Annotated in this window: 39 protein-coding genes and 1 other RNA gene; 14 read left to right on the top strand and 26 right to left on the bottom strand. The window is 61.3% G+C overall.

The annotated features are described in order from the left end of the window. Positions 1-239 precede the first annotated feature (239 nt). On the bottom strand, positions 240-1,022 hold the full coding sequence (locus A7K61_RS16525; RefSeq protein ID WP_044272115.1) for a transporter substrate-binding domain-containing protein: 783 nt from the start codon (positions 1,020-1,022) through the stop codon (positions 240-242). A gap of 161 nt (positions 1,023-1,183) precedes the next feature. Beyond that, entirely contained in the window at positions 1,184-1,417 is a 234-nt protein-coding gene (locus A7K61_RS16520; RefSeq protein ID WP_044271955.1) for a hypothetical protein, read from the bottom strand. Between the two features lie 193 nt (positions 1,418-1,610). Between A7K61_RS16520 and A7K61_RS16515 the strand changes: the two genes are divergently transcribed. The 6 genes from A7K61_RS16515 (at position 1,611) to A7K61_RS16490 (ending at position 11,279) form a co-directional block, all read left to right on the top strand. Beyond that, the gene (locus A7K61_RS16515; RefSeq protein WP_069557948.1) at positions 1,611-2,777 is read left to right on the top strand and encodes an efflux RND transporter periplasmic adaptor subunit; all 1,167 of its coding nucleotides are present in this window, start codon (positions 1,611-1,613) and stop codon (positions 2,775-2,777) included. Next, a complete protein-coding gene (locus A7K61_RS16510; RefSeq protein ID WP_069557947.1) occupies positions 2,774-5,869 on the top strand; it encodes a multidrug efflux RND transporter permease subunit in 3,096 nt (1,031 codons plus the stop codon). Before A7K61_RS16515 ends, A7K61_RS16510 begins: the two co-directional genes overlap by 4 nt. 7 nt (positions 5,870-5,876) lie before the next feature. After that, the gene (locus tag A7K61_RS16505; RefSeq protein WP_044271950.1) at positions 5,877-6,569 is read left to right on the top strand and encodes a heavy metal response regulator transcription factor; all 693 of its coding nucleotides are present in this window, start codon (positions 5,877-5,879) and stop codon (positions 6,567-6,569) included. Further along, complete coding sequence (locus A7K61_RS16500; protein WP_044271949.1) at positions 6,559-7,923, top strand: heavy metal sensor histidine kinase; 1,365 nt, start codon at positions 6,559-6,561, stop codon at positions 7,921-7,923. Before A7K61_RS16505 ends, A7K61_RS16500 begins: the two co-directional genes overlap by 11 nt. A gap of 386 nt (positions 7,924-8,309) precedes the next feature. Next, complete coding sequence (locus A7K61_RS16495) at positions 8,310-9,632, top strand: OprD family porin (protein ID WP_069557946.1); 1,323 nt, start codon at positions 8,310-8,312, stop codon at positions 9,630-9,632. 162 nt (positions 9,633-9,794) lie between these two features. Beyond that, entirely contained in the window at positions 9,795-11,279 is a 1,485-nt protein-coding gene (locus A7K61_RS16490; protein WP_069557945.1) for a diguanylate cyclase, read from the top strand. Positions 11,280-11,452: 173 nt separating this feature from the next. On the opposite strand, the gene lpxC is transcribed toward A7K61_RS16490, so the two are convergent. From lpxC to rsmI, 18 genes are all read right to left on the bottom strand, one after another. Continuing rightward, positions 11,453-12,364, bottom strand: coding sequence for a UDP-3-O-acyl-N-acetylglucosamine deacetylase (lpxC, locus tag A7K61_RS16485; protein WP_003171886.1), 912 nt, complete (start codon positions 12,362-12,364; stop codon positions 11,453-11,455). Positions 12,365-12,476: 112 nt separating this feature from the next. Then, positions 12,477-13,682 (bottom strand): cell division protein FtsZ, encoded by a 1,206-nt coding sequence (gene ftsZ / locus A7K61_RS16480; RefSeq protein ID WP_044271940.1) that lies wholly within the window; start codon positions 13,680-13,682, stop codon positions 12,477-12,479. A 75-nt stretch (positions 13,683-13,757) separates the two neighbouring features. After that, positions 13,758-15,020 carry a cell division protein FtsA gene (gene ftsA / locus A7K61_RS16475; RefSeq protein ID WP_003188682.1) on the bottom strand — a complete coding sequence of 421 codons (1,263 nt, stop codon included), beginning with the start codon at positions 15,018-15,020 and terminating at the stop codon, positions 13,758-13,760. Positions 15,021-15,035: 15 nt separating this feature from the next. Beyond that, a complete protein-coding gene (locus A7K61_RS16470) occupies positions 15,036-15,905 on the bottom strand; it encodes a cell division protein FtsQ/DivIB (RefSeq protein ID WP_032893516.1) in 870 nt (289 codons plus the stop codon). A 4-nt stretch (positions 15,906-15,909) separates the two neighbouring features. Continuing rightward, complete coding sequence (locus A7K61_RS16465) at positions 15,910-16,866, bottom strand: D-alanine--D-alanine ligase (RefSeq protein ID WP_069557944.1); 957 nt, start codon at positions 16,864-16,866, stop codon at positions 15,910-15,912. Further along, positions 16,863-18,308 carry a UDP-N-acetylmuramate--L-alanine ligase gene (murC, locus tag A7K61_RS16460; RefSeq protein ID WP_020301253.1) on the bottom strand — a complete coding sequence of 482 codons (1,446 nt, stop codon included), beginning with the start codon at positions 18,306-18,308 and terminating at the stop codon, positions 16,863-16,865. The genes A7K61_RS16465 and murC overlap by 4 nt, the downstream gene beginning before the upstream one ends. Beyond that, positions 18,301-19,371: an undecaprenyldiphospho-muramoylpentapeptide beta-N-acetylglucosaminyltransferase gene (gene murG, locus A7K61_RS16455; RefSeq protein ID WP_003188675.1), complete on the bottom strand. Its 1,071-nt coding sequence runs from the start codon at positions 19,369-19,371 to the stop codon at positions 18,301-18,303. Before murG ends, murC begins: the two co-directional genes overlap by 8 nt. Beyond that, positions 19,361-20,584, bottom strand: a complete 1,224-nt coding sequence (gene ftsW / locus A7K61_RS33180; RefSeq protein ID WP_003188673.1) for a putative lipid II flippase FtsW — start codon at positions 20,582-20,584, stop codon at positions 19,361-19,363. The genes murG and ftsW overlap by 11 nt, the downstream gene beginning before the upstream one ends. Further along, positions 20,581-21,927: a UDP-N-acetylmuramoyl-L-alanine--D-glutamate ligase gene (gene murD, locus A7K61_RS16445; RefSeq protein WP_069557943.1), complete on the bottom strand. Its 1,347-nt coding sequence runs from the start codon at positions 21,925-21,927 to the stop codon at positions 20,581-20,583. The genes ftsW and murD overlap by 4 nt, the downstream gene beginning before the upstream one ends. 6 nt (positions 21,928-21,933) lie before the next feature. Further along, on the bottom strand, positions 21,934-23,016 hold the full coding sequence (mraY, locus tag A7K61_RS16440; protein ID WP_003188670.1) for a phospho-N-acetylmuramoyl-pentapeptide-transferase: 1,083 nt from the start codon (positions 23,014-23,016) through the stop codon (positions 21,934-21,936). After that, positions 23,016-24,386 (bottom strand): UDP-N-acetylmuramoyl-tripeptide--D-alanyl-D-alanine ligase, encoded by a 1,371-nt coding sequence (murF, locus tag A7K61_RS16435; protein WP_069557942.1) that lies wholly within the window; start codon positions 24,384-24,386, stop codon positions 23,016-23,018. Before murF ends, mraY begins: the two co-directional genes overlap by 1 nt. Continuing rightward, entirely contained in the window at positions 24,379-25,842 is a 1,464-nt protein-coding gene (locus A7K61_RS16430; protein ID WP_032893523.1) for a UDP-N-acetylmuramoyl-L-alanyl-D-glutamate--2,6-diaminopimelate ligase, read from the bottom strand. The genes murF and A7K61_RS16430 overlap by 8 nt, the downstream gene beginning before the upstream one ends. Continuing rightward, on the bottom strand, positions 25,842-27,584 hold the full coding sequence (locus A7K61_RS16425) for a penicillin-binding protein 2 (RefSeq protein WP_019816949.1): 1,743 nt from the start codon (positions 27,582-27,584) through the stop codon (positions 25,842-25,844). Before A7K61_RS16425 ends, A7K61_RS16430 begins: the two co-directional genes overlap by 1 nt. Continuing rightward, entirely contained in the window at positions 27,584-27,877 is a 294-nt protein-coding gene (gene ftsL / locus A7K61_RS16420; protein ID WP_003188663.1) for a cell division protein FtsL, read from the bottom strand. Before ftsL ends, A7K61_RS16425 begins: the two co-directional genes overlap by 1 nt. Next, positions 27,874-28,821, bottom strand: a complete 948-nt coding sequence (gene rsmH, locus A7K61_RS16415) for a 16S rRNA (cytosine(1402)-N(4))-methyltransferase RsmH (protein WP_003188661.1) — start codon at positions 28,819-28,821, stop codon at positions 27,874-27,876. The genes ftsL and rsmH overlap by 4 nt, the downstream gene beginning before the upstream one ends. Beyond that, positions 28,818-29,273: a division/cell wall cluster transcriptional repressor MraZ gene (gene mraZ, locus A7K61_RS16410; RefSeq protein ID WP_003171868.1), complete on the bottom strand. Its 456-nt coding sequence runs from the start codon at positions 29,271-29,273 to the stop codon at positions 28,818-28,820. The genes rsmH and mraZ overlap by 4 nt, the downstream gene beginning before the upstream one ends. Positions 29,274-29,628: 355 nt before the next feature. Beyond that, positions 29,629-29,982, bottom strand: an RNA gene (gene rnpB / locus A7K61_RS16405) — RNase P RNA component class A. A 96-nt stretch (positions 29,983-30,078) separates the two neighbouring features. Then, the gene (gene rsmI / locus A7K61_RS16400) at positions 30,079-30,951 is read right to left on the bottom strand and encodes a 16S rRNA (cytidine(1402)-2'-O)-methyltransferase (RefSeq protein WP_069557941.1); all 873 of its coding nucleotides are present in this window, start codon (positions 30,949-30,951) and stop codon (positions 30,079-30,081) included. Positions 30,952-31,160: 209 nt separating this feature from the next. Between rsmI and A7K61_RS16395 the strand changes: the two genes are divergently transcribed. The 4 genes from A7K61_RS16395 (at position 31,161) to A7K61_RS16380 (ending at position 34,608) form a co-directional block, all read left to right on the top strand. Next, positions 31,161-32,972: a penicillin-binding protein activator gene (locus A7K61_RS16395; RefSeq protein ID WP_003188658.1), complete on the top strand. Its 1,812-nt coding sequence runs from the start codon at positions 31,161-31,163 to the stop codon at positions 32,970-32,972. Continuing rightward, positions 32,972-33,343: a YraN family protein gene (locus tag A7K61_RS16390; RefSeq protein WP_003188656.1), complete on the top strand. Its 372-nt coding sequence runs from the start codon at positions 32,972-32,974 to the stop codon at positions 33,341-33,343. Before A7K61_RS16395 ends, A7K61_RS16390 begins: the two co-directional genes overlap by 1 nt. Positions 33,344-33,436: 93 nt before the next feature. Then, entirely contained in the window at positions 33,437-34,030 is a 594-nt protein-coding gene (locus A7K61_RS16385; RefSeq protein ID WP_007904374.1) for a phosphoheptose isomerase, read from the top strand. Beyond that, complete coding sequence (locus tag A7K61_RS16380) at positions 34,027-34,608, top strand: BON domain-containing protein (RefSeq protein ID WP_003188655.1); 582 nt, start codon at positions 34,027-34,029, stop codon at positions 34,606-34,608. Before A7K61_RS16385 ends, A7K61_RS16380 begins: the two co-directional genes overlap by 4 nt. A 199-nt stretch (positions 34,609-34,807) precedes the next feature. Here A7K61_RS16380 and A7K61_RS16375 read toward each other — a convergent pair whose 3' ends face one another. Together A7K61_RS16375 and A7K61_RS16370 are read right to left on the bottom strand one after the other, a co-directional pair. Then, entirely contained in the window at positions 34,808-35,581 is a 774-nt protein-coding gene (locus A7K61_RS16375) for an OmpA family lipoprotein (protein ID WP_003188654.1), read from the bottom strand. A gap of 178 nt (positions 35,582-35,759) precedes the next feature. Beyond that, positions 35,760-36,404, bottom strand: coding sequence for an MBL fold metallo-hydrolase (locus tag A7K61_RS16370; protein WP_003188651.1), 645 nt, complete (start codon positions 36,402-36,404; stop codon positions 35,760-35,762). Positions 36,405-36,559: 155 nt separating this feature from the next. Here A7K61_RS16370 and A7K61_RS16365 point away from each other — a divergent pair, with 155 nt between their 5' ends. The 4 genes from A7K61_RS16365 to A7K61_RS16350 are packed head-to-tail and all read left to right on the top strand — an operon-like array spanning position 36,560 to position 39,993. After that, positions 36,560-37,150, top strand: a complete 591-nt coding sequence (locus tag A7K61_RS16365) for a paraquat-inducible protein A (protein ID WP_014716964.1) — start codon at positions 36,560-36,562, stop codon at positions 37,148-37,150. After that, positions 37,147-37,791 (top strand): paraquat-inducible protein A, encoded by a 645-nt coding sequence (locus A7K61_RS16360; RefSeq protein WP_034134887.1) that lies wholly within the window; start codon positions 37,147-37,149, stop codon positions 37,789-37,791. Before A7K61_RS16365 ends, A7K61_RS16360 begins: the two co-directional genes overlap by 4 nt. Beyond that, a complete protein-coding gene (locus tag A7K61_RS16355) occupies positions 37,772-39,421 on the top strand; it encodes an intermembrane transport protein PqiB (RefSeq protein WP_044271921.1) in 1,650 nt (549 codons plus the stop codon). Before A7K61_RS16360 ends, A7K61_RS16355 begins: the two co-directional genes overlap by 20 nt. 14 nt (positions 39,422-39,435) lie before the next feature. Beyond that, entirely contained in the window at positions 39,436-39,993 is a 558-nt protein-coding gene (locus A7K61_RS16350; protein WP_044271919.1) for a membrane integrity-associated transporter subunit PqiC, read from the top strand. 9 nt (positions 39,994-40,002) lie between these two features. On the opposite strand, the gene A7K61_RS16345 is transcribed toward A7K61_RS16350, so the two are convergent. The 4 genes from A7K61_RS16345 to A7K61_RS16330 form a co-directional block, all read right to left on the bottom strand. Further along, positions 40,003-42,732 (bottom strand): LuxR C-terminal-related transcriptional regulator, encoded by a 2,730-nt coding sequence (locus A7K61_RS16345; protein ID WP_069557940.1) that lies wholly within the window; start codon positions 42,730-42,732, stop codon positions 40,003-40,005. 277 nt (positions 42,733-43,009) lie between these two features. Beyond that, the gene (locus A7K61_RS16340; RefSeq protein WP_003188642.1) at positions 43,010-44,374 is read right to left on the bottom strand and encodes a DUF1329 domain-containing protein; all 1,365 of its coding nucleotides are present in this window, start codon (positions 44,372-44,374) and stop codon (positions 43,010-43,012) included. A 42-nt stretch (positions 44,375-44,416) separates the two neighbouring features. Next, positions 44,417-46,276, bottom strand: a complete 1,860-nt coding sequence (locus A7K61_RS16335) for a DUF1302 domain-containing protein (RefSeq protein ID WP_003188640.1) — start codon at positions 46,274-46,276, stop codon at positions 44,417-44,419. A gap of 332 nt (positions 46,277-46,608) precedes the next feature. Beyond that, complete coding sequence (locus tag A7K61_RS16330) at positions 46,609-48,291, bottom strand: fatty acid--CoA ligase (RefSeq protein ID WP_069557939.1); 1,683 nt, start codon at positions 48,289-48,291, stop codon at positions 46,609-46,611. Between the last annotated feature and the right edge of the window lie 229 nt (positions 48,292-48,520).

Genomic DNA, 48,520 nt, shown 5'->3' with positions numbered 1-48,520 from the left:
GAGCGGAACCCTAAGTGGCCGTGACCGCAGGAATGGATATGTACACAATCCAATTGTGTTGACTGCTAGGCCGCCTTCGCGAGCAAGCCCGCTCCCACAGTAGGATCGTTGGGGTGTCAGATAGCTGGGCGTCGGCTGTCAGGCCGTCATCGCAGGCAAGCCAGCTCCCACAGTTGGATCTTGGCGTGTCAGGTAGATAGGCGCCTCACGGGTGCAGAGCGGCACTCACACATTCGCGATCATGAATGGGGCGGCAATACATCGAGCCGATACGGCTGAAGAATGCGCTGGTACTCGCCATTCTGCATCAATTGCTCAAGCGCATGATTAAGCTCATTACGCAACGCAATATCGGTTTTTCGCACCGCAATCGCCACGCTATTACCCAGCAGGCCCGACGACACAGGCGGCCCCATGTAATCGAAGTCCAGCCCCTGGGGCGTGTCGAGCAGCGCTTCACGGATCTCCACCGCGCCTTGCAGGGTCGCGTCGATATCGCCCGAAACCAGGCTCTGCACCAGTTGGTCGTTGAGCCAGAAACTCCTGATGATCACCCCCGCCGGCGCCCACTGCGACAGGGCAAAAGCTTCACGATTACTGCGCACCAGCACCCCGACACGCTTGCCCTTGAGGGACCGTCGATCAGGACGCAGGCCCGAGGTTTTACGCGCCACCAGCCGGGTGGTGATCGGGTAGAGGTCATCGGTGAAGCTGACCCGTTGCCGCCGACGGCAGGTGGTGGCCATGCCCATGATCGCGTCGAATTGCCTGGCCTCTAGAGCCGGGAAGTTTTCCATGACGATTTGGTCAACCCAAGTACAGCGCACGTTGAGCTGCTCGCACAGGGCATTGCCCAGTTCGATATTCAACCCCACCAATTGCCCTTGGGCATTGCGGCTTTGAAAGGGCGGAAAATGCGCGGCAACGGCGAAACGGATTTCACGCCGCGGTTGAACGTCGGCGGCGACGGCACTCGTCGAGAGCAAGAGAGCAAGCACTGCACAGAGGTGTATCAGGGCCACGGGAATGTCCTTTTCCGGAAAGCTGACTCGCCACGCCCCGATGAGCGTCATCGGGACGAAGCAAACGCTGTGCAGCTTTCAAGAATCGGTGACGGCCCTACAAGCAGAAATGTCTACGCACGATGTAGGCAACTGCCTATAACGCACTCAACGCTTTAATCTCAGCGTTTACCCATCGAGCGGCGAGTGCCCGGCGGCGCCATGCCTGGCGTCTTGGTATGGCCGTTCTTGGCGCCGCCTTTGTACCAAGGCTGGCTGGCATGCTTGGCGCCAGCCAGTTCACCTGGGTTGAAAGGGAACTTGAACGCCGGGATCTCGGCTTTTTCAACGCCGTCGGCGGTGGCCGGATCGACGAGGTCGGCCGCGTCGACAGCGGGTTGGGTTGGGGAAGTCATAAGGGCTCCGGCACAGCTAATAGGTGTAAAAGCGCGAGTATACGGGGCCTGAGTGGTCAGCAGTAACTTCAAGCGACAAGCTCACATGGCCTAACTGTCACGGCTGTCAGTTTGCCGTCACCGTGCTGACGGCGGAACAGCGCTATAAAGGACGTTCCGAACTCCAACTTGCAGTTTGCGCCGGCGTCCTCCTATGCAGATCAAACGAAACGTGGCCCTGATGCTGGGTGCTCTCCTGATACTGGCCGTTGCAGCCTGGGCGTTAACCCGGCCGGCCAAGACCCGCCTGGCAGTGCCTACCGCCATTCCTGTGCGGGTGGTGAGCGTGACGCAACAGGATGTACCTCGGTTTGTCAGCGGCATCGGCTCGGTGTTGTCATTGCACAGCGTAGTGATTCGTCCGCAAATCGACGGCATCCTCACCCAACTGCTGGTCAAGGAAGGCCAATCGGTGAAGGCCGGCGACCTGCTGGCCACCATTGACGACCGCTCGATCCGCGCCAACCTCGACCAGGCCAGGGCGCAACTCGGTGAAAGCCAGGCGCAGTTGCAAGTGGCATTGGTCAACCTCAAGCGCTACAAAGCGCTGAGCGTCGACGACGGCGTGTCGAAACAGACCTATGACCAGCAACAGGCGCTGGTCAACCAGCTCAAGGCCACGGCGCAAGGTAATCAAGCGGCCATTGATGCGGCTCAGGTACAACTTTCCTATACCCAGATCCGCTCCCCGGTCAGCGGCCGCGTGGGCATCCGCAACGTGGACGAAGGCAACTTCCTGCGCATGAGCGATACCCAGGGGCTGTTTACCGTCACCCAGCTCGACCCGATTGCCGTTGAGTTTTCCTTGCCACAGCAGATGCTGCCAACCTTGCAGGGCCTGATCGCCGCCCCCACCCGGGCCACCGTCGACGCCTACCTGGGCGCCGACACCGATGGCCAGACCGGCGACCTGCTCGGCGAAGGCCACCTGAGCCTGATCGACAACCAGATCAGCTCCACCACCGGCACCCTGCGGGCCAAGGCCGAGTTCAGCAACCCGGCGCATAAGCTATGGCCCGGGCAATTGGTGACCATCAAGATCCAGACGGCCCTCGACAAGAACGCCCTGGTGGTACCGCCGACCGTGGTGCAGCGCGGCCTGGACTCACATTTTGTGTACCGCGTAAGCGCTGACAAAGTCGAGGTGGTGCCGGTGCAGGTCGCCTACCAGAACAGCGACATCAATATCATCAAAGGCGTGCAGGCCGGCGATGTGCTGGTCAGCGATGGGCAATCGCGCCTCAAGGCCGGTGCGCAGGTGGAAGTGCTCAAGGAGCCGCCGCAAGTGATCCACACCGCCAACGCCCAGGTGCAACCATGAGCGCCAGCCGGTCGCCCTCGGCCTGGTGCGTTGATCACCCAGTCGCCACCCTGCTGCTGACCTTCGCCCTGGTGCTGCTGGGGATCATTGCCTTCCCCAACCTGGCCGTCGCGCCACTGCCGGAAGCGGAATTCCCGACGATTCAGGTCACCGCGCAACTGCCCGGCGCCAGCCCGGACACCATGGCCTCCTCGGTGGCCACGCCCCTGGAGGTGCAGTTCAGTGCCATCCCCGGCATGACACAGATGACCTCCAGCAGCGCCTTGGGCTCCAGCCTCTTGACCCTGCAGTTCACCCTTGAAAAAAGCATCGACACCGCCGCCCAGGAAGTGCAGGCCGCGATCAACACCGCGTCCGGCAAGCTGCCCAGCGACATGCCGAGCTTGCCCACCTGGAGAAAGGTCAACCCGGCGGACAGCCCGGTGCTGATCCTCAGCGTCAGTTCCAGCAGCATGCCCAGCACCGAGCTGAGCGACTACGTGGAAACCCTGCTGGCGCGCCAGATCAGCCAGATCGACGGCGTCGGCCAGATCAACATCACCGGCCAGCAACGCCCGGCGATTCGCGTGCAGGCGTCCCCCGACAAGCTCGCGGCCATCGGCCTGACCCTCGCCGATATACGCCTGGCCATCCAGCAGTCGAGCCTCAACCTGGCCAAGGGCGCGATCTATGGCGAGAACAGCGTGTCCACCCTGTCGACCAACGATCAGCTGTTCCACCCGGAGGAATACGGCCAACTGATCGTTTCCTACAAGGACGGTGCGCCGGTTCAACTGCGCGATATCGCCAACGTCATCAACGGTTCGGAAAACGCCTACGTGCAAGCCTGGTCCGGCGATACGCCCGGGGTGAACCTGGTGATTTCGCGCCAGCCCGGCGCCAACATCGTCGACACCGTCGACCGCATCCAGGCCGAGCTGCCGCGCCTGCAAGGCATGTTGCCAGCCTCGGTGCAGGTCAGCGTGTTGACCGACCGTACCAAGACCATCCGCGCCTCACTGCATGAAGTGGAAATGACCCTGCTGATCGCCATCCTGCTGGTGGTGGCGGTGATGGCGTTGTTCCTGCGCCAACTGTCGGCGACGCTGATTGTGTCTGCGGTGCTGGGTGTCTCGCTGGTGGCCAGTTTCGCCCTGATGTATGTGATGGGGTTCAGCCTGAACAACCTGACCCTGGTGGCCATCGTGATCGCCGTGGGCTTTGTGGTGGACGATGCGATTGTGGTGGTGGAGAACATCCATCGCCACCTGGAGGCTGGCCTGGATAAGCGCGAAGCGGCGATCAAGGGCTGCGGCGAAATTGGCTTTACCGTGGTGTCCATCAGCTTCTCGCTGGTGGCGGCGTTTATTCCGCTGCTGTTCATGGGCGGCGTGGTCGGGCGGTTGTTCAAGGAATTTGCATTGACGGCCACCGCGACCATTCTGATTTCAGTGGTGGTGTCGCTGACATTGGCACCGACGCTGGCCGCGTTGTTCATGCGTGCGCCTACGCACCGTGCCCACGCCAAACCCACCTTCAGCGAACGCCTGCTGGTCGGCTATGCGCACAACCTTCGCCGTGCCCTGGCGCACCAACGCAGCATGGCCGCGATCTTCGTGGTGACCCTGGCGCTGGCGGTGGTCGGCTATGTGTTCATCCCCAAGGGGTTCTTCCCGGTGCAAGACACCGGTTTCGTGCTCGGCACCAGCGAAGCGGCGGCCGATGTGTCGTACAAGGACATGGTCGCCAAGCACAAGGCCCTGGCCGAGATCGTCAAGGCCGACCCGGCGGTGCAGGCGTTTTCTCATTCAGTCGGCGTCACCGGCAGCAACCAGACCATCGCCAACGGCCGCTTCTGGATCGCCTTGAAAGACCGCAGTGAGCGCGATGTGTCCGCCAGCCAGTTCATCGACCGCATCCGCCCGCAACTGGCGAAGGTGCCGGGCATCGTGCTGTACCTGCGCGCCGGCCAGGACATCAACCTGAGCTCCGGCCCCAGCCGCGCCCAGTACCAATATGTGCTCAAGAGCAACGACGGCCCGACGCTGAACGCCTGGACCCAACGCCTCACCGAAAAACTGCGCGCCAACCCGGCGTTTCGCGACCTGTCCAACGACCTGCAACTGGGCGGCAGCATCACCCACATCAGCATTGACCGCCAGGCCGCCGCGCGCTTCGGCCTGACCGCCACCGATGTCGACCAGGCGCTGTACGACGCCTTCGGCCAGCGCCAGATCAACGAGTTCCAGACCGAGATCAACCAGTACCAAGTGATACTCGAACTGGACAGCCAACAGCGCGGCAAGGCCGAAAGCCTCGACTATTTTTACCTGCGCTCGCCATTGACCAATGAAATGGTGCCGCTATCGGCCTTGGCCAAAGTCGACCCGCCCACAGTCGGGCCGTTGTCCATCAGCCATGACGGCATGTTCCCTGCTGCCAACCTGTCGTTCAACCTCGCGCCCGGCGTGGCCCTGGGCGACGCGGTGATTATGCTCGACCAGGCCAAGAACGAAATCGGGATGCCGAGTACGATCATCGGCAACTTCCAGGGCGCGGCCCAGGCGTTCCAGAGCTCGCTGGCCAGCCAACCCTGGCTGATCCTCGCGGCGCTGGTGGCGGTCTACATTATCCTGGGCGTGCTGTATGAGAGTTTTGTGCACCCGCTGACGATCATTTCCACCCTGCCCTCGGCGGGCCTCGGTGCGCTGATCATGCTGTGGCTGCTGGGCCAGGACTTTTCGATCATGGCCTTGATCGGCCTGGTGCTGCTGATCGGCATCGTGAAGAAAAACGGTATCTTGATGATCGACTTCGCCCTGGAGGCGCAACGTGTGCGGGGGTTACCGCCGGAGGATGCGATTTATGAAGCCTGCGTCACGCGGTTCCGGCCGATCATCATGACCACCCTTGCCGCGTTGCTCGGCGCCGTGCCGTTGATGCTCGGCGCAGGCCCGGGGGCGGAACTGCGCCAGCCGCTGGGCATCGCGGTGGTCGGTGGCTTGCTGGTGAGCCAGGCGCTGACGCTGTTCACCACGCCGGTCATATACTTGTACCTTGAACGTTTTTTCCACAGGCCCAAACCAGCGCTGGCGCTGGCGACCACACACTGAGGCGGTCATGCGCGTCCTGATTATTGAAGATGAAGAAAAAACCGCGGACTACTTGCACCGCGGCCTGACCGAGCAAGGCTACACCGTCGATGTGGCCCGTGAAGGCATCGAGGGCCTGCACCTGGCGCTGGAAAACGATTACGCGGTGATCGTCCTCGACGTGATGCTGCCCGGCCTGGATGGCTTCGGTGTATTGCGCGCCTTACGCGCCCGCAAGCAGACGCCGGTGATCATGCTCACCGCGCGCGAGCGCGTGGAAGACCGCATCCGCGGCCTGCGCGAAGGCGCCGACGATTATCTGGGCAAACCGTTTTCGTTCCTGGAACTGGTGGCCCGCCTGCAAGCCCTGACCCGTCGCAGCGGCGGCCATGAACCGGTGCAAGTCACCGTCGCCGACCTGTGGATCGACCTGATCAGCCGCAAAGCCAGCCGCAACGGCCTGCGCCTGGACCTGACCGCCAAGGAGTTCTCGCTGCTCAGCGTATTGGCGCGGCGCCAGGGTGAGATCCTGTCCAAGACCGCGATTGCCGAGATGGTCTGGGACATCAATTTCGACAGCGATGCCAACGTGGTGGAAGTGGCGATCAAGCGCCTGCGCGCCAAGCTCGATGGGCCGTTCGAACACAAGCTGCTGCACACCATTCGCGGCATGGGTTATGTGCTGGAGAACCGCCTGCAGGAAAACCACAGTGGTCGCTAATTCCATCGCCCTGCGCCTGAGCGGCATGTTCACCCTGGTGGCGCTGCTGATCTTCCTGTTGATCGGCGGCGCGCTGTACCAGCAGGTCGACCGTGGCCTGGGGTTGTTGCCGGGGGCCGAGCTGGATGCGCGCTACAGCGTGCTGGAGTCGTCGATCAATCGCTTCGGCACGCCGGAGCATTGGGCCAAGATCAGGTCCAAGCTCAAGCTGTTGGGCGAAGAAGACAAGCGCATCCGTTTCTGGGTGGTCAGCAGCGACCCGAGCTACGAATACGGTGAGCCGGATGCGCAGATTCGCGCCTTTGCCGAAGGCCCCACGGGCAAACGCGACCTGCGCTTGCCCGGTCACGATTATCCGTTCAAGGTGCTGGTCAGCCAGTTTGCCGCCAAGGACCAGCGCCCGGCGCTGCGCTTCATGATTGCCATCGACACGGAGAACTTCCGCGCCACCCAGCATCACTTGCTGGTGGCGTTGATCAGCCTGGCATTGGTGGGCGTCATACTGGCGGCGCTGTTGGGGTTCTGGGTCGCGCGTATCGGCCTCAAGCCCCTGGGCAAACTCTCGGATGAGGCGCAAAAACTTGCGCCGCCGAAACTCTCCGGGCGCCTGCAATTGTCGCCCTTGCCGCCGGAACTGAGCCAATTCGTCAATTCGTTCAACGCCACCCTCGACCGGGTCGAACAGGCGTATTCGCGCCTGGAATCGTTCAACGCCGACGTCGCCCATGAACTGCGTTCGCCGCTCACCAATTTGATCGGCCAGACCCAGGTGGCTCTCACTCGCGGCCGTTCGGCAGAGCACTATTTCGAGGTGCTGCAATCGAACCTGGAAGAGCTGGAACGGCTGCGCTCGATCATCAATGACATGCTGTTCCTCGCCAGCGCCGACCAAGGCAGCAAGGCCACCAAGCTGATCGAAAGCGCCCTGGCCGATGAAGTGGCCACCACCCTCGACTACCTGGACTTCATCCTCGAAGACGCCCAGGTCGAAGTGCGCGTGCACGGCGATGCCGTGGTGCAGATCGAAAAAGCCCACCTGCGGCGCGCACTGATCAACCTGCTGAGCAATGCCGTACAACACACCGCGCCGGGGCAAGTCATCGACGTGCACATTCAAGTGCAGGCACACCAGGTGACGATTGGCGTGACCAACCCCGGCGAGGCGATTGCCAGCGAACACCTGCCACGCCTGTTCGAACGCTTCTATCGAGTGGATGCCTCGCGCAGCAACAGCGGGGCCAATCACGGGCTGGGGCTGGCGATCGTCAAGGCGATTGCGTTGATGCATGGGGGGGATGTGTTTGTGCGCAGCGAGGGGGGTGGCAATACCTTTGGTATTACCCTTCCGGTCTAAACAACTCGGCCAAAAAAATGTGGGAGCTGGCTTGCCTGCGATAGCATCACCTCGGTGCGCCTGGCATACCGAGGTGTCTGCATCGCAGGCAAGCCAGCTCCCACAGGAGATCCCATCGCTCGCACTGTTGCGGTTTGGGCAATAGTTATTATCTTGTTACACTCTGTATCGCACCGCTCGCCTGCGTTACTTTGACGCATCGATGAGCGCGACGGCAAAGACAGCTGACCCGCTTACCCGAATTTCCCTCGACTTTTTTCCAGGGCTCTACACTGGGAATCTGTCTTAAAGCCGCTGACTTTCAGCGGCTTTTTTTTGCCGTAAAAAAAGGCCGGGCACCCCCTCACGACACTGGCCGTTATGGATTGACCAAAGGAGCTTTACCGGTGAAGAACTCGCTGACGTTCACCCCGTTATTCCTCGCGATTGCAGCAACGATCGCCCCACTGGCCCACGCGGCAGACACTCCCCCCAACGACGGTTTCGTCGACGGCTCCCACCTCACGATCAACACCCGCAACTACTACATGAACCGCGACCGGCGCGATATTCATACCGATGACAGCAAGGAATGGGGCCAGGGCTTTATCGGCACCTTCGAATCCGGCTACACCCAGGGCACCGTCGGCTTCGGCCTGGACGTCAATGCCATGCTCGGCCTCAAGCTCGACGGCGGTGGCGGTACGGATGGTTCCAGCATCCTTCCGTATGGCAGCGGCAACGGCAAGGCGCCGGGTTCGTTTTCGACGGCCGGCGGCACCTTGAAGCTGCGCGCCTTCGACACCGAACTGAAAGCCGGCGACCTGTTCCTCAACAACCCGGTGATCGCCGGCGGCATGACGCGCATGTTGCCGCAGACCTTCCGTGGCGTGAGCCTGACCAACCACAGCTTCGACGGCTGGATGTTCGAAGGCGGCCAGGCCAGTTTCACCAAGCTCTACAACCAGAGCGGCCACCGGCGCATCGGCACCAGCTACGGCACACTGCCCGCCAACACCGACAGCCAGCACCTGGACTGGGCCGGCGTGTCGTTCAGCGCGATTGAGGGGCTGACCAGCAACCTGTACGCCTCCGAACTCAAGGACGTCTGGCACCAGTATTACTACGACCTGGAATACACCTACGCCCTGAACGACCTGGTCAGCCTGACCTCCGGCCTGCACTACTACCACACCCAGGACACCGGCCAATCGCTGCTGGGCGATATCGACAACAACACCTACAGCCTGCATTTCACCGTGGGGGTGGGCAACCACAGCGTCACGGCGACTTATCAGCGGGTCAATGGCAACACGCCGTTCGACTACATCACCCAGGGCGACAGCGTATACCTGGACAACTCCCAGCAGTACTCGGATTTCAACGGCCCCAACGAGCGCTCCTGGAAGCTCAAGTACGCGTACGATTTTGCCGGCCTCGGCATGCCCGGCCTGACCTCCGCCGTGTCCTACATCAGCGGCAAGACCGACCTGACCAAGGTCGACCCCAACAGTCGCGGCTACAGCAACTGGTACAGCGCCGATGGCAAGGACGCCAAGCACTGGGAGCGCGATATCGACCTGAAATATGTGGTGCAGGGCGGCAAGGCCAAGGACTTGGCCGTGCGCCTGCAATGGGCGACCAACCGCGGCAGCAATGGCTACTCGGCGGTGGACCGCGATGTGGATGAGTACCGCGTGATCGTGGACTACCCGATCAACGTGTTCTGAATACAGGTAGGAGCGAGCTTGCTCGCGAAAAACGTTAACGATAACGCGTGCTTCCTGAATAAACGCGGCGTCTGTGAGTTTTTCGCGAGCAAGCTCGCTCCTACAGCCATATTCAAGAGTTGCTACTACGCTAAGGGCATTCTCAACGCAAAAGTGTGCCCGATGAATTCAAGCCTTACGCGCCCGGAGCGCCTGCTGATCCTGGGCAGCACGCTCACGGTGTTGCTGATCGTGGGGGTCGTGACTGCGCTGCTGATTCGTGAACATGCCAACACCCTGCAGACGGCCAAGCGCACCGCCAATACCATCACGCAATTGATCGACGCTGACGTGCTGCGCAATGTCGAACTGTACGACATGGCCCTCAAAGGCTTGATCAGCGCCACCGAGCGCACCGACCTGCAAGATGTTTCAGAGAGCATCCGTCATTTGGTGCTGTTCGATCGTTCCGCTGCGGCGCCCTACAAGGGCGATATCCTGCTGTTGGACCCGGCCGGCGAGGTGATCGCCGATTCGTCCCTGCTTACGCCCAAGCTGGGTAACTTTGCCGACCGAGATTATTTTCAGGCCCAACGCAACAACCCCGACCTGGGCCTGTATATCAGCCGTCCGTTCATGGCGCGCTGCCAGTGTGCCGACCCGTGGCGCATCGCGTTCAGCCGTCGCGTTTCGTCAGCGGACGGGCGTTTTCTGGGGGTGGCGGTCGCCTCCATGCGCCTGTCGTACTTTCATCAGTTGTTCAGCAGCTTGAACATCGGCAACAACAGCACCATCAACCTGCTCAACCACCAAGGCATCCTGCTCGCGCAAGAGCCTTTGCTGGAAGTGGACATCATCGATAAGGACCTGAGCCAGCGCCCGAATGTGGCGCGCATGCTGCGCGAACGGGACGGCAGCTTCCAAAGCATCTCCAGCGTCGATCGCCAGGCACGGCTCTACAGCTTTTCTAATGTGGGCGACTTGCCGCTGATCGTGGCAGTGGCCTTGTCCAGCGATGAAATGTTCGCACCCTGGCGGCGTGCGGCGTGGTTGGTCAGCATCGCGACCGGAGTGTTGTGCGTGGGCCTGTTATGGCTGACCTGGGCGCTGTGCATGGAGCTGCGCCGTCGCCATCGCGCCGAGCAGGTGCTGTCAGAACTGGCAGCCACCGACGCCCTTACCGGCCTGGCCAACCGCCGCACCCTGGACGCACGCTTGCGGCTGGAATGGGACCGGGCACAACGCTCAACCGAGTCGTTGAGCGTGCTGATGATCGATGTGGACCACTTCAAGGCCTTCAACGACCGTCATGGTCACCAGGGCGGCGATGAGGCCTTGCGTGTAGTTGCGCAGGTGATCGCCAGCCATATCCGCCGCCCTGCCGACCTGGCGGCGCGTTACGGCGGTGAAGAATTCGCGGTGGTGCTGCCCCATACCGACGCCAAGGGGGCGTGGGTGATCGCCGAGCATATCCGCGAGGGGGTCCAGCACTTGCCGAGAGTGGCCGGGGACGAGCAACCGATCACCGTAAGCATCGGCCTGAGTACCTGGCAAAAGCACAGCCGTATTTCCCTTGAGGACCTGCTGCTCAAGGCTGACCAAGCGTTGTATCAGGCCAAGCACAGCGGCCGTAACCGGACAATGGATGGTTCAAAGACCTCAAGCTGATGAGGTCAATTGTGGGAGCTGGCTTGCCTGCGATGGCGGTGGGTCAGCTACCTATAAGCTAACTGGCAGACCGCTATCGCAGGCAAGCCAGCTCCCACATTTGGATATTCGTCAGGCATAAAAAAAGGCCACCCGAAGGCAGCCTTTCAAAACTAAAGAAAGAGAGTTGTTACTTACACCGCCGCAACGGGACGCATGTAAGAGATCGGTGCGGTGCTGGCATCTTCGAAGGTCACGACTTCCCAAGCGTCTGTCTGCTCAATCAACTTGCGCAGCAGCTGGTTGTTAAGGGCGTGGCCCGACTTGAAGCCTTTGAACTCGCCTATCAGGCTATTGCCCAGCAGGTAGAGGTCACCGATTGCATCGAGGATCTTGTGCTTCACGAATTCGTCTTCATAGCGAAGGCCGTCTTCGTTCAGTACACCATCCGCGTCGACCACAATGGCGTTTTCCACGCTACCGCCGAGTGCGAGGTTGTGCTTGCGCAGGTACTCGATGTCACTCATGAAACCAAAGGTACGGGCGCGGCTGACTTCTTTTACGAACGAAGTGCTGGAAAAATCCACGCTTGCACTTTGGGTGCGGTCACGGAATACCGGGTGATCGAAATCGATCTCAAAGCTCACTTTAAAGCCTTCGAACGGGACGAAGGTGGCGCGCTTGTCGCCGTCTTCTACTGTCACTTCCCGCAGAATGCGAATGAACTTCTTGGCTGCGTCCTGTTCTTCCAGGCCGGCAGATTGAATCAAGAATACGAAGGGGCCAGCGCTGCCATCCATGATCGGGACTTCGGACGCGGAGAGCTCGACGTAGGCGTTATCGATGCCCAGGCCAGCCATGGCCGAGAGCAAGTGCTCCACCGTGTCCACTTTGACGTCACCGTTGACCAATGTGGTCGACATAGTGGTTTCGCCAACGTTTTCCGCGCGAGCAGGAATCTGCACCACAGGGTCCAGGTCGGCACGCACAAACACGATGCCGGTGTCGACAGGTGCAGGCTTGAGGGTCAGGTATACCTTCTCCCCGGAGTGCAGACCTACACCTGTGGCACGAATAATATTCTTCAGGGTGCGTTGTTTAATCATGGCTTGGACCGCTTCAGCGCAAATTGCGAACTGGTATCAACAAAGGCTGGCGATAATAGCAGACCAGACCTTTGCTGAACACCAATCACCTTCATAGCCCTGATACATTCCATTAATCGGCCTGACGACGCAGGAATGCCGGGATGTCCAGGTAGTCCAGGTCATCTTGCGGATTCGGGCTACGGGACGCCGCAGCACCGGCCTGAGCCTGGTTGCGCATCACGGTCGGACGGTCCAGGTCACGGTAGTTCACCGACGGCAGTTCCTGGCGAGCAGGCGCTGCAGCGGCCGCTGCCTGATTAGCCTGGCTGGCCTGGCTGGTGTGCAGGGTGTTGTCGATGACCTTCACAGGCTTCTCGATTTTCGCACCCAGGCCGGTAGCAACCACGGTTACATGCAGCTCATCACGCATGTCCGGATCGATAACGGTACCGACTTTGACCATGGCGTGCTCGGAAGCGAAGGCTTCGATGATGCTACCCACGTCGGAGTACTCACCCAGGGACAGGTCGGGACCGGCGGTGATGTTCACCAGGATGCCGCGTGCACCTTGCAGGTTCACGTCTTCGAGCAACGGGTTGCGGATGGCCGCTTCGGTGGCTTCGCGTGCACGGTTCGGACCGCTGGCGCAGCCAGTGCCCATCATCGCCATGCCCATTTCGCTCATGACCGTACGTACGTCGGCAAAGTCGACGTTGATCATGCCTGGGCGCTTGATGATGTCGGAGATACCGCGAACGGCACCGGCCAGTACATCGTCAGCCTTGGCGAAGGCGGACAGCAGACTGGCATCCTTGCCCAGGATGGTCAGCAGTTTCTCGTTGGGGATGGTGATCAACGAGTCGACGCTTTCAGACAGCAGACGGATACCTTCGTCGGCGATCTGCATGCGCTTGCGGCCTTCGAACGGGAACGGACGCGTCACGACAGCAACGGTCAGAATCCCCATTTCCTTGGCCACTTCGGCAATGATTGGTGCAGCACCGGTACCGGTACCGCCGCCCATGCCGGTGGTGATGAACACCATGTTGGTGCCTTGCAGCACTTCGGCAATACGCTCGCGGTCTTCCAGCGCGGCTTGACGGCCGACTTCCGGATTGGCGCCAGCGCCGAGGCCTTTGGTCACCGCGGTGCCCAATTGCAGGATGGTCCGCGCGCCGATGCTTTTGAGCGCCTGGGCATCAGTGTTGGCGCAGATGAACTCAACGCCTTCAATGTTGCTCTTGACCATGTGGTTGACAGCGTTGCCGCCGCCACCGCCGACACCGATTACTTTGATAACCGGGCTAGCGGGGATATTGTCTACGAGTTCGAACATGTTCCCTCTCCTTTCATTTTCTCTAGTTTTTTCGCCTACTGCTTGTTGCGGGTGTTGCGGTGTCGCGGTAAATCTTTAGAAATTGCCTTTTACCCAAGCCTGCAGCCGCTCGAACAACGGCGCTTTCGCTTCGTCATCGCTGCGGTAGCTGTCACGGATGCTCGGGCCCGACAGGGAAATGCCGTCGGTCTGCTTTTGCAGCCCGTACAACAGCAAGCCCACACCGGTGGAATAAATCGGGTTGCGCACCACGTCGCCCAGGCCCTTCACGCCATGGGGCACGCCCAGGCGCACCGGCATGTGGAAGATCTCTTCGGCCAACTCGACCGCGCCTTCCATCTTCGAGGTGCCACCGGTCAGCACGATGCCGGCCGGGATCAAATCTTCGTAGCCGCTGCGGCGCAGTTCAGCCTGGATCAGGGTGAACAGCTCGTCGTAACGTGGCTCGACCACTTCGGCCAGGGCCTGGCGCGACAGCTCGCGCGGTGGACGGTCACCCACGCTTGGCACCTTGATGGTCTCGCCGGCACCGGCCAGCTTGGCCAGGGCGCAGGCGTAGCGGATCTTGATTTCTTCGGCGTACTGGGTCGGTGTGCGCAACGCCATGGCGATGTCGTTGGTGACCTGGTCGCCGGCAATCGGGATCACCGCGGTGTGACGGATCGCACCCTCGGTGAAGATCGCGATGTCGGTGGTGCCGCCGCCGATGTCCACCAGGCACACGCCCAGCTCTTTTTCGTCGTCGGTGAGTACCGAGTAGGCCGAGGCCAACTGCTCGAGAATGATGTCGTCGATTTCCAGGCCGCAGCGACGCACGCATTTTTCAATGTTCTGTGCGGCATTGACGGCGCAGGTCACCACGTGGACCTTGGCTTCCAGACGCACGCCCGACATGCCCAGGGGCTCGCGCACGCCTTCCTGGTTGTCGATCACGTAGTCCTGCGGCAGGGTGTGCAGCACGCGCTGGTCCGCCGGGATCGCCACGGCCTGGGCAGCGTCGAGCACGCGCTCAAGGTCGGCCGAGCTGACTTCACGGTCGCGGATCGCCACGATGCCGTGGGAGTTCAGGCTGCGGATGTGGTTGCCGGCCACGCCGACGAACGCCGAGTGAATCCGGCAACCGGCCATCAGCTGCGCTTCTTCGATGGCGCGCTGGATCGATTGCACGGTGGACTCGATGTTCACCACCACGCCCTTCTTCAGGCCCCGGGACGGATGCGTGCCAATACCGACGATTTCGATCGCGCCGTCTTCCCCGACCTCGCCCACCAGCGCCACCACCTTGGAGGTGCCGATATCGAGACCGACGATCATTTTGCCGCTTTGCACGTTTGCCATGGGTCCTGCCTCTTCTTAATTCTTCGCGACAGCGGGTTGTGCTGCCGTGGGCGCAGCCGGTGTACGCCAGCCGACGGCCAGGCCGTTGGCGTAACGCAGGTCGACGCTCGCAATGTTCGTAATCTGTTCTTTCAAGGTTTTTTCATAGATGGCAATAAAGCGGCGCATCTTTTCCACCAAGCGGTCGCGTCCCAGCAACAACTCGATGCCCGGGCCGGAACTGCCTGCCCCGGTCGTCAAAAACCAGCTGCCCCGCTCACGCAATTCCAGGCGTGCAATGGAGAAGCCCAGTGGCCGCAGCATCTGGCTCAAGGCCTGGTACTGCTGCATCACTTGCTGCTGCGCCCGCTGCGGCCCGAACAGCTGCGGCAGGTGTTCATAGTTGGCCAGCTCACGCGGGGTGAACGCCTGGCCCTGGTTGTTCAACAGCGCTTCATCGCCCCAACGGGCCACGGGCAGTTGTTCTTCCAGGCGGATCGTCACCTGGTCCGGCCATACACGGCGAACTTCGGCGTGGGCGATCCACGGCATCTGTTCCAGCTCCGAGCGCATGCCCGCCAGGTCGATGGTAAAGAAGCTCGCCGCCAGGTATGGGCCGATGCGCTGCTGTACCGCTTGCTGGCTGATGTAGCTCAAGTCGCCCTGCACGCTGATCTTGGTGATCGGCCGGTCGGCATACGGCAACAGGCGCTGCGCGCCTTCGTACGTACCAAAGCCCAACACCACCAGCAGCACCGGCCAGAACAGCGCCTTGATAAAACCAAAGTTGGCTTTTGGCAGGCGCGAAGACATCGGCTCTTTAGCCACCATTCGGCTTGCACCCCGTGGCACCGGCTTGCGGCTCGGTGCTTGTGGGGGCTGATGACGAAGCGATGCGCCGTTCATGTGTTTAGCCTCTTGGCTCAATGCTGTCGGCCAGGATCGCCAGCACTAACTGCTGGAAATCCAGACCGGCGGCACGGGCTGCCATGGGAACCAGGCTGTGGTCGGTCATGCCCGGTGCGGTGTTGACTTCAAGGAACCAGAAATTCCCTTGGTCATCCTGCATCACGTCTGCCCGCGCCCAACCGGCGATACCCAGCGCCTCACAGGCTTTCGCCGTGAGGTCCATCAATTCTTGTTCCTTGGTTGCTTCGAGGCCGCATGGAATCCGGTACTGAGTATCGGAAGCCAGGTACTTGGCGTCGTAGTCATAAAAGGTGTGGGGCGTGCCCAAAGCGATGGGCGGCAATACCTGGCCACGCAGGGTGGCGATGGTGTACTCGGGACCGGAAATCCACTGTTCCACCAACACTTGCGAATCGTAGGTACTTGCCGCTTTCCATGCGTCGATCAATTCGGCGGCCGAGTTCACTTTGGCCATGCCGATACTGGAGCCTTCATGGGCTGGTTTGACGATCAAAGGCAGGCCCAGTTCCTTGGCCGCAGAAATACAATCGTCTTCGCTGCACAATACGGCGTGACGCGGGGTCGGAATGCCCAGGCTGTGCCACACCTGCTTGGTGCGCAACTTGTCCATCGCCAGGGCCGAGGCAAGGATGCCGCTGCCGGTGTAAGGGATGCCGGCGCATTCGAGCAGGCCCTGCATGCTGCCGTCTTCACCGCCGCGGCCGTGAAGAATGAGAAAGGCGCGGTCGATCTTTTCGGCCTGCAGACGGGCGAGGAAGTCATCGCCCACATCAATACCGAACGCGTTCACACCAGCACTTTGCAGCGCTTCAAGCACCGCATTGCCGGACTTGAGCGACACTTCGCGCTCGGCGCTCTTGCCGCCGAACAACACGGCAACGCGACCAAAATCGGCTGGAGTAATAGTGGAGAACAGGGAGCCGTAGTCAGTGGTCATTTCGACTTCCCCTTGGCGGCTGCAAACAGCGGGCTCGCCAGCAACTTGGGCGCAAGGCCACCGATATCACCGGCGCCCTGGCACAGCAGGATGTCGCCGGCACGCAGCAGCGGCTTGACGATTGGCGCCAGGTCCACGCCACGCTCGATGTAGATCGGGTCCAACTGGCCGCGCTGGCGGATGCTGTTGCACAGCTTGCGGCTGTCAGCGCCCGGGATCGGTTCTTCACCGGCCGGGTAGACTTCCATCAGCAGCAGCACGTTGGCATCGGCCAGTACATTGACGAAATCGTCGTACAGGTCGCGGGTGCGGCTGTAGCGGTGCGGCTGGTACACCATCACCAGGCGGCGCTCCGGCCAGCCACCGCGCACGGCCTTGATCACGGCCGCAACTTCGGTCGGGTGGTGACCGTAGTCGTCCACCAGCATCACGTCACCGCCTTCAACCGGCAGTTGGCCGTAGACCTGGAAACGACGGCCCACACCGGCAAAGCGCGACAGGCCTTCGACGATGGCTTCATCGCTGACGCCTTCATCGGTAGCAATGCAGATGGTCGCCAAAGAGTTCAGCACGTTGTGGTTGCCCGGCATGTTCACCGACACGTCCAGCGGCTCGCGATCAGGACGCAGCACGGTGAAGAAGGTTTGCATGCCTTCCTGGCGCACATTGATTGCGCGCACGTCGGCGTCTTCGCTGAAGCCGTAGGTCACGGTCGGGCGTTTGACCTGAGGCAGGATTTCACGCACCACCGGGTCGTCCAGGCACACCACGGCCAAACCGTAGAACGGCAGGTTGTGCAGGAAGTCGACGAAGGTTTTCTTCAGTTTGTTGAAGTCGCCGTCGTAGGTCGCCATGTGGTCTTCGTCGATGTTGGTGACGACGGCGACCAGCGGTTGCAGGTGCAGGAAGCTCGCGTCACTTTCATCGGCTTCGGCGATCAGGTAGCGGCTGGTGCCTAGCTGGGCATTGGTGCCGGCTGCATTCAGGCGGCCACCGATGACGAAGGTCGGGTCCAGGCCACCGGCGGCGAACACCGAGGCGATCAGGCTGGTGGTGGTGGTCTTGCCATGGGTACCGGCGACGGCGATGCCGTGGCGATAGCGCATCAGCTCGGCGAGCATCTCGGCACGCGGCACCACAGGGATACGGCGCTCAAGGGCGGTGGCCACTTCCGGGTTGGAGGTGTTCACGGCGCTGGACACCACCAGCACATCGGCCTCGGCAGCGTTCTCGGCACGGTGGCCGATAAAGATCTGCGCGCCGAAGGACTTCAGGCGCTCGGTGACCGGCGACTCTTTCAAGTCCGAGCCGGACACCTGATAGCCCAGGTTCAGCAACACTTCGGCGATGCCGCACATGCCCACGCCACCGATACCGACGAAGTGAATACGACGGATGCGGCGCATCTCGGGTTGCGGCATGGCTTTCTGATTCTCAACCATGGGCCACCTCCAGGCAGATATCGACCACGGTGCGGGTTGCGTCAGGTTTGGCCAGGCGGCTTGCGGTGCTCGCCATGCTGTTGAGTCGTTCCGGTTGCATCAAAACCTCGGTCAGGCGAGCGGCCAAATCGGCGGCGCCAGTCGTTCTTTGCGGCAGCAGGAAGGCAGCGCCCTCCCCGGCCAAATATTCGGCGTTGCGGGTCTGGTGATCGTCGATGGCGTGGGGCAAAGGCACCAGCAAGGACGGCAGACCGGCGGCCGCCAGTTCACTGACGGTCAGCGCACCAGCGCGGCAGACCACCAGGTCGGCCCAGCCATAGGCTTGGGCCATGTCTTTGATGAAGGGCTGTACGTTGGCCTCTACACCGGCCTCGCGATAACGCGCGGCGGTGACTTCATCGTGATTCTTGCCGGCCTGGTGGAAGATCTCCGGGCGCACATCCTCAGGAAGTTGCGCAACGGCTTCAGGCAGCAATTTATTCAGTGGCTCGGCGCCCAGGCTTCCGCCCAGGATCAGCAGGTGAGCCTTGCGCCCCGCCAGCGCGTCACGCGCAATGGCCATGAACAGTTCGGTACGCACCGGGTTGCCGGTGGTGCGAAGCTTGTCGGAGGCGGCGAAGGTTTTCGGGAAGGCTTCACACACCCGCGCAGCCAACGGCACCAGCAGGCGGTTGGCGGTACCGGCGACGGCGTTCTGTTCGTGGACGATCACCGGCACGCCAGCGAGTTTCGCCGCGACGCCACCGGGGCCGGTCACATAACCGCCAAAGCCGAGCACACACACCGGCTTGAGCTCGCGAATGATCTTGCGCGCCTGCATGACCGCCTTGAGCAACACGAACGGCGCCTTGAGCAACGACAACTTGCTCTTGCCGCGCAAACCGGTGACGTTGATCAAATGCAGCGGCAAGCCGGCATTAGGCACCAATTCGTTTTCGATGCCACGGGGCGTACCCAGCCAGTGCACGGTGTAGCCACGGTTCTGGAATTCACGGGCGCAAGCCAGGGCCGGGAACACATGGCCCCCAGTGCCGCCCGCCATGATCAGCACGTTAGCGCCCATGGGTCGGCTCCTCGGCGAAGTCGCTTTCGCTGAACTCCATCTCTTCGCTGCCCAGGTGGGTACGGCTCTCCCACTCGATACGCAGCAACAAGCCGAGACAGGCGCAGCAAATCACCAACGAACTGCCACCGTAACTGAGGAACGGCAAGGTCAGGCCCTTGGTCGGCAGCAGGCCGACGTTCACGCCGATGTTGATCAGGAACTGGCCGATCCACAGGAAGGCCAACCCATACGCCACGTAGGCAGCGAAGAACTGCTTGGCCTTCTCGGCCCACAAGCCGATGTACATGGCGCGCACGCAAACGAACACAAACAGCGCAACGGTGCACAGCGAACCCACCACACCCAGCTCCTCGGCCAATACCGAGAACACGAAGTCGGTGTGGGCTTCCGGCAGGTAGAACTGCTTCTGCACACTGTTGCCCAGGCCCACGCCCAGCCACTCGCCGCGACCGAAGGCGATCAGCGCCTGGGTCAACTGGTAGCCGGAGCCGAACTGGTCGGACCAGGGGTCGGTGAAGGTGATCAAACGCGCCATCCGGTAGGGCTGCGCCTGCACCAGGATGGTCACCGCCGCGACCGCCAGCACCACCATCAAGGTGAAGCGGAACAGCCCGACGCCACCCAGGAACAGCATCGCGGCGGCGGCGCCCATCATCACCACCGTGGCCCCGAAGTCGGGCTCCATCAGCAACAGGCCAGCCATGGGCAGCAGCACGATGAACGGCTTGAAGAAGCCCATCCAGCTTTCGCGTACTTCTTTCTGACGGCGCACCAGGTAACCGGCGAGGTAGATCACCACGAACACCTTGGCGATTTCCGAAGGCTGCACGTTGAACGCGCCGAAGCCGATCCAGCGCATCGAACCGTTCACCTCGCGGCCAATGCCCGGCACGATCACCATCACCAGCAAGCCGAACGCACCGATCAGCATCAGCCAACCCAGACGCTGCCAGGTGGCAATCGGGATCATCATGGTGACGATGCAGGCGCCCAGGCCGATCACCAGGTACACCAGGTGACGGATCATCATGTACAGCGTATTGCCCGACTGCACGGCAGCCACTTCGGAGGACGCCGAGGTGATCATCACCAGGCCCAGGCCGAGCAGCGCCAGGCAACCGGCGAGCATAGGGAAATCAAGGTCAATGCCGCGCCCGGTAATGATCGGCGACGGGTAGGGCTTGATGATGTTTCTCAGGTTGAGGCTCATGCCAAAGCCTCCACGGCGCGGGCGAACAGGTGGCCGCGCTCTTCATAGTTCTTGAACATGTCGAAGCTGGCGCACGCGGGCGACAGCAACACCGCATCGCCGGGCTGGGCCAGGGCTTTGCACTGGGCAATGGCGTCGTCCAGGGAAGCTGCGCGTACTTGCGGTACAGCGTCACCGAGGGCGGCGGCGATCAGGTCCGAATCGCGGCCCATCAGCACCACGGCGCGGCAATGGGCGGCCACTGGCGCTTTAAGGTCCTTGAAGTCGGCACCCTTGCCATCGCCACCGGCGATCAGCACCAGCTTGCCGTCGATATCGGCACCCAGGCCTTCGATGGCCGCCAGGGCCGCACCGACGTTGGTGGCTTTGGAGTCGTTGTAATAGCTCACGCCATTGAGGTCGCGCACCCACTGGCAGCGATGCTCAAGGCCGGCAAAGGTGCGCAGGCTGGCAAGCATGGCGTCGAATGGCAGGCCAACCGCGTGACCGAGCGCCAGCGCCGCAAGGGCATTGGACTGGTTGTGTGCGCCACGAATTTTCAGTTCGCGTACCGGCATCAGGTTCTGGAATTCGAACGCCAGGTACTTCTCGCCGTTCTCTTCACGAATGCCGAAGCCTTTGAAATCCGGTTTGCCCAGGCCGAAAGTCCAGCAAGGCATGCCCTCGCCCATCAGCGGACGGCTCAGGGCAACCTGGCGGTTGACTACAAATTGCTTGGCGCCACGGAAGATCCGGTGCTTGGCCAGGTGATAAGCCGGCAGGCCGCTGTAGCGGTCCATATGGTCTTCGCTGACGTTCAATACTGTCGCCACTTCGGCGCCCAGGTCGTGGGTGGTTTCCAGCTGGAAGCTCGACAATTCCATCACGTACAGCTCGACGTCGTCGCTGAGCAGGTCCAGGGCCGGCACGCCAAGATTGCCGCCGACGGCCACACGCTTGCCCGCCGCCGCCGCCATCTCGCCCACCAGGGTGGTGACAGTGCTTTTCGCGTTGGAACCGCTGATGGCCACGATCGGCGCCTTCGCGTTGCGCGCGAACAGGTCGATATCGCCAGACAGCTTCACGCCACGCGCCGCCGCCGCTTGCAGGGCCGGTGTCGCCAGGGCCAGGCCCGGGCTCACGTAGAGCTCATCGGCACGGCACAGAAACTCGACATCCAGCTCGCCACAACGCACTTCCACGTGCGGGTAGTCACGGCGCAGCGTGACCAGCTCCGGTGGATTTTCCCGCGTATCGGCCACGGCAAACGACGTGCCCCGGTTCGCCAGGAAGCGAACCAGGGACATGCCGCTCTTGCCGAGGCCGACAACGATGCGGAAGTGGTCTGAAGCGATCAGGGACACTCGTTTCTACCTCAGTTTCAGGGTGGCAAGGCCGACCAGTACCAGAATCACGGTGATGATCCAGAAACGGACAATCACGCGTGGCTCAGGCCAGCCCTTGAGTTCAAAGTGGTGGTGAATCGGCGCCATGCGAAACACGCGGCGCCCGGTCAACTTGAAGGACGCCACCTGGATGACCACCGACAGGGTTTCCATCACGAACACACCGCCCATGATGAACAGCACGATTTCCTGGCGAACGATCACCGCGATGGTGCCCAAGGCAGCGCCCAGCGCCAGTGCGCCGACGTCGCCCATGAAGACTTGTGCCGGGTAGGTGTTGAACCACAAGAACCCCAGGCCGGCACCGATCAGCGCGCCGCAGAACACGATCAGTTCACCAGCGCCCGGTACATAAGGAATCAGCAGGTACTCAGCGAATTTCACGTTACCCGACAGGTAGCAGAAGATGCCGAGCGCGCCGCCCACCATCACCGTCGGCATGATCGCCAGGCCGTCGAGGCCATCGGTCAGGTTCACCGCGTTGCTGGAGCCGACGATCACGAAGTAGGTCAGCACCACAAAACCGACACCCAGCGGGATGCTCACATCCTTGAGCATCGGGATGATCAAGGTGGTTTCCACGGCACTTGGCGCGGTGGTGTACAGGAAGATCGCAGCGGCCAGGCCGAACACCGACTGCCAGAAATACTTCCAGCGGCTTGGCAGCCCCTTGGAGTTTTTCTCAATCACTTTGCGGTAGTCATCCACCCAGCCGATGGCACCGAACAACAGGGTCACCAGCAGCACCACCCACACGTAGCGGTTATGAAGGTCGGCCCAGAGCAAGGTGCTGACGCCGATGGACGACAGGATCAGCGCGCCCCCCATGGTCGGAGTGCCAGACTTGGACAGGTGCGACTGCGGGCCGTCGTTACGAACCGATTGACCAATTTGCAGGTTCTGCAGGGTGCGGATCATCCACGGCCCTAAAAACAGTGACAAAGACAGCGCGGTCAGCACACCCAGGATCCCGCGCAGGGTCAGGTACTGGAAGACCGCGAAGCCTTTGTGGAACTGTTGCAGATACTCAGCCAGCAGCAGCAGCATTAATGTTTCTCCATACTTGAGCCACACAAGGCTGCGACGACGTTTTCCATCACCGCGCTGCGCGATCCCTTGATCAAAATGGTTGTGTGTTTGTCATGTTCAGCCGCCGTCAACGCCTGGATCAGCTCGGCCTGGCTGGCGAAATGCCGCGCGCCAGGGCCGAAAGCGTTGACCGCATGGGCCATGTTCGTGCCAACGGCGTAGAGCGCGTCCACTTTGCCGGCGGCATAGGCGCCGACTTCACGGTGGCCCTGTTCAGCCCAATCGCCCAATTCGCCGATATCGCCCAGTACCAGCACCTTGCGCCCATCAAAGCCTTTGAGCAGGTCCACAGCGGCATTGATGGAGGACGGGTTGGCGTTGTAGGTGTCATCGATCACGCGCATGCCGTTGCCAGCCAGTTGCGCCACAGTGCGGCCCTTCACCGGCTGCACCGCGCCCAGGCCTGTGGCAATACCGAACAGCGACACACCCAGGGCATGGGCGGCAGCGGCGGCGGCCAAGGCGTTGGCGACGTTATGGTTGCCTAGCAAATTCAACTGCACGTGCTCGTCACCTTGCGGGGTGTGCAAGGTGAAGGACGGGCAGCCACGGGCATCGACATTGATGTTGGAGGCGTAAAAATCGGCTGCGGCATTGAGTACCGCAAACGTCAGGACCTTGCGACCGGCGGCGCGTACACGCCAGGTCTCGAAGGCCTTGTCATCCAGGTTCAGTACCGCAGTGCCCGAAGCGTCGAGGCCTTCAAGGATTTCGCCCTTGGCTTCGACGATTTTTTCCGGGCCGCCGAACTCGCCGACATGGGCGGTACCGGCGTTATTGATGATCGCCACGTGCGGCTGGGTCAGCGCCACGGTGTAGGCGATTTCGCCGATGCGCGAAGCCCCCAGTTCGATCACCGCCGCCGTGTGTTCCGGGGCCAGTTCGAGCAGGGTCAGCGGTGCGCCGAAATCATTGTTCAGGTTGCCACGGGTCGCGAGTACCGGCCCGCGCGTACGCAAGATGCCGGCAAGCAGTTCCTTGACCGTGGTCTTGCCGCTGGAACCGGTAATGGCCGCCACCGGTTTATCAAAAGCGGCACGGTTAAGCGCGCCCAGTTGGCCCAGGGCCAGGCGGGTGTCGGCTACCAGCAATTGCGGCAAGGCAGAATCGGCCACTTCACGCTGTACCAGGGCACCGACAGCACCTTTGGCGGCAACGTCGTTGAGGTAGTCGTGACCATCGAAACGCGGACCGGCCAGGGCGACAAACAGTTGCCCCGGCTGGATGTTACGGCTGTCGATACTCACGCCGTTGAATGTGCAGTCGCTCGACAGCACACGGGCCGACAGGGCCTGGGCCAGCTCACTGAATGTCATCGCTTTAAGCATGGGCGACCTCCCAGGCGGTCAGGGCGTGATCCGCCTCGACCAGATCGGAGAAGGCATGGCGCTCACCGTTGATTTCCTGATAGTCCTCGTGGCCTTTACCCGCGAGCACCACCACGTCGTCCGCGCCGGCACTGGCGATCAACTGCGCGATGGCAGCGCCACGGCCCGCGACGAAGGTGACCTTGGAGGCGTCTTTGAAGCCGACACGGATGTCATCGAAAATCTGGCTCGGGTCTTCGCTGCGCGGGTTGTCGTCGGTGACGAGTACACCATCGGCCAAGCGCTCGACAATCTCGGCCATCAATGGGCGCTTGCCGCGATCGCGATCACCGCCGCAACCGAACAGGCACAGCAGTTTGCCCTTGGCATGTGGGCGCAGGGCTTCGAGGACTTTTTCCAGGGCATCCGGGGTGTGGGCGTAATCGACCACCACCAGCGGTTGTGTGCCGCCACCCAGGCGCTGCATGCGACCGGCCGGGCCTTCCAGCTTGGGCAGTACCCGCAAGATTTCATCCAAGGCGTAATCCAGGCCCAGCAGTGCGCCGATAGCGGCGAGCACGTTGCTCAGGTTGAACCGCCCCAGCAAGGTGCTGCGCAAGTGGTGCTCGCCCTGCGGCGTCACCAACGTGGCGCGCACGCCTTCGTCATTGAATTGGGCTTCGCGGCAATACAGGTAGGCGCTGGCATCTTGCAGGCTATAGCTGATCAAGCGCGCGTCACTGTCTTGCTCCGCCAGCTGGCGGCCGAATGCGTCGTCGAGGTTGACCACCCGGCACTTCAGGTCATTCCAGGCAAACAGCTTGGCCTTGGCGGCGGCGTACGCCTCCATGGTGCCGTGGTAGTCCAGGTGATCGCGGGACAGGTTGGTCATCACCGCCACGTCAAAGGCCAGGGCAGTGACACGCCCTTGGTCCAGGCCGTGGGAAGACACTTCCATGGCAACCGCCTTGGCGCCGGCCTTTTTCAGGTCGGCCAGGGTCGCTTGCACGGCAATCGGGTTCGGCGTGGTGTGCAGGCCGCTTTGCAGCGCGCCATAGAAACCGGTGCCCAGGGTGCCGACGATGCCGCAGTGCTGACCCAACAGGTCCAACGCCTGGGCAACCAATTGGGTCACGCTGGTCTTGCCGTTGGTGCCCGTCACACCCACTAGGTTGAGTTGGCGGCTCGGGTCACCGTAGAAACGCCCGGCGATGTCAGAAAGCTGCGCAGCCAGGCCCTTGACCGGAATCAACGGCACATCGGTGATCGGCAGCACGGTGGCGCCTTCCACTTCATAGGCGACCGCCGCCGCACCGCGTTGCAGGGCATCGGCGATATGCGCGCGGCCATCGAGCTTGCCGCCGGGTACCGCCAGGAACAGGTCACCGGCGCGCACATTACGGCTGTCCAGAGTCAGCTCACGAATCAGCAGATCGTGGCCGGCATGGGCAAAAATCTTGTTCAGGCTAAGAGACATCAGCCGCGCCCTCCATTGGCTTTGACCGCTGCGGCCGGTGGGCCGGCGTTGGCTTGTTGAGTCGGCGGCAGGTTGTCCGGCGTGATGTTCATCAAGCGCAGGGTGCCGGACATCACTTTGCTGAACACCGGCGCCGAAACCAGGCCACCGAAGTAGCCGGCTTTACTAGGCTCGTCGATGACCACGACGATGGCGTAGCGCGGGTCGCTCATCGGGCCGAAGCCGGCGAACAGCGAACGGTAGGAGTTTTCGGCATAGCCTTTGGTGCCTACCGAAGTCTTACGCGCCGTACCCGACTTGCCCGCAACGTGGTACGCCGGCACCTGGGCGCGGAAAACGCCACGCGGTGCTTCGATCACTTGTTGCAGCATGCCTTGCATGGTCTTGGCGACGTTTTCCGGGATCACTTGGGTGGCTTTTGGCGCTTCGTCGACATGGATCAGGCTCAGTGGAACCATGCGGCCGTTATTGGCCAATACCGAGAAAGCGTGGGCCAACTGGATGGCGGTCACCGACAGGCCGTAGCCGTAGGACAGCGTGGCAGTCTCGGCTTTTCTCCACTCGCGGTAGTTCGGCAGGTTGCCCACGCGTTCACCTGGGAAATCGAGGCCGGTGGGTTGCCCCAGGCCGATTTTTTGCGCCAGGTGATAGATCGTTTCACCGCCAATGTCGAAGGCAACTTTACTCATGCCCACGTTACTGGAGTTGATCAGGATGCCTGTCAGATCCAGCACCGGACCTTCAGTGCGGGATACGTCACGAATGGTGTATTTGCCCAACTGCAAGGTGCCTGGGTAAACCTCGACCTTGTCGCTGGGTTTCCAGCGCCCGGTTTCCAGGGCAGCGCTCATGGAGATGGCTTTCATGGTCGAACCCGGCTCGAACACGTCGATCATTGCGCGGTTACGCATCATCGCCGGTTGCAGGTTGCGACGGTTGTTGGGGTTATAGGTCGGCTGGTTGACCATGGCGAGGATCTCGCCGGTCTTCACGTCCATGATCACCAGGCTGCCGGCTTTGGCGCCGTTCTCGATGATCGCGTTACGCAGTTCGCGGTTGGCCAGGTATTGCAGGCGCAAATCGATCGACAACGCCAGAGGCTTGCCGGCCTTGGCGTTTTTGGTGACCTGGACGTCCTTGATCAATCTGCCGCGCCGATCCTTGATGACCTGGCGTTTGCCCGGAACCCCAGCCAGCCATTCGTCATAGGCCAGTTCGACCCCTTCGCGGCCGTGGTCATCGATATCGGTAAAGCCAACCATATGCGCGGTGGTTTCACCGGCCGGGTAGAAACGACGAAACTCCTCGATGCCATAGACACCGGGGATTTTAAGGTCGAGCACTTGCTGGCCTTGCTCAGGGGTAAGCCCGCGCACCAGATAGATGAATTCCTTGTTGGCCTGGGCTTCCAGGCGCTCGGTCAGGGCCTTGCGGTCTTGCCCCAGGGCAGCGGCCAGTTCAGGCCACTTGTCCTTGGCGACTTGCAGTTCCTTGGCGTTGGCCCACAGGGTGGTCACCGGGGTACTGACGGCCAGGGGCTCGCCGTTACGGTCGGTGATCAGGCCGCGGTGTGCAGGAATCGGAATATGCCGCAGGCTGCGGGCGTCACCCTGGCCGATCAGGAAGTCGCGGTCGACGACCTGCAGGTCGAAGATGCGCCAGACGATCGCGCCCACCATCAATGCCAGCAAGCCGAGCATCAGGCGGAAGCGCCACGGGTAGAGTGCCCCTTCGAGTTTCATCATGGCGCCACCATGCGGACTTCAGCCGCGCCAGGGATGTGCATCTTCAGCTGTTCGGTGGCCAGCACTTCGATACGGCTGTGGGCCGTCCAGGTGCTTTGCTCAAGGATCAACCGGCCCCACTCTGCCTGGGCTTTATCACGCACGCTCAATTCCCCGTACAGGGTATTGAGCAACTGACGGTTCCAGTGGGCGCTGTAGGACACCGCAATCGCGGACACCAGCACGCCGACAAACAGCAGCAACATAAAGAAGCTGCCGCCCGGGAGGGGCTTGGCGAAAAGCTTGCTCACCGCAACTTCTCCGCAACACGCATGACGGCGCTACGGGAACGTGGGTTGGCCTTGAGTTCGGCTTCGGAAGCGAACTGCGCTTTGCCATGGATTTTGATTTTCGGCACAAAGGCTTCGAAACGCACCGGCAGGTTACGCGGCAGGTTGTCGGATTCGCCCTTGACCAGACGACGCATGAAGAGTTTGACGATGCGGTCTTCCAGGGAGTGGAAGCTGATCACCACCAGGCGACCGCCCACTTCCAAAGCATCCAGAGCGGCTTCGAGGCCGGCTTCCAGATCGCCCAATTCGTTGTTGACGTGAATGCGCAGGCCCTGGAACGCACGGGTCGCCGGGTTCTTGCCCTTTTCCCAGGCCGGATTGGCGACCTTCAGCACTTCGGCCAGGTCAGCGGTGCGTTCGAACGGCTGGATTTCGCGGCGCTCGACCACGGCACGCGCCATGCGCCCGGCGAAGCGCTCTTCACCATATTCCTTGAACACACGGGCGATTTCTTCCACCGGTGCGGTGGCGATGAACTGTGCGGCACTGACCCCACGGGTAGGGTCCATGCGCATGTCGAGGGGGCCGTCGTTCATGAAGCTGAAGCCGCGCTCCGGGTCATCGAGCTGCGGCGAAGACACGCCCAGGTCGAGCAGAACCCCGGCCACCTTGCCCGCCATGCCGCGCTCGGCAACTTCGGCGCCCAGCTCGGCAAAGCTGCGCTGCACAACGACAAAGCGGCCGTCTTCGGCCGCTAGCGCTTGCCCGGTGGCAATCGCTTGAGGGTCTTTGTCGAACCCGAGGAGTTTGCCGTCGGACCCGAGCTGGCTGAGTATCAACCGGCTATGCCCGCCCCTGCCGAATGTGCCATCGACATAGCAGCCATCGGCTCGTACGGCGAGAGCCTCAACGGCTTCGTCAAGCAGTACGGTGATGTGGTTAAAGCCGCTATCAATAGTCACAGGATCAAATCACGCAGTTCATCAGGCATGGCGCCCGGTTGTTGAATAGCAGCCAGGTCCGCTGCAGACACAGCATCCCAGGCATCTTCGTCCCACAATTGGAACTTGTTCAGTTGGCCTACCAGCATTGCGCGCTTGTCCAGCTTGGCGTACTCGCGCAGTCGCGGAGGCACCAGGAAACGACCGCTGCCATCGAGTTCAAGGTCGACGGCATTACCGATCAGCAAACGCTGAAGGCGGCGGTTTTCTTCACGCAATGAAGGCAGTGCGCGCAACTTGGTTTCAATCAACTCCCACTCGTCGAGGGGGTAAACACACAAACAAGGGTCAACGGCGTCAATCGTGATGATTAACTGCCCTGAACTTCGCGAAATGAGCTCGTCACGATACCGGCTCGGCATGGCGAGACGGCCTTTTGCATCGAGACTGATAGCGTTAGCTCCGCGAAACACAGATGCGTTTCTCCAAATTTTAGCGTTTTACGTTCAAAAAACCCACTTTGTGCCACTTTCCGCCACTTGCGCACACTATAGGAATGCGCCCACCACACCGTCAAGGCGCGTATACAAGGAAAAGCCTTACAGAACGGAGATTTAGGAAGGTAAAGGGAGGAGAAACGAGAGTTTTGCGATGTTTTTGACTCAACAACAGCAAACAGCTCAAAGAGCTAGGGCTTAAAGTTAAAGTGATTTATTAAGAGTAAGATTTTTTTGGTATTACGAAGATGCATCTGCCAATGATTTGGCAGGGAGGGATTCTTGCGTTACTACCGGGTTTGCGCACGAGATTCGAACGCAAGAAAAAAAGGTGGAGAGTCGATCTGTAAGCCGGGTTCTGTCTTGAACAGTCATTCGTCTACGATGGCCATCACTGGACATCTTTAGCAACCTACCCGGTCCCAGCGCGGGCCACGCCTTGGGACCCTATTTGGTCTTGCTCCAAGTGGGGTTTACCTAGCCACGAACTGTTGCCAGTCGTGCGGTGCGCTCTTACCGCACCTTTTCACCCTTACCGGCACCGAAGTGCTTAGGCGGTTATTTTCTGTGGCACTTTCCGTAGGCTCACGCCTCCCAGGCATTACCTGGCACTTCGCCCTATGGAGCCCGGACTTTCCTCCCCCCCCTAATTTTCATAGAGGGCAGCGACTGTCCAATCGACTCTCCGCCGCGAAGGTTAACGGCACGGCGGCTTGAGGACAAGTATTAAAAGTGCAGCATTGCCATCACGTTCAGACGAAATACAGTTTTGGCCCCGGAACTATTCGGCCTTCTGTTTATCGAGCGCGACCTGATACAACACATTCTTGCGCACCCCGGTAATTTCGGCAGCCAGGGCGGCGGCGCGCTTGAGTGGCATTTCCTTGAGCAACAAATCGAGGACGCGCACGGCCTCGCTGCCCACCGCGTCTTCATTCTCCGGCGCGGTCCAGCCGGCTACCAGCACCACGCATTCGCCGCGCTGCTGATTGCTGTCGCCCTCGACAAACGCCCGCAACGCCTCCAGCGGCAGCCCCTTGAGGGTTTCGAACGTCTTGGTCAACTCCCGGGCCAGCAAGGCCAGGCGCTCGCCGCCAAACACCAGCTCCATGTCTTGCAGGCATTCAAGAATGCGATGCGGGGCCTCATAGAAGATCAAGGTGCGCGGCTCTTCTTTAAGTGCCTGCAGACGCGCCCGACGCCCTACGGCCTTGGCGGGCAGGAAGCCTTCGAAGATAAAGCGGTCCGAGGGCAACCCGGCGGCCGATAATGCAGCAATCAGCGCGCAGGCTCCTGGAACAGGCACTACATTGATACCAGCGGCGCGCGCCTGGCGGACCAGGTGGTAACCAGGGTCGGAAATCAGCGGCGTGCCCGCGTCGGAAATCAGTGCAACGTCATCACCCGCCAAAAGGCGCGTGATAAAGCGGCTACCCTCTTCACGTTCGTTGTGTTCGTGGCAGGCCGCTAATGGCGTGCTGATACCAAAATGCTGCATCAACCGTTGGGAGTGCCGCGTGTCTTCTGCCGCGATCAATTTCACCTCGCGCAACACTTTCAGCGCCCGGGCACTGATGTCGTCCAGGTTGCCAATGGGCGTCGCCACCACAAAAAGCGAGCCAGCAGTGGAATTCAAAGGACCTGGAGCAGTCAAAGCGCACACCTCGATGGTTGGCAAAAGTCACATTGTAGCGCGTAGAAGCCTTGAAAATATGCCATCACGGCCGATGCCGTTTCAGCCACCGTCAGCTACTGGCAACATTTGCACGACCTAAATCCACGGTTTAACGCCATGAACATCGCGCCTGGGCCAGTGCTTGGGTACACTTCCACGCTAATTTGATCGGTATCAGGAACACTTACATGATCGCTTGCCTGCGGCTGCTCTCCGCCCTCTGCCTCGCTGCCTTGCTGGCCGCTTGCGCCAGTTCGCCTTCCTCCAGTCTTGGCGAACTGCCACGCACGCCCGATGCCAGTATCGAGCAACTGCTCGAACAGGCGACGAACGCCAAGACGCCAGAAAAAGCCGCGTTGCTGCGCCTGAGCGCGGCAGACCTGGCCTACCAGCAGAACAATCCCGGCCGCTCCTCGCAGATCCTTGCGCAAGTGCCCCTGGATGCCCTGAAGCCAGCCGCGCAAGTATTTGCCAGCACCCTGGCCGCAGAACTGGCAATGGGCCGCAACCAGCCCAAGGCGGCCTTGGCAGCGCTGAACCACCCCAGCCTGCAAAGCCTGAAGGAACTGCCGACCGACCAGCAGATCCGCACCGGCACCGTGCATGCACGCGCCTATGAAGCCGACGGCCAGACCCTCGCCGCCGCTCGCGAGCGCGTGGCCATGGCGCCCCTGCTGACGGGCGAGGCTGCCAGCAGCAACCACGAAGCCATTTGGGTATTGATTGCCGCGCTGCCAGCCGAACAGCTGCAAGCCACCGGCAACCCGACACTCGATGGCTGGATCACCCTGGCCCAGGCGGTCAAGGGCGCCGGTACGCTGGAGCAACAACAAGCCGCCATCGACACCTGGCGCGCGCAGAACCCGGGCCACCCGGCGGCGGTGCAACTGCCAGCGCCGCTGACCAAACTCAAGGAACTGGCCAGCCAGCCCCTGAACAAGATCGCCCTGCTGCTGCCCCAGGAAGGCCCGCTGGCCGCTGTGGGCAAAGCGCTGCGCGAAGGTTTCATGGCGGCTCACTACCAGGCTGAGCAAGCCGGGCAGAAGCCACCGGTTATCGAGTTCTATGACAGCTCGCGCCTGACCTCCCTCGACGACTTCTACGCCAAGGCCCAGGCCGCCGGCGTGCAACTGGTGGTCGGCCCGCTGGAAAAGCCGCTGGTCAAGCAACTCAGCGCACGCCCGCAATTGCCGATCACCACCCTGGCCCTGAACTACAGCGAGACCGATCAAGGCCCGGCGCAGCTGTTCCAGTTCGGCCTGGCCGCTGAAGACGAAGCCCGCGAAGTATCGCGCCGTGCCCGTGCTGATGGCCTGCATCGCGCCGCCGCCATGGTGCCCCGTGGCGAATGGGGTGAGCGCGTCTACAAGGCGTTCCGCCAGGATTGGGAAGCCAATGGTGGCACCGTCATGGGCGTGGAATATGTCGATCAGCCTGTGGCCCTGGCCCAGCAGATCGCCGATCTGTTCCAACTGCGCAAGAGCGAAGGCCGCGCCAAGAGCCTGCAAAGCACGGTCGGCACCGACGTCGCCGCCCAGCCTTCGCGTCGCCAGGACATCGAGTTCATCTTCCTAGCCGTCACGCCGCAACTGGCCCAGCAGATCAAACCGACCCTGAACTTCCAATACGCTGGCGATGTGCCGGTGTACGCGACCTCTCACGTGTTCAGTGCCAGTGGTGACCGCAACCAGTACCTGGACATGACCAATGTGATGTTCTGCGAAACACCTTGGCTGCTTAACACCACCGACCCGCTGCGCAACCAGGTCGCCGCACAATGGCCGCAAGCCAATGGCAGCCTGGGCCGCCTCTACGCGATGGGCGTGGATGCCTACCGCCTGGCGCCACGCCTGGGCCAGCTCAAGGCACTGCCGGACACTCGTGTCGACGGCCTCTCGGGCAACCTGGGCATCAGCGCCAACCAGCGCGTCGATCGCCAGATGCCGTGGGCGAAGTTCGTCGGCGGCGACATTCAGCGCCTGCCTGATACCCCACGCTGATGCCCGAGCGGTCCAGCGCACAAAGCGGCAAGGATGCCGAACTGCATGCACTCAATTACCTGCAACAACAGGGTCTGCGCCTTCTGGCGCAGAACTGGTTATGTAAACGCGGCGAGCTTGATCTGGTCATGCTTGACGGCGATACAGTAGTATTCGTCGAAGTCCGCTACAGAAAACACGCACAATGGGGTGGCGCGCTCGCCAGTATCGACGGGCGCAAGCGTCAAAAGCTGATACTCGCTGCGCAGTTTTTTCTGCAAAAAGAGCATCGCTGGGCTGACTGCCCCTGCCGTTTCGATGTGGTTGCCATGGAAAGCACCCCGTCAGGCACAGCTGATCTGACCTGGCTCAAAAATGCCTTCGACAGCTGATTCGCCGGGCAACCTCACCACTCATTTTTGCTCTTTGCTTTGCGGGCTGCACATTACCTGTGCCAAACAGCCGCGCTACTTAAGGTCACACAGATGGACATGCAATCCCGAATTCGCCAGCTTTTCCAGGCCAGCATCGACACCAAGCAACAGGCGATGGACGTACTTGCACCGCACATCGAGCAAGCCAGCCAGGTGATGGTCAATGCCTTGCTCAACGAAGGCAAAATGCTTTCGTGCGGCAATGGCGGTTCGGCTGGCGATGCCCAGCATTTTTCCTCGGAGCTGCTCAACCGTTTCGAACGCGAGCGCCCGAGCCTGCCGGCCATTGCCTTGACCACCGATTCGTCGACGATCACTTCGATTGCCAACGACTACAGCTACAACGAAATCTTCTCCAAGCAGATCCGCGCCCTCGGCCAGCCGGGCGATGTATTGCTGGCGATTTCCACCAGCGGCAACTCGGCCAATATTATTCAAGCGATCCAGGCCGCACATGATCGCGAAATGATTGTCGTAGCCTTGACCGGTCGCGACGGCGGCGGCATGGCGTCGCTGCTGCTGCCAGAGGACGTGGAGATTCGCGTCCCGGCCAATGTCACTGCACGTATCCAAGAAGTTCATCTGCTGGCGATCCACTGCCTGTGCGATCTGATCGACAGCCAACTGTTCGGGAGTGAAGAATGACCGTTAATCGCCTCAGTCTTTTGGCCATCACGCTGTGCGTCGCCATCAGCGGCTGCAGCTCGGCTATCACCGCTACACGGGACACCCCTATCCAGGATGACCGGGGCACACGCACCTTCGGCAGCACCATTGATGATTCGCTGATCGAAACCAAGGTGAAGGTCAACGTTGCCAAGGCGGCTACCGACCTGGGCAACGGGGCCTCGCGCATCGTGGTAACCAGCTTCAACGGTGTGGTCCTGCTGGCAGGCCAAACCCCGCGCGCCGACCTCAAGGCCCAGGCCGAGCAGGCCGCCGCCGGCGTGCAACGCGTCAAGAAGGTCCACAACGAACTGCAGGTCATGGACCCGATCACCCTGCTGGCCATCAGCAACGATGCCCTGCTGACCACCAAGATCAAGGCCCAGATGCTGACCGACAGTGCGGTGCCTGGTTCGCGGATCAAGATCGTCACCGACAATGGCATCGTCTACATGATGGGCCTGCTGACCCAGGCCGAAGCCACCCGCGCCGCCAACCTGGTGCAGGGCGTGTCGGGCGTGCAGAAGATCGTGAAGGTGTTCGAATACATCGACTGATGTAGAGTCCTTGATCGTTCCCACGCTCTGCGTGGGCACGCATCCCGTGACGCTCCGCGTCACCACCCCACAGGCCGCGACTTTTGCGCCATCAGTGGGACGCGGAGCGTCAGAGCGGGCATTCCCACGCAGAGCGGGGGAACGATCAAAAAAGGGCGCCGTGCATTGACTGCACGGCGCCCTTTTTAGTGTTTAACGTTTACTGGTATTGCTGGTACGGGTTGCCCTGGAACTGGTTGTTCTGCTGTGGCGCCTGCTGCTGGCCCGCAGGTTGGCCGTATTGCTGGCCAGGGATCGGGCCGAGGTTGACCTCGACACGACGGTTCTGGGCACGGCCGTTCACATCGCCGTTGCTGGCAATCGGGTTATCCGGGCCGGCACCGCGTGCGCTCAGGTTGGCACCGTTGACGCCTTGGGAGGTCAGGTAGTTGGCCACGCTCTGCGCACGGCGCTGGGACAGGTCCATGTTCAGTTGACGGCTACCGGTGCTGTCGGTGTAGCCAACGATCTGGATGGTGTTCTGGTTGAACTGCTTGAGGGAGTTGGCCAGGTTGTTCAGCGGCTGGTAGAAGCTGCTGGAGATCGCGTCCGAGTTGGTGGCGAAGGTAATGTTACCCGGCATGATCAGCTTGATCTGGTCACCCTGGCGCTGCACCTCAACCCCGGTGTTGGCCATGCTTTCACGCAGTTTTTTCTCTTGCTGGTCGGCGTAGTAGCCATAACCTGCCGCACCGGCACCCGCAACCACCGCGCCAATCAGCGCGCCCTTGCCACGGTTGTTATGGTCGATGGCCGCACCGGCCAATGCGCCAGCCAGCGCACCGAGGCCGCCGTATTTGGCGGTTTTGCTCATGCCGCTTTCGGAACCATTGCTGGCCTGTCCCTGGCTGCCGTCATAAGGGTTAGGTGAGGCGCAGCCAGACAACAGGGCTACGGCGGTAGCGACAACAAGCAGACGACGCGGAGTGAACATGAAGGAAGCTCCTACTTTTGCATTCTGTGATGCAGAGGACATTGGCAATGGACCTGTGCCGAGTTTGGAACGCGACAAACGGCAAAAATTCCGTGAAGGGGTGCGTAAAGCATAGCTGTCTTTGGCTTGGGTCTGTGCCTGTGTGTCTGTACCGGCTTGTATCAGAGCCGACAACCCATCACGCACGCACGAAAGGATTCTCCCGCATCTCATCGCCCAGCAACGTATCCGGCCCATGCCCAGTGACCACCGTCGCGCCTTCGTCCAGCGTATACAGGCGCTGCTTGATCGACCGCACAATCGTCGCCTGGTCGCCGCCCCATAAATCCGTACGCCCTACGCCACGACGAAACAAGGTATCGCCAGCGATCAACAGCTTGGCGTCGGCAAACCAGAAACTCATCGAGCCTGGCGTATGCCCTGGGGTGTGTAAGGCTACCCCACAGCCGCAGGCCAGTTCTTCGTCATGCTCCAGCCAGCGATCCGGCGACGGCACTGGGACGTACGGCACGCGAAACATCTGGCATTGCATTTCCAGGTTGTCCCAGAGAAATTGATCCTCTTTGTGCAGGTGCAGCGTGGCGCCGGTCTTTTCTTTCAATTGCCCGGAGGCCAGGAAATGATCGAGGTGAGCATGGGTGTGGATAATGCTCACCACCTTCAGGCCCAGTGCATCAAGGCGCGCCAGGATCAACTCGTGATTGCCGCCGGGGTCGACTACGATGGCTTTTTTAGTGATCGGGTCGCCAATGATGGTGCAGTTGCACTGCAACGGCCCGACGGGGAAGGTTTCGCGAATCAACGGTTGTTTTTCAATAGTCATGGGTGTCCTGCAAGCTCTCTGGCGCGTTCCAAGTGCAGTATGGTGTAGCTTACCCCTGCTCTGGAAGGCGTCGATTGCGCGGTCTATCCGCTGCTAAGCTACACAAGCGCCATTGAAATCCCCTGCTGCAGTCAGTCGCATTTGGAGCAACACCCATGGCGAATCAACAGATCATCTGCGAACACTGCGACTGCGTGTACGAGAAAGTCACGCTCGCCAAACATCAGAAAGCCCTGTGCGTACGCTGCTCTGGCGTGCTGCAGCGCTATAACGGCCTGTCCGTGCAACAACGTCTGGCCCTGACGGTGACTGCCGCAGTGCTGTGGACCTTTGCCAACTTTTACCCGGTGATGAGCATCAGCCTGCAAGGCTTGAAAAACAGCGCCACCCTCTGGGACTCAGTGGTTGCACTGAGCCTGGGGCCGATCACATTCATTGCATTGGTGGCGGCCATTTCCATCATTATCGCGCCGGTGTTTCAACTGCTGTTGCTGATCTGGGTGCTGAGTTTCGCCTTGGCCGGTAGGCGCTCGCCGGCGTTCAAGCTGTGCATGCGCTGGCTCGAAGCGCTCAGGCCGTGGAGCATGCTGGAGGTGTGCCTGCTGGGCGCGATGGTCGCGGTGTTCAAGCTGGCCGGCATGCTGGACGTTATTCCTGGCACCGGCCTGTTTGCCTTGGCTGCCCTGAGCCTGTTGCTGATCCGCATTGCCGGGCGCGATGTGCGCGACCTGTGGGACACCGTATGAATTCACCGCCTACCGCCCGCGAGCTGAACCTGTGCCTGTGCCACACCTGCGGCCAGCCCTGCGACATGCGCCTTGAACCCACCGAGTGCGAGCGCTGTGGCGCCGCGCTGCATCGGCGCAAGGTGCAGTCCCTGACCCGAACCTGGGCCTACATGCTCACCGCCCTCGCCTTTTATGTCCCGGCCAATTTACTGCCGGTGATGAACACCACCATGCTCGGCTCCGGCGCAGACAGCACTATCATGAGTGGCGTGCTGGAGTTCTGGCAGCACGGCGCCTGGGACATTGCCCTGATCATTTTCATCGCCAGCATTGCCGTGCCGGGCATCAAGTTCTTGTCGCTGGGGCTGCTGCTGGTCACCGTGCAGCGCAATAGCCAGTGGGCGCGCAAAGAGCGCTCGAAGCTGTTTCGGTTTATCGAACTGATCGGCTATTGGTCGATGCTCGATGTCATCGTGGTCGCCCTGGTGGCCGCGCTGGTGAAGTTTCAAGCCCTGGGCACGATCGAACCGCGCCTGGGTATTCTGTTTTTTGGCCTGGTGGTCGTGTTTACGATGCTCGCGGCCATGAGTTTTGATCCCCGGCTAATCTGGGAAAACCCACCTAACGAGGAGACCTCGGATGAGCTCATCCAAGGCTGACACCCCTGCGGGGCAACCCGTGATCAAGACGCGTCGTTTCAGCGTTTCGCTGGTCTGGATCGTGCCGATTGTCGCTGTGCTGGTGGGGATCTCGCTGGTGATTCACAGCATCATGCAACAAGGGCCGACCATCGTCCTCAACTTCAAGACCGGCAGCGGGCTGATAGCCAACAAGACCGAGGTCAAATACCGCAACGTGGTGATCGGCCAGGTAACCGCCGTGGCCCTGAGTGATGACCAGAAAAGCGTCAACGCCACCGTCGAACTGGTCAAACAGGCCGAAAGCTTCACCCGCGAAGATTCGAAATTCTGGGTGGTGCGCCCGCGCATTGGCGCAGGCGGCGTGTCGGGCATCGACACGTTGTTGTCCGGCGACTACATCGGCGCAGACATCGGCCAGTCCGAGACCCGCGCTAAACACTTCACCGGTTTGGAAAACCCGCCGCCCATCACTTACGGCGAACCGGGCAAGCGCTTCACGCTGCACACCCAGGCCTTGGGTTCCCTGGACATCGGCTCGCCGGTCTATTACCGCAAAATCCCGGTGGGCCAGGTGGTGGCCTATGAGCTGGACAACGAAGGCAAGGGTGTGAATGTCGAGATCTTCGTGCATGCGCCCAATGACGTGTACATCACTGAGAACACACGGTTCTGGAACGCCAGCGGCGTCGACTTGAGCGTTGGCGCCAATGGCTTCGCGCTGAAAACCGAATCCTTGTCGTCCATGTTGATGGGCGGGATCGCCTTCCAGGCGCCGCCCTACAACCCCAATGACAAACCGGCCGAAGAAAGTCGCAGCTTTGAGTTGTTCGAAGACCAGCAAAGCGCCCTCGCCCCACCTAACGGCAAGGGGCAATACATGGTCCTGCGCTTCGATCAGGCCCTGCGCGGGCTGAAAGTCGACGCACCGGTGGAGTTCCTTGGCGTAGAGTTCGGCAGGGTTGTATCGATCAACCTGGATTTCGATGCGAAGAAACGCACCTTCCCGGTCAATGTCGGCATCGTGATCTACCCGCAACTGCTCGGCGAGGCCCACACCAAGCTGCTCAAGGCCATGAACAATAACCCTGACGATGAGGCAGCCGGCGTACGCCTGATTGGTACCTTCATCGAAAACGGCCTGCGCGCCCAGGCCCGCAGCGGCAACTTGCTGACTGGCCAGTTGTACATCGCCCTGGACTTCTACCCCAAGGCCGAGAAAGTCGCATTCGACCCGAACCAGCGCCCGGTGGGCATCCCCACCATCCCGGGCAACCTGGAGCAACTGCAAGAGAAGTTCGAAGGCATCGTCAACAAGATCAGCCAACTGCCTGTCGAGCGCATTGCCGGCAACCTCGACGCCAGCCTGGTCGAACTGCGCAAGGGCCTGGCGCAATTCAACGCCAAGACGCTGCCGGGTGTACAGACGACCTTGGCCGACGTGAGCAAGACCCTGCAATCGGCCAGTTCAACCCTGGCCGAAGACTCGCCGCAGCGTGAACAACTGACCCAGACCCTCGACGAGTTGGGGCGCATGTCGCGCTCCCTGCGCGAGCTTTCGGATTACCTGGGCCGGCATCCGGAGTCGCTGATTCGCGGCCGCCCCGATAACGCCGCACCGACGGACCTGCAAGGGCCACCCCGCAAATGACCATTGGAGCCGCCATGACATTGCCGTTGAAGATCACATTGCTGGCCACCCTGCTGCTGCTCGGTGCCTGTCGCAGTGAACCCATCGCCTTTCACACCCTGACCCCGGCGCACTTGAGCCCGAGTACGCGAGCAGAGGCCGGCGGTGTACGCATTGAGAGCATCAGCGTGCCGCCTCAGGTCGACCGCGCGCAAATAGTGATTCGCCAGGGCGACAGCGGCCTGGCGATTCTTGAAACTCAGTGGTGGGCCGCCACCCTCGCCGATGAACTGAGGAGCGCCTTGGTCGATCAGTTGGCCAACAGCAATGCCCGGCAAGCCGTGGCTTTGCGCGTAGAGGTGCAGCGCTTTGACTCGGTACCCGGGCAGTACGCGCTGCTCGATGTGCGCTGGCGCCTGAGGCAAGTCAATGGCGACCGTCCGGCGTTGACCTGCCGCACCACTTTGCAGTCGCCTGCCGGGCCGAGCATCGACGAGCTGGTGGTGGCGCATCAGAACAACCTCAAGCGGTTCGCGGCGCTGATCAATCAGACCGTCGACACTTCACTCAAGGGCTGCCCGACCGCGCCGTGAGCCACGGGCTCAGGCCAGCAAGCCCATGGACTTGGCCCGCGCGACTGCCTGGGTACGACGCTCCACGCCGAGCTTGCTGTTGATGTGGCTGGCGTGGGTCTTCACCGTGTGCAGGGAGATGAACAGCTGATTGCTGATTTCCTGGTTTGAACAGCCTTGGGCAATCAGCTGCAGCACCGCCAGCTCTCGGGTGCTCAGGGTTTCCTGTTGAGGTGAGGCTTCAACCGCAATGACTTGGGGCAGCAGCGCCAGCAGGCTCTGGTTGAGCAGCCCATGGGAGTGCTTGCCCAGCTGCTCGCGCATCCACTGGGGGTAACCCTCCAACAAGCGTTGAAACGGCTGCAACGCGCCGCCCGAGCCGGCTTGCAGGGCACGGGCCAATATCGGCCTGGCCTTGGCTTCCTGGCCATGCTCCAGAAGCAACTGCACCTGCTGGACCAGCGCCATCAGGGCAATCATCTGGCGCCCACTGTCATGGGCCTGCTGGGCCAGCGCTTCGAGGCGTTGCAGCGCGCTGTCGGGTTGATGGCGAGTGGCATCGAGCGCGGCTTGTTGCAGCTCGATATGTTGCGGCAGGTGCGGATGAAACTCGGGGGCGGCCGCGGCGTGCTCGCCGTTGTAGGTCTGCCCCAGGCGGGCCAGCCAGGCGTCGGCCAGGTCAGTGCGACCCTGGGCCAGCCACAGCTCGCATTTGATCAGAGTGATCATCGCCAGGTAATAGATCGGCGGCACATCCCAGATGTGCATCAAGCGCTCGGCCTCGGCCAGTTCGGCAAAGGCATTGGCAAACTCCCCACGCCGCCCTTCGAAACTGGCGATGACACAGTGCCCGATCAGCACGCTGATATCGCGGCAGGCGCGGGCTTCGGCCAGGCCGGCGCGCAAACGCGCAAGGCCGGCTTCGGGCTGGTAACGCACCAACAGCAGGTAACCTTCGTAAAGCGACAACCGTGCGCGCACGGCATACAGGCGCTGGGGTGCCAGCCCAAGCAGGCGCTCCAGGCCTTGGCGAACTTCATCCAGAGAACGCAGGATCTCACCCCGCGACTGCAGCACACGCGCTCGGTCGTAATGGGCCAACGCTTCAAACAAAGGGTTACCGACGCGCTGCGCCAGTTCCAGAGATTCGCGGTTCAGGCCACGGGCGCGCCACAGGTCGGCATCGGCGATTGCCAGGTTGGACAGAGTCGAGAGGCACACCAGGCGCTGGCCGTAACGCTTTTGCGGCAGGCTTTCCAACGCCTCTTGGCAATAGCGCTGGGTCAGCTCACGGTCTCCGCGCCCACGGGCAATGATCCCGCTCAGCGCCAACCATTGGGCCAACATGGATTTTTGCGCGGTGGCCGATGGCGCCGGCAGGAAGCGGCTGAGGTAACTCGACAGTTCCTGCGCCGCATCCAGTTGGCATGCGAGCCCCAGCGCCCAGCTGTACAGCACGATCAAACGCGGCGTGCTGATCAGCAGGCTGTCGGGCAGGTCCATCTTCCAGCGCAGCAGCATGCCGATGTTCTGCTCTGCCAGCAGTTGCTCTTCGGACAGGTTCTGCACCAGGTTCGCCGCCACATCCAGGTGCCCGGCCCGCAGCGCCTGCTCCACCGCCTCGTCGATCAAGCCCTGGGCGTTAAACCAGCGACAAGCGCGCAAGTGCAAGCTGGCCGGCGGCAAGGTGGCACTCTTCTCGCGGCGGGTGCGCAGCAGGTCGGAGAACAAATGGTGATAGCGGTACCAGTGCCCTTGCTCATCCAACGGCACCAGGAACACTTGATGAGCCTGCAGATAACGCAGGATTTCTGCGCTGTCATGGGCCTCTCGGATGGCGTCGCACAGTTCGCTGCAAAAGCGCTCTTGCGGTGCGGTGTCGTACAGGAACGCTTGCACTTCTGCGGGAAGGCAGTCGATGACCTCTTCGAGCAGGTAATCGCGAATCAGCCCTTCGCCACCGTGCAGGCTTTGGGGCAAGGCGCCCTCACTGCCGGCTTCGGAGGCCGCCAACAGCCAGAAGCGCAGGCCGGCGACCCAGCCCTCGCTGCGGCGGATCAGGTTTTCCAACGCCTCACCGCGCAACGCATTGCTGTGCCCATCCAGCACCGCCAGGGCCTCGTCGTGGGTCAAGCGCAGGTCTTGCTCATGCAGCTCCAGCAGGTGCCGCGACAGGCGCAGGCGTGCCAGGTGCCAGTCCGGGCGCTGCCGACTGGTGACCAGCACCACCAGGCCATCGGGCAAATGATTGAGGAAAAATTGCAGGCAGCGATCCAGCACCGGGCCCTGGGCCAGGTGATAGTCATCCAGTACCAGCAATAACGGCGAGCGTGCAGACAGGTGCACGGCCAGCTCGTCGAGCAGGCCATCGAGCCATTCTTCGAAGGCAAAGGGTTGGTGACGCTGGCGCATTTTCAGCAAGCCCATGGATTGGGCGCCGAGTTGCGGGAAATACTGTTGCAAGCCGTCGAGCAGCCGCTCCAGGAAACGGCCGGGGTCACTGTCCCTTGGGCTCAGGCCCAACCACAGGCTTTGCCACTGCGCTGGCAAGCCCTGGCAAAACTCCACCGCCAACGAACTCTTGCCAAACCCTGCGGGCGCGCTGACCAGCAACAGTCGCCCATCAAGGCCGGCATTCAGGCGTTCGCACAGGCGCGGGCGCAGCACATAGCCTTCAGGCAGCGGCGGCCTGTAGAAGCGGCCTTCCAGGGTCGGCATCACCACACTGGCAGGCCCATGGGTTCGGGACAGATCAGTCATCGCCGGGCTCTTGTAGAAGGCTGTTGTCGGCATTGCAGATGTCCGCAGACTAGCGGTAAAAGCGGCGGGATTGTAGATCTTTGCAACAAATGGCTGAAAAAGAACTGCGACAAGAAATATCTTCCAGCCGCCAAGAAGTAGGAGCGAGCTTGCTCGCGAAGAACTCCACAACAACGCGTCCCTTCAGGATGGGCGCGTTATCGTTGGCGACCTTCGCGAGCAAGCTCGCTCCTACGGGTGATAATCAGCTCTGTGTGGGAGCGATCATCAGCAGAGGTTAGCGAACACCGTCCTGGCGCAGGGCCGCTGGGGTGAAGTCGCTGGTGCTGGCGGTGAAGCCAAAGTCATAGGCCTGCTTCTCTTCGTTCTTCATGCCCAGTGCCAGGTAACGGCCGGACTGCAGGTCGTAGAGGGTTTCCAGGGCGTACCACGGCACTTGCTTGTCGTAGTAGTTCTCGGCATGGGCTTCAGCAACACGCCACAGTTGGCCACGACCGTCGTAGTGGTCGATCACCGCCGCTTGCCAGGTGTCTTCGTCGATGTAGAAGTCACGCTTGGCGTAGATGTGGCGCTGGCCTTCCTTCAAGGTGGCGACCACGTGCCAGACACGGCGCAGCTCGTAGCGAGCCAGGTCCTGGTTGATGTGGCCAGCCTTGATGATGTCGGCGTACTTGAGCTTGGGATCGTCGACCTTGTAGCTGTTGGAGGCGATGTAGATTTCTTTCTTGCCCTCCAGCTTCCAGTCGTAGCGGTCTGGCGCACCGTTGTACATGTCGAGGTTGTCGGAGGTGCGCAGGCCATCGGCGGCAGTACCCGGGCCGTCATAGGACACTTGCGGTGCCCGACGCACGCGGCGCTGCCCGGCGTTGTAGACCCAGGCCGAACGCGGCTCTTTGACCTGGTCCAGGGTTTCGTGCACCAGCAGTACACCACCGGCCAGGCGCGCTGGCGCAGTCACTTGCTGCTTGAAGTAGAACAGCACGTTGCCTGGGTTTTTCGGATCGAAGTCCTTCATCTTGTCGCGGAACACGAACTGGTCGCGGAAGTACACCAGGCTGTAGGAGCCGTTGGTTTGCGGGGTGGCCTGGGTGACCAGGCGGGTGACGCTGCCGCCGCGATAACGGGTGATGTGGTTCCAGATCACTTCAACGCCGCTCTTGGGAATCGGGAACGGGACGGCGGTTTCGAAGTTTTCCAGGCCGTTGCCGCCGGACACCAGGTTGGTGGTGGTGGCGTTTTTCTTGATCGAGGCAAACACCTCAGCTGGCACGGTGGCGCCGCGATGGGTCGGGTACACCGGCATCTTGAAGCTGTCCGGGTAACGCTTGAACATCGCGTATTGCCCGGGGGCCAGCTTGTCTTTGTATTGCTCGACGTTCTGCGCGGTGATGGTGAACTGCGGTTGCTCGCTGGCATACGGGTTGGCGAGGAAACCACGGGCGTCGACCGCGCCGGCATTGGTCGGCAATGGCGACCATTTTGGAATGGTGCCAGCCGCGTTACCCGCCATCTCGGCGCCCATCGGGGTCAGGGTCGTGCCGAGCTTGGCGGCTTCATCTGCCGAGACTGCCGCCATGACGTTACTCGCCAGGATCGACAGCCCAAGCACACCCACGTGCAACAGACTTTTTGTTATTTTCATGCTCTGGTCTTCCTGAATACATGCCACTTGAAAAGAGTGTGCTTAGAAGTTGGCGCCGAAGCTCAAGGCGACAAAGTCGCGGTCATCCACGGTGCTGAACTTGCCACCAAAGAAGTTGGTGTACGCCAGGCTCGCGGTGTAGGTGTTCTGGTATTCGGCGTCCAGGCCCAGGCTGACCGCCTTGCGACCTTCTTCAAAGTTGCCGCCAGGGCCTGGCGAGTAACCTTTGACGTCATGGGACCAGGCCACGTTGGGCTTGAGGTTCACGCCCGCGAACACGTCCGGGTATTCCCAGATGGCACGGGCGCGGTAGCCCCATGACGTTGCGGTGGTGTAGCCGTCGTTATTGCAGTTGGTGTTCAGGCCGGCAGCGTTGGGCAAGCCGGCGCCGTTGGCGGTGGAGTTGTTGAGGGCGTTGCAGAACCCACCTGGCAGCGTGCCTGGGCCGAACACCGGGTCGCGGCCGTAACGAGCCTGGGATTTACTTTCCAGGCCGCCCACGTGGGTCACGCCGATTTCACCGACGGTGGTGAGGCGACTGGCGCCCATGACCTGGTCGAAGAAGTGCGTGAAGGTGGTCTGGAACTGGGTGACTTCCTTGCGGTTGTAGCCGTGCAGGTCCTGGCCCGGCGTGCCCTTGAGCACGGACGCATTGCCAAAGCCTGGGATCGGCGTGACACCGGCGAACAGAATGTCAGTGGTGCTCAACTGCACCGGCGCATTCGGACGGTAGCTCAACTCACCGCTCCAGGCGGTGCCGGTAGGCAGGGTGGTGGAGAAGCTCAGGCCGTAGAGGCGGATATCTTCCGGGTACTCGACGAAGTAATTCGAGCTGCCCGCCACAATCAACGGCCGCAAGGCTCCCAGTGGCCCCAGCGGACGCGTGTAGGCCGCCGATGGCGCGCCCTGCGCACTGAAGATCGGCGCACGGCTGTGGTAGTTCATGAAGTAGGCGCCGAATTCGGTATCCAGCGGTTCGAAGTTGTAGCGCATGGCCACGCCGAACTGGCCGCTGTCGCGTGCATCACGGTCCGGCCCACGGCGCACCAATACGCCTTCGCTGTTCACGTCCACACCCAAGGCACCCAGGGTCGGCAGGGCGGCAGCAGGAATGGTGGAACGCTTGTTCAGTACGCGCAGGTTATTGCTGCAACCATCGGAGATCACGTCCGGCTGCGAGAAGAACGTGCCGCAGTTGTCAGTAACGGTCTGGTCCCACTCCAGCTGGTAAAACGCCTCGGCCGACAGGTTGTCGGTGAGCGACTGGGACACGTAGAACATGTTCACCGGGATCAAGCCTTCCTTGATCTCGGCCCCCGGACGACGAAACGCCGACACGTCGATCGGGTTGATGGAGTTGATGCCGCCACCGATGAAGGTACTTTCGCCCCAGCTCACCACCTGCTTACCAAAACGCACGGAACCCGGCGCATCGGCAATCGAGTAGTTGTGGTAGACGAAGGCGTCGAGAATCTGCCCGCCCGAAGACTTGGCGCCTTCCTTGCGGTTGTTGTCGCTGATGTCCTTGAACGGACGGCTTTCGTCCTTGAGTTCAAAGTCGTACCAGTACTTGCCTCGCACAAACACACCGGTGTCGCCGTACTTCAGTTCCAGGTCGTGGATGCCCTTGAAGATCTTCGAGAAGGTCTCGCCGCGCTTGAAGTTCAAGTGGCCGTCATCGGAGGTCTGGGACAGGCCCTTGCCGCCGTTGTTGGCACCGATCAGGTCACGATTGGGTTTGGCTGTGGACCAGCTAGCGCCCACGGAAAGCGACGAGTCAAAGCTCCCTTCGATTTCACCAATGTTGAAACTGACGCCGAATGCCGGCCCGGCGAGCGTAGAAGCGAGGCTGACGGCCAGGGGCAGTCTTGCCCGGCGCCAGAACTGGTTTACTGAGGTCATCGACGCTACTCCATGTGCATATTTTATTGTTATGGCAGTGAGCCCTTTCTTCAGATGTAACGGCCGGGATACAACGATTCCAATGCCGCATCGCCACCGAGCCTCCATGGCTCGAAGCGCAACATCCGCGAAAAACTCTGAAAGGGACTATAGCCAGAGGGGGGTAGTGCTTGATCCCTCTAAAGTGTGATTTGCATCACCAACCTGTCTGCCACAACCCTTTCGCCACGCCGACGAAGGTCGACGCGGGAAGGATGGCTGAAATTCGGCAAATCACAAGTAAAGGCTTGATATAGAGCATTGCCGCGCCCGACCGGACGCGGCGAGAGGGTTTAGAGCGTGGACAGGAACGTGCTGTTGTTGGCCTGCCACTCGATGATGTCGACGCGGATACGTTTCTTGTCGAGTTTGCCGACACTGGTCTTGGGAATTTCAGTAACAACGGCGATCTGGCTCGGGATCGCCCACTTGCTCAAATGGCCCAGCTCGACAAAAGGCTTGAGGTGTTCCTTGAGCTCTCGCGCATCGATCACATGCCCTTCACGCACCACCAACAAGGCGAAGGGCCGCTCGCCCCATTGCGGATCGGCAATGCCCACCACCGCCACTTCCCGCACCGCCGGGTGACGGCTGACCAGGTCCTCCAGAGCCAGGGAGGAAATCCATTCGCCGCCGGTCTTGATCACATCCTTGATGCGGTCACGGATATCAATCACGCCGAAGGCATCCAGCGTGGCCACATCACCGGTGTGCAACCAACCACCGGCCCAGAGTTCGGCGCCCTTTTGCGGCTCTTTGTAGTAACCCTCGGTCAGCCACGGCGCGCGCAGCACCAGTTCGCCCTGGGTTTCGCCATCGGCGGGCAGGAAACGACCGTCGGTGTCCATGATTGCCGCCTCGACCAACGGCCCCGGCACACCGGCCTTGATGCGGTAGGTGGTGCGCTCATCTTCGCTGCCAGCCATCAGCTCTTCGTTGAGGTGAGCACAAGACACCAGCGGTCCAGTCTCGGACATACCATACGCGGCGGTCAGTTGAATGCCCCGAGCCTTGGCGGCTTCGTACAGCGAACGGTTGAGGGCGCTGCCGCCGATGACGATTTTCCAACCGCCGAAATCCACGTTCTGCGCAGCCTTGGCGTTAAGCACCATTTGCAGGATGGTCGGCACGCAATGGGAGAACGTCACCTTCTCCTTGCGCCACAGTTCTACCAGGTATTCCGGGTCGTAGCGGCCGGGGTACACCTGCTTGAGCCCGAGCATGGTCGCCACATACGGCAAGCCCCAGGCGTGTACGTGGAACATCGGCGTGATCGGCATGTACACGTCGTTGGTGCCCAGCAGCCGCACGCTGTCGACGCTGCCCATGATGGTCGCCACGCCAATGGTGTGCAGCACCAGTTGCCGATGGGTGAAGTACACACCTTTGGGGTTACCGGTGGTGCCGGTGGTGTAGAACGTGGTGGCGACCGAGTTTTCGTCAAAATCCTCGAAGTCATAGCTGGGGCTGGCGGCGGCCAGGAGGGTTTCGTACTCACCGACAAGATTGGGTAGCTCGGCGGTGTGGATGTCACCATCGGTAATCAATAAGGTCTTGTCGACAGTAGTGAGCTGCCCGGCAATCGCCTGGTAGAGCCCCACGAACTCACTGTTGACCAGCACAAAGCGGTCTTCGGCGTGGTTCATGGTGTACAGAATCTGCTCCGGCGACAGCCGCACGTTAATGGTGTGGATCACCGCGCCAATCATCGGGATGGCAAACATGCACTCCAGGTAACGGTGGCTGTCCCAGTCCATCACCGCCACGGTATCACCGGCCTTGACCCCGGCTTCGGTCAGCACATTGGCCAGGCGCGCAACGCGCTCGATCAGCGTGGGGTAGCTGTAGCGCAGCTTGTCGCGATAGATAATTTCCCGGGTCTTCTCGTAGCGAGTCCCGGACATCAACAGGCGCTTGATCAACAGCGGATATTGGTACGCACCTTCGGCGGGCGGGATAACACGGGTCTGCAACATAAGAATCCCTTTAATGACTGCACGGTCTTGGCTTGAAGACCTGCACTGTAGAGCGCTTATGTTTCAGCCAAATCAGCCAAAGGAATGATTTGCAGGAGCCAGCAAATGCTAGCGTTACGCCACTATCTGGACATCATGGCGCTCCAACAATCGACGGCAACCACGATGCGAAGCGAGTCGCTCTTGATCTGCTCTTGATCTGCTTTTGATCTTGATCTCAAGCGCCCCG

It is taken from the genome of Pseudomonas sp. AP42 (assembly GCF_001728935.1).
GTDB lineage: Bacteria > Pseudomonadota > Gammaproteobacteria > Pseudomonadales > Pseudomonadaceae > Aquipseudomonas > Aquipseudomonas lactis.
This window is presented reverse-complemented; position numbering and strand designations above follow the sequence as displayed.

Excerpts from the sequence above, each read along its gene's own strand:
- A7K61_RS16520 (WP_044271955.1), bottom strand. The coding sequence starts at position 1,417 with ATGACTTCCCCAACCCAACCCGCTGTCGACGCGGCCGACCTCGTCGAT.
- A7K61_RS16515 (WP_069557948.1), top strand. The coding sequence starts at position 1,611 with ATGCAGATCAAACGAAACGTGGCCCTGATGCTGGGTGCTCTCCTGATA.
- A7K61_RS16510 (WP_069557947.1), top strand. The coding sequence starts at position 2,774 with ATGAGCGCCAGCCGGTCGCCCTCGGCCTGGTGCGTTGATCACCCAGTC.
- A7K61_RS16505 (WP_044271950.1), top strand. The coding sequence starts at position 5,877 with ATGCGCGTCCTGATTATTGAAGATGAAGAAAAAACCGCGGACTACTTG.
- A7K61_RS16490 (WP_069557945.1), top strand. The coding sequence starts at position 9,795 with ATGAATTCAAGCCTTACGCGCCCGGAGCGCCTGCTGATCCTGGGCAGC.
- lpxC (WP_003171886.1), bottom strand. The coding sequence starts at position 12,364 with ATGATTAAACAACGCACCCTGAAGAATATTATTCGTGCCACAGGTGTA.
- ftsZ (WP_044271940.1), bottom strand. The coding sequence starts at position 13,682 with ATGTTCGAACTCGTAGACAATATCCCCGCTAGCCCGGTTATCAAAGTA.
- ftsA (WP_003188682.1), bottom strand. The coding sequence starts at position 15,020 with ATGGCAAACGTGCAAAGCGGCAAAATGATCGTCGGTCTCGATATCGGC.
- A7K61_RS16470 (WP_032893516.1), bottom strand. The coding sequence starts at position 15,905 with ATGAACGGCGCATCGCTTCGTCATCAGCCCCCACAAGCACCGAGCCGC.
- A7K61_RS16465 (WP_069557944.1), bottom strand. The coding sequence starts at position 16,866 with ATGACCACTGACTACGGCTCCCTGTTCTCCACTATTACTCCAGCCGAT.
- murC (WP_020301253.1), bottom strand. The coding sequence starts at position 18,308 with ATGGTTGAGAATCAGAAAGCCATGCCGCAACCCGAGATGCGCCGCATC.
- murG (WP_003188675.1), bottom strand. The coding sequence starts at position 19,371 with ATGGGCGCTAACGTGCTGATCATGGCGGGCGGCACTGGGGGCCATGTG.
- ftsW (WP_003188673.1), bottom strand. The coding sequence starts at position 20,584 with ATGAGCCTCAACCTGAGAAACATCATCAAGCCCTACCCGTCGCCGATC.
- mraY (WP_003188670.1), bottom strand. The coding sequence starts at position 23,016 with ATGCTGCTGCTGCTGGCTGAGTATCTGCAACAGTTCCACAAAGGCTTC.
- murF (WP_069557942.1), bottom strand. The coding sequence starts at position 24,386 with ATGCTTAAAGCGATGACATTCAGTGAGCTGGCCCAGGCCCTGTCGGCC.
- A7K61_RS16430 (WP_032893523.1), bottom strand. The coding sequence starts at position 25,842 with ATGTCTCTTAGCCTGAACAAGATTTTTGCCCATGCCGGCCACGATCTG.
- A7K61_RS16425 (WP_019816949.1), bottom strand. The coding sequence starts at position 27,584 with ATGAAACTCGAAGGGGCACTCTACCCGTGGCGCTTCCGCCTGATGCTC.
- A7K61_RS16395 (WP_003188658.1), top strand. The coding sequence starts at position 31,161 with ATGATCGCTTGCCTGCGGCTGCTCTCCGCCCTCTGCCTCGCTGCCTTG.
- A7K61_RS16390 (WP_003188656.1), top strand. The coding sequence starts at position 32,972 with ATGCCCGAGCGGTCCAGCGCACAAAGCGGCAAGGATGCCGAACTGCAT.
- A7K61_RS16385 (WP_007904374.1), top strand. The coding sequence starts at position 33,437 with ATGGACATGCAATCCCGAATTCGCCAGCTTTTCCAGGCCAGCATCGAC.
- A7K61_RS16380 (WP_003188655.1), top strand. The coding sequence starts at position 34,027 with ATGACCGTTAATCGCCTCAGTCTTTTGGCCATCACGCTGTGCGTCGCC.
- A7K61_RS16375 (WP_003188654.1), bottom strand. The coding sequence starts at position 35,581 with ATGTTCACTCCGCGTCGTCTGCTTGTTGTCGCTACCGCCGTAGCCCTG.
- A7K61_RS16370 (WP_003188651.1), bottom strand. The coding sequence starts at position 36,404 with ATGACTATTGAAAAACAACCGTTGATTCGCGAAACCTTCCCCGTCGGG.
- A7K61_RS16365 (WP_014716964.1), top strand. The coding sequence starts at position 36,560 with ATGGCGAATCAACAGATCATCTGCGAACACTGCGACTGCGTGTACGAG.
- A7K61_RS16360 (WP_034134887.1), top strand. The coding sequence starts at position 37,147 with ATGAATTCACCGCCTACCGCCCGCGAGCTGAACCTGTGCCTGTGCCAC.
- A7K61_RS16355 (WP_044271921.1), top strand. The coding sequence starts at position 37,772 with ATGAGCTCATCCAAGGCTGACACCCCTGCGGGGCAACCCGTGATCAAG.
- A7K61_RS16350 (WP_044271919.1), top strand. The coding sequence starts at position 39,436 with ATGACATTGCCGTTGAAGATCACATTGCTGGCCACCCTGCTGCTGCTC.
- A7K61_RS16345 (WP_069557940.1), bottom strand. The coding sequence starts at position 42,732 with ATGACTGATCTGTCCCGAACCCATGGGCCTGCCAGTGTGGTGATGCCG.
- A7K61_RS16340 (WP_003188642.1), bottom strand. The coding sequence starts at position 44,374 with ATGAAAATAACAAAAAGTCTGTTGCACGTGGGTGTGCTTGGGCTGTCG.
- A7K61_RS16335 (WP_003188640.1), bottom strand. The coding sequence starts at position 46,276 with ATGACCTCAGTAAACCAGTTCTGGCGCCGGGCAAGACTGCCCCTGGCC.
- A7K61_RS16330 (WP_069557939.1), bottom strand. The coding sequence starts at position 48,291 with ATGTTGCAGACCCGTGTTATCCCGCCCGCCGAAGGTGCGTACCAATAT.